The 55,592-nt window shown below is 70.9% G+C and carries 55 protein-coding genes (2 of these 55 only partly in view); 24 read left to right on the top strand and 31 right to left on the bottom strand.

What is annotated here, in order from left to right; translation table 11 throughout:
* The 6 genes from EDM04_RS12665 to tbsP form a co-directional block, all read right to left on the bottom strand.
* Positions 1-572 carry the 5' portion of a hypothetical protein gene (locus EDM04_RS12665; RefSeq protein ID WP_123622650.1) on the bottom strand. 361 nt of this gene lie to the left of the window's left edge, so the window shows 572 of its 933 coding nt (coding positions 1-572); the start codon lies at positions 570-572; the stop codon falls past the left edge of the window.
* Between the two features lie 117 nt (positions 573-689).
* Entirely contained in the window at positions 690-1,526 is an 837-nt protein-coding gene (locus EDM04_RS12660) for an HTR-like protein (RefSeq protein WP_123622649.1), read from the bottom strand.
* Positions 1,527-1,598: 72 nt separating this feature from the next.
* Entirely contained in the window at positions 1,599-2,606 is a 1,008-nt protein-coding gene (locus EDM04_RS12655) for a beta-ribofuranosylaminobenzene 5'-phosphate synthase family protein (protein WP_123622646.1), read from the bottom strand.
* A 454-nt stretch (positions 2,607-3,060) separates the two neighbouring features.
* Positions 3,061-3,399, bottom strand: a complete 339-nt coding sequence (locus tag EDM04_RS12650; protein WP_123622644.1) for a cupin domain-containing protein — start codon at positions 3,397-3,399, stop codon at positions 3,061-3,063.
* Between the two features lie 81 nt (positions 3,400-3,480).
* Entirely contained in the window at positions 3,481-5,172 is a 1,692-nt protein-coding gene (locus tag EDM04_RS12645; RefSeq protein WP_123622642.1) for a YcaO-like family protein, read from the bottom strand.
* 107 nt (positions 5,173-5,279) lie between these two features.
* The gene (gene tbsP, locus EDM04_RS12640) at positions 5,280-6,095 is read right to left on the bottom strand and encodes a transcriptional regulator TbsP (protein ID WP_123622640.1); all 816 of its coding nucleotides are present in this window, start codon (positions 6,093-6,095) and stop codon (positions 5,280-5,282) included.
* A 223-nt stretch (positions 6,096-6,318) separates the two neighbouring features.
* Here tbsP and glyA point away from each other — a divergent pair, with 223 nt between their 5' ends.
* The 4 genes from glyA (at position 6,319) to EDM04_RS12620 (ending at position 9,666) form a co-directional block, all read left to right on the top strand.
* Entirely contained in the window at positions 6,319-7,566 is a 1,248-nt protein-coding gene (glyA, locus tag EDM04_RS12635; protein ID WP_123622638.1) for a serine hydroxymethyltransferase, read from the top strand.
* A gap of 94 nt (positions 7,567-7,660) precedes the next feature.
* Positions 7,661-8,071, top strand: a complete 411-nt coding sequence (locus EDM04_RS12630; protein WP_123622636.1) for a DUF3054 domain-containing protein — start codon at positions 7,661-7,663, stop codon at positions 8,069-8,071.
* A gap of 247 nt (positions 8,072-8,318) precedes the next feature.
* Complete coding sequence (locus EDM04_RS12625; protein WP_123622634.1) at positions 8,319-8,591, top strand: hypothetical protein; 273 nt, start codon at positions 8,319-8,321, stop codon at positions 8,589-8,591.
* A gap of 76 nt (positions 8,592-8,667) precedes the next feature.
* Positions 8,668-9,666: an ornithine cyclodeaminase family protein gene (locus EDM04_RS12620; RefSeq protein WP_123622633.1), complete on the top strand. Its 999-nt coding sequence runs from the start codon at positions 8,668-8,670 to the stop codon at positions 9,664-9,666.
* A gap of 430 nt (positions 9,667-10,096) precedes the next feature.
* On the opposite strand, the gene EDM04_RS12615 is transcribed toward EDM04_RS12620, so the two are convergent.
* A complete protein-coding gene (locus EDM04_RS12615) occupies positions 10,097-11,164 on the bottom strand; it encodes an mRNA surveillance protein pelota (RefSeq protein ID WP_123622631.1) in 1,068 nt (355 codons plus the stop codon).
* A gap of 25 nt (positions 11,165-11,189) precedes the next feature.
* A complete protein-coding gene (locus EDM04_RS12610; RefSeq protein ID WP_123622629.1) occupies positions 11,190-12,350 on the bottom strand; it encodes a DUF4013 domain-containing protein in 1,161 nt (386 codons plus the stop codon).
* Positions 12,351-12,657: 307 nt separating this feature from the next.
* On the opposite strand from EDM04_RS12610, the gene EDM04_RS12605 reads away from it, so the two are divergent.
* The 3 genes from EDM04_RS12605 (at position 12,658) to EDM04_RS12595 (ending at position 14,782) form a co-directional block, all read left to right on the top strand.
* The gene (locus EDM04_RS12605; protein ID WP_123622626.1) at positions 12,658-13,083 is read left to right on the top strand and encodes a hypothetical protein; all 426 of its coding nucleotides are present in this window, start codon (positions 12,658-12,660) and stop codon (positions 13,081-13,083) included.
* Positions 13,080-14,015 (top strand): alpha/beta hydrolase, encoded by a 936-nt coding sequence (locus tag EDM04_RS12600; RefSeq protein WP_123622624.1) that lies wholly within the window; start codon positions 13,080-13,082, stop codon positions 14,013-14,015. Before EDM04_RS12605 ends, EDM04_RS12600 begins: the two co-directional genes overlap by 4 nt.
* Before the next feature lie 455 nt (positions 14,016-14,470).
* Positions 14,471-14,782 carry an MTH1187 family thiamine-binding protein gene (locus tag EDM04_RS12595; protein WP_123622622.1) on the top strand — a complete coding sequence of 104 codons (312 nt, stop codon included), beginning with the start codon at positions 14,471-14,473 and terminating at the stop codon, positions 14,780-14,782.
* Positions 14,783-14,808: 26 nt separating this feature from the next.
* Here the strand turns inward: EDM04_RS12595 and EDM04_RS12590 are convergent, their stop codons facing one another.
* The 5 genes from EDM04_RS12590 to EDM04_RS12570 form a co-directional block, all read right to left on the bottom strand.
* On the bottom strand, positions 14,809-15,510 hold the full coding sequence (locus tag EDM04_RS12590) for a hypothetical protein (RefSeq protein WP_123622620.1): 702 nt from the start codon (positions 15,508-15,510) through the stop codon (positions 14,809-14,811).
* Between the two features lie 56 nt (positions 15,511-15,566).
* Positions 15,567-17,075 (bottom strand): RtcB family protein, encoded by a 1,509-nt coding sequence (locus EDM04_RS12585; RefSeq protein ID WP_123622618.1) that lies wholly within the window; start codon positions 17,073-17,075, stop codon positions 15,567-15,569.
* Positions 17,076-17,149: 74 nt separating this feature from the next.
* The gene (locus EDM04_RS12580) at positions 17,150-17,596 is read right to left on the bottom strand and encodes a hypothetical protein (protein ID WP_241154909.1); all 447 of its coding nucleotides are present in this window, start codon (positions 17,594-17,596) and stop codon (positions 17,150-17,152) included.
* A 203-nt stretch (positions 17,597-17,799) separates the two neighbouring features.
* The gene (locus EDM04_RS12575) at positions 17,800-18,249 is read right to left on the bottom strand and encodes an archease (protein WP_123622614.1); all 450 of its coding nucleotides are present in this window, start codon (positions 18,247-18,249) and stop codon (positions 17,800-17,802) included.
* Positions 18,246-19,088: a DUF502 domain-containing protein gene (locus tag EDM04_RS12570; protein ID WP_123622612.1), complete on the bottom strand. Its 843-nt coding sequence runs from the start codon at positions 19,086-19,088 to the stop codon at positions 18,246-18,248. Before EDM04_RS12570 ends, EDM04_RS12575 begins: the two co-directional genes overlap by 4 nt.
* A gap of 185 nt (positions 19,089-19,273) precedes the next feature.
* Between EDM04_RS12570 and EDM04_RS12565 the strand changes: the two genes are divergently transcribed.
* Both EDM04_RS12565 and hmgA read left to right on the top strand, forming a co-directional pair.
* The gene (locus EDM04_RS12565) at positions 19,274-19,747 is read left to right on the top strand and encodes a GNAT family N-acetyltransferase (RefSeq protein WP_123622609.1); all 474 of its coding nucleotides are present in this window, start codon (positions 19,274-19,276) and stop codon (positions 19,745-19,747) included.
* 59 nt (positions 19,748-19,806) lie between these two features.
* A complete protein-coding gene (gene hmgA, locus EDM04_RS12560) occupies positions 19,807-21,030 on the top strand; it encodes a hydroxymethylglutaryl-CoA reductase (NADPH) (RefSeq protein ID WP_123622607.1) in 1,224 nt (407 codons plus the stop codon).
* Positions 21,031-21,066: 36 nt separating this feature from the next.
* Here the strand turns inward: hmgA and EDM04_RS12555 are convergent, their stop codons facing one another.
* From EDM04_RS12555 to EDM04_RS12545, 3 genes are all read right to left on the bottom strand, one after another.
* On the bottom strand, positions 21,067-21,384 hold the full coding sequence (locus EDM04_RS12555; protein WP_123622605.1) for a DUF2250 domain-containing protein: 318 nt from the start codon (positions 21,382-21,384) through the stop codon (positions 21,067-21,069).
* Between the two features lie 117 nt (positions 21,385-21,501).
* A complete protein-coding gene (gene cofH, locus EDM04_RS12550; protein WP_123622603.1) occupies positions 21,502-22,929 on the bottom strand; it encodes a 7,8-didemethyl-8-hydroxy-5-deazariboflavin synthase subunit CofH in 1,428 nt (475 codons plus the stop codon).
* A gap of 431 nt (positions 22,930-23,360) precedes the next feature.
* Positions 23,361-24,320, bottom strand: coding sequence for a DUF6293 family protein (locus EDM04_RS12545; RefSeq protein ID WP_123622601.1), 960 nt, complete (start codon positions 24,318-24,320; stop codon positions 23,361-23,363).
* A gap of 122 nt (positions 24,321-24,442) precedes the next feature.
* Here EDM04_RS12545 and EDM04_RS12540 point away from each other — a divergent pair, with 122 nt between their 5' ends.
* Entirely contained in the window at positions 24,443-25,750 is a 1,308-nt protein-coding gene (locus EDM04_RS12540) for an acetamidase/formamidase family protein (protein WP_123622599.1), read from the top strand.
* Between the two features lie 442 nt (positions 25,751-26,192).
* Here EDM04_RS12540 and EDM04_RS12535 read toward each other — a convergent pair whose 3' ends face one another.
* The gene (locus EDM04_RS12535) at positions 26,193-27,179 is read right to left on the bottom strand and encodes a M48 family metallopeptidase (RefSeq protein WP_123622597.1); all 987 of its coding nucleotides are present in this window, start codon (positions 27,177-27,179) and stop codon (positions 26,193-26,195) included.
* Positions 27,180-27,307: 128 nt separating this feature from the next.
* On the opposite strand from EDM04_RS12535, the gene EDM04_RS12530 reads away from it, so the two are divergent.
* A complete protein-coding gene (locus tag EDM04_RS12530; RefSeq protein ID WP_123622595.1) occupies positions 27,308-28,387 on the top strand; it encodes an aminopeptidase in 1,080 nt (359 codons plus the stop codon).
* 1,423 nt (positions 28,388-29,810) lie between these two features.
* On the opposite strand, the gene EDM04_RS12525 is transcribed toward EDM04_RS12530, so the two are convergent.
* The gene (locus EDM04_RS12525; protein WP_241154907.1) at positions 29,811-30,758 is read right to left on the bottom strand and encodes a HAMP domain-containing sensor histidine kinase; all 948 of its coding nucleotides are present in this window, start codon (positions 30,756-30,758) and stop codon (positions 29,811-29,813) included.
* 391 nt (positions 30,759-31,149) lie between these two features.
* On the opposite strand from EDM04_RS12525, the gene arcS reads away from it, so the two are divergent.
* Both arcS and EDM04_RS18580 read left to right on the top strand, forming a co-directional pair.
* On the top strand, positions 31,150-32,952 hold the full coding sequence (gene arcS, locus EDM04_RS12520) for an archaeosine synthase subunit alpha (RefSeq protein ID WP_123622593.1): 1,803 nt from the start codon (positions 31,150-31,152) through the stop codon (positions 32,950-32,952).
* Positions 32,953-33,353: 401 nt separating this feature from the next.
* Positions 33,354-33,518, top strand: a complete 165-nt coding sequence (locus EDM04_RS18580) for a hypothetical protein (RefSeq protein ID WP_164471129.1) — start codon at positions 33,354-33,356, stop codon at positions 33,516-33,518.
* A 43-nt stretch (positions 33,519-33,561) separates the two neighbouring features.
* On the opposite strand, the gene EDM04_RS12515 is transcribed toward EDM04_RS18580, so the two are convergent.
* From EDM04_RS12515 to EDM04_RS12500, 4 genes are all read right to left on the bottom strand, one after another.
* Complete coding sequence (locus tag EDM04_RS12515) at positions 33,562-34,443, bottom strand: fumarylacetoacetate hydrolase family protein (RefSeq protein ID WP_123622590.1); 882 nt, start codon at positions 34,441-34,443, stop codon at positions 33,562-33,564.
* Positions 34,443-34,790, bottom strand: coding sequence for a cupin domain-containing protein (locus tag EDM04_RS12510; protein ID WP_123622587.1), 348 nt, complete (start codon positions 34,788-34,790; stop codon positions 34,443-34,445). Before EDM04_RS12510 ends, EDM04_RS12515 begins: the two co-directional genes overlap by 1 nt.
* Positions 34,791-34,863: 73 nt before the next feature.
* Positions 34,864-35,787 carry an AEC family transporter gene (locus EDM04_RS12505; protein ID WP_123622585.1) on the bottom strand — a complete coding sequence of 308 codons (924 nt, stop codon included), beginning with the start codon at positions 35,785-35,787 and terminating at the stop codon, positions 34,864-34,866.
* An 81-nt stretch (positions 35,788-35,868) separates the two neighbouring features.
* A complete protein-coding gene (locus EDM04_RS12500) occupies positions 35,869-36,663 on the bottom strand; it encodes an SDR family oxidoreductase (protein ID WP_123622583.1) in 795 nt (264 codons plus the stop codon).
* Positions 36,664-36,897: 234 nt separating this feature from the next.
* On the opposite strand from EDM04_RS12500, the gene EDM04_RS12495 reads away from it, so the two are divergent.
* The gene (locus EDM04_RS12495; protein WP_123622581.1) at positions 36,898-38,148 is read left to right on the top strand and encodes a CaiB/BaiF CoA-transferase family protein; all 1,251 of its coding nucleotides are present in this window, start codon (positions 36,898-36,900) and stop codon (positions 38,146-38,148) included.
* Between the two features lie 42 nt (positions 38,149-38,190).
* On the opposite strand, the gene aceA is transcribed toward EDM04_RS12495, so the two are convergent.
* From aceA to EDM04_RS12485, 3 genes are read right to left on the bottom strand one after another with little or no spacing between them, the layout of a single operon-like run.
* Complete coding sequence (aceA, locus tag EDM04_RS12490; RefSeq protein ID WP_123622579.1) at positions 38,191-39,234, bottom strand: isocitrate lyase; 1,044 nt, start codon at positions 39,232-39,234, stop codon at positions 38,191-38,193.
* A 5-nt stretch (positions 39,235-39,239) separates the two neighbouring features.
* The gene (locus tag EDM04_RS18575) at positions 39,240-39,395 is read right to left on the bottom strand and encodes a hypothetical protein (RefSeq protein ID WP_164471128.1); all 156 of its coding nucleotides are present in this window, start codon (positions 39,393-39,395) and stop codon (positions 39,240-39,242) included.
* A complete protein-coding gene (locus tag EDM04_RS12485; RefSeq protein WP_123622577.1) occupies positions 39,392-39,715 on the bottom strand; it encodes a hypothetical protein in 324 nt (107 codons plus the stop codon). Before EDM04_RS12485 ends, EDM04_RS18575 begins: the two co-directional genes overlap by 4 nt.
* A 272-nt stretch (positions 39,716-39,987) precedes the next feature.
* Between EDM04_RS12485 and thiL the strand changes: the two genes are divergently transcribed.
* Entirely contained in the window at positions 39,988-40,881 is an 894-nt protein-coding gene (gene thiL / locus EDM04_RS12480; protein WP_123622575.1) for a thiamine-phosphate kinase, read from the top strand.
* Between the two features lie 30 nt (positions 40,882-40,911).
* On the opposite strand, the gene EDM04_RS12475 is transcribed toward thiL, so the two are convergent.
* Positions 40,912-41,823 (bottom strand): 1,4-dihydroxy-2-naphthoyl-CoA synthase, encoded by a 912-nt coding sequence (locus EDM04_RS12475; protein WP_123622573.1) that lies wholly within the window; start codon positions 41,821-41,823, stop codon positions 40,912-40,914.
* A gap of 297 nt (positions 41,824-42,120) precedes the next feature.
* Between EDM04_RS12475 and EDM04_RS12470 the strand changes: the two genes are divergently transcribed.
* Genes EDM04_RS12470 through EDM04_RS12460 form a run of 3 tightly spaced genes read left to right on the top strand, consistent with a single transcriptional unit; the run spans position 42,121 to position 44,749 of the window.
* Positions 42,121-43,146 carry an ABC transporter substrate-binding protein gene (locus EDM04_RS12470; RefSeq protein ID WP_123622571.1) on the top strand — a complete coding sequence of 342 codons (1,026 nt, stop codon included), beginning with the start codon at positions 42,121-42,123 and terminating at the stop codon, positions 43,144-43,146.
* The gene (locus tag EDM04_RS12465) at positions 43,146-43,949 is read left to right on the top strand and encodes an ABC transporter permease (protein ID WP_123622569.1); all 804 of its coding nucleotides are present in this window, start codon (positions 43,146-43,148) and stop codon (positions 43,947-43,949) included. Before EDM04_RS12470 ends, EDM04_RS12465 begins: the two co-directional genes overlap by 1 nt.
* A complete protein-coding gene (locus EDM04_RS12460) occupies positions 43,937-44,749 on the top strand; it encodes an ABC transporter ATP-binding protein (protein ID WP_123622567.1) in 813 nt (270 codons plus the stop codon). Before EDM04_RS12465 ends, EDM04_RS12460 begins: the two co-directional genes overlap by 13 nt.
* Before the next feature lie 3 nt (positions 44,750-44,752).
* Here EDM04_RS12460 and EDM04_RS18570 read toward each other — a convergent pair whose 3' ends face one another.
* Together EDM04_RS18570 and EDM04_RS12455 are read right to left on the bottom strand one after the other, a co-directional pair.
* On the bottom strand, positions 44,753-44,926 hold the full coding sequence (locus EDM04_RS18570; protein ID WP_164471127.1) for a hypothetical protein: 174 nt from the start codon (positions 44,924-44,926) through the stop codon (positions 44,753-44,755).
* 58 nt (positions 44,927-44,984) lie between these two features.
* Complete coding sequence (locus tag EDM04_RS12455) at positions 44,985-45,215, bottom strand: hypothetical protein (protein ID WP_123622565.1); 231 nt, start codon at positions 45,213-45,215, stop codon at positions 44,985-44,987.
* Positions 45,216-45,401: 186 nt separating this feature from the next.
* Here EDM04_RS12455 and EDM04_RS12450 point away from each other — a divergent pair, with 186 nt between their 5' ends.
* Both EDM04_RS12450 and EDM04_RS12445 read left to right on the top strand, forming a co-directional pair.
* Complete coding sequence (locus EDM04_RS12450) at positions 45,402-46,559, top strand: BMP family protein (RefSeq protein ID WP_123622563.1); 1,158 nt, start codon at positions 45,402-45,404, stop codon at positions 46,557-46,559.
* On the top strand, positions 46,559-48,985 hold the full coding sequence (locus tag EDM04_RS12445) for a methyl-accepting chemotaxis protein (protein ID WP_123622561.1): 2,427 nt from the start codon (positions 46,559-46,561) through the stop codon (positions 48,983-48,985). The genes EDM04_RS12450 and EDM04_RS12445 overlap by 1 nt, the downstream gene beginning before the upstream one ends.
* Here the strand turns inward: EDM04_RS12445 and deoC are convergent.
* Positions 48,982-49,629 (bottom strand): deoxyribose-phosphate aldolase, encoded by a 648-nt coding sequence (deoC, locus tag EDM04_RS12440; RefSeq protein WP_123622559.1) that lies wholly within the window; start codon positions 49,627-49,629, stop codon positions 48,982-48,984. The two genes, EDM04_RS12445 and deoC, sit on opposite strands and share 4 nt — an antisense overlap.
* A 128-nt stretch (positions 49,630-49,757) precedes the next feature.
* On the opposite strand from deoC, the gene gatD reads away from it, so the two are divergent.
* From gatD to EDM04_RS12425, 3 genes are read left to right on the top strand one after another with little or no spacing between them, the layout of a single operon-like run.
* Positions 49,758-51,068 (top strand): Glu-tRNA(Gln) amidotransferase subunit GatD, encoded by a 1,311-nt coding sequence (gene gatD, locus EDM04_RS12435; RefSeq protein ID WP_123622557.1) that lies wholly within the window; start codon positions 49,758-49,760, stop codon positions 51,066-51,068.
* The gene (locus EDM04_RS12430; RefSeq protein ID WP_123622555.1) at positions 51,065-52,126 is read left to right on the top strand and encodes an N-acetyltransferase; all 1,062 of its coding nucleotides are present in this window, start codon (positions 51,065-51,067) and stop codon (positions 52,124-52,126) included. Before gatD ends, EDM04_RS12430 begins: the two co-directional genes overlap by 4 nt.
* Complete coding sequence (locus EDM04_RS12425; protein WP_123622553.1) at positions 52,123-52,335, top strand: hypothetical protein; 213 nt, start codon at positions 52,123-52,125, stop codon at positions 52,333-52,335. The genes EDM04_RS12430 and EDM04_RS12425 overlap by 4 nt, the downstream gene beginning before the upstream one ends.
* Before the next feature lie 22 nt (positions 52,336-52,357).
* On the opposite strand, the gene EDM04_RS12420 is transcribed toward EDM04_RS12425, so the two are convergent.
* Positions 52,358-52,879 carry an HPP family protein gene (locus EDM04_RS12420; RefSeq protein ID WP_123622551.1) on the bottom strand — a complete coding sequence of 174 codons (522 nt, stop codon included), beginning with the start codon at positions 52,877-52,879 and terminating at the stop codon, positions 52,358-52,360.
* A 147-nt stretch (positions 52,880-53,026) separates the two neighbouring features.
* On the opposite strand from EDM04_RS12420, the gene EDM04_RS12415 reads away from it, so the two are divergent.
* Positions 53,027-54,025 carry an A24 family peptidase gene (locus EDM04_RS12415; protein WP_123622548.1) on the top strand — a complete coding sequence of 333 codons (999 nt, stop codon included), beginning with the start codon at positions 53,027-53,029 and terminating at the stop codon, positions 54,023-54,025.
* Positions 54,026-54,607: 582 nt separating this feature from the next.
* On the opposite strand, the gene dnaG is transcribed toward EDM04_RS12415, so the two are convergent.
* Positions 54,608-55,592, bottom strand: the 3' portion of a protein-coding gene (gene dnaG, locus EDM04_RS12410; RefSeq protein ID WP_123622546.1) for a DNA primase DnaG. The gene runs 587 nt beyond the window's last position; only the last 985 of its 1,572 coding nucleotides appear in the window; its start codon lies off the right edge, out of view; the stop codon is at positions 54,608-54,610.

Raw genomic sequence — 55,592 nt, 5'->3', positions numbered from 1 at the left:
CTCGCGACCCGCGAGAGCTTCTCTTCGATATCGTCGAGGTCGCCGACGCGGTCGTCGAGGGCCTCGGTGCGATCCCGGAGCTCGTCGATGTCGTCGATATCGCCGACCTCGTCGATCCGTGATTCGGCGCGGGCGAGCCGGTCGTCTACGGCGTCGATCGTCTCCTCGACCGCCTCGCCGACGGTCGCCGTCGCGGCCGCCTCGGCCTCGACCTCGTCGAGGCGGCCGGCGACCGCGTCGAGGTCGGTCGCGATCGCGTCCAGCCGCTCGGCCGTCTCCTCGTGGGTGTGGCCGGCCGGGGCCTTCGACTCCAGATCGCGGTACAGCTCCACGAACCGCTCCCGGAGGTCCTCGACCTTCTCGTCGACCTCGGCGTCAAGGTCGTCGAGCCGCGCCTCGATCGCCGCTACCTCCTCCGCGTCCGGGACGTCGATCCCCTCGGAGTCCGCGAGTGCGACGACGGCGCGCTTTACCAGCTCCTCGCGATCGACGTCGGCCTCGTCGGCGGCGGCCGCGGCCGCGGCCTCCGCGGCGACGCCGTCGCTGCCGTCGGTCGGATCGAGGTCGCTCATCGCGGATCCTCCGTCATCTACGCCCCGTTAAGCGAGCAGACTTAAGTAACCTGTCGCGTCGTTCTCCGGATCGATACTCGGGGGGTGGCGGTCCGCGTCGAGACGGCCGCGGGCGCGCTACCGGATCTTGCGCACGTCGCTGATGTCGAACCCGCCCTCGTGGATCTCGGTCTCGAACCGGACGATGTTCTCCGACTCCAACCGCGAGAGCACGCCGCGGAACTCGCGGACGAACATGGTCCGGGCGCGCTGGGACCTGCCGCTCTCCCAGGTGAACTGCAGGGTGCCGCCGGCGGCGTCCATCAGCGCGCCGAACTCGCGGTCGGAGATCGAGTCGGTGTTCACCAACACGAGGATGAGTCCGCCCCAGTCGTAGGCGGCCTTCTTGAGCCCCTTCATCACCATCGCCACGTCGCTCCACTCGGTGTCCTCGTCGACCATCGAGACGAGGTCGGTCACGGAGTCGATACAGACGAGGCTGTCGTCGGCGTGCGCCGACAGGTAGTCGCCGAACGCGGTCAGCACGTCCTCGTACTCGCCGCGGTCGCCGAGCTCTTTGATCGACGCCGTCTCGTCTTCGTACCAGTCGCGCGGGATCGGGCTGAGCTGGAAGTACTCCGGCGAGAGGTCCCGGAACTCGATCCCGTCGATCGCGGCGTCGACGATCTCGTCGGCCATCGTGTACCCCATCTCCCGCGTGATCGCCTCGGTGTCGGCGGTAAAGGAGATGTAGTGGACCTCGTCCGGAAGCTCGGCGTCCGCGGGGAGGTCGCCGTAGTAGAGGTCGAACAGCTCCGCGTCGGCGTGCCCGAGGGCGTTCATCGCCGCGCCGGTGTACAGGAACTCGCGCGCGCCGGCGCCGGACTCGCCCGCGAGCAACACGACGTTCCCCGGCGGCGCCCCGCCCTCGAGGATCGAGTCGAGCCGGGCGACGCCGAACGGAAGACTCGGCATGTCCCGTATGGGGAGGGCGCTCCGCTTAGTGTTGTTGCTCGTTGGCGGTCCGCGCTCGTCACCTCCCCGCCCTCACTCCCGCCCGTCCCCGGTCACCCGCGCCCCGCCGTCGGCCGCCTCGACGACCGAGACCGACCCGTCGACTCCCGCCTCGTCGAGGGCCCGTTCGCCCGCGATCGCGGCCGCGCTCGCGTTCGCGGCGTCGGTGACCCCGTACACGGTCGGTCCCCACGACGACTGCCCGGCGCCGAAGACGGCCGCGGACGCCGACAGCGACGCCACCACGTCGCCGACCGGCGGGCGGTAGACGCCGCCCTGCTCGTCGGCGTACCACGCGCCGTTCAGCCGACCGATCTCCGCGACCGCGGCGCCGAAGCGCTCGGCGTTCCCCGTCGCGATCGCGGGGAGCACGCGCCGGGTGACGATCCCCCCGATCCGGTCGGCGATCCCGGGCTCCGCGCGCTCGACCGCGGTCCGCATCGCGTCGTCCTCCGCCTCGCCGCTCCTCCCCGGGTCGGCGTCGGGGCGCACGAGCAGGAACCGCCAGTCGTCGGGGACGGCGTGGCGGGCGGCCACCGGCGGCACGGTCCACTCCCCGTCGGCGGGGCGGTCGGTGGTGAACCGCGCGGTGGGGTGGCCGGCGTCGAGCACGAACCCGCCCGCCTCGAACGTGGCGACGCCGACGCCGGAGCGCCCGCCCCGGCCGAGCGCCGGGGCGCGCTCGCGGACGCGGGGCTCCTCCCCGTGGGCGGCCGCGACGGCCGCGAGCGTCGCCGCGGCCAGCTGGGTGCCGCTCCCGAGGCCGGCGTGGCGGGGGAGCGTTTTGTGGATCGTGACTCGGGCGCCGTCGACGCCGAGGAGGTCGACAGCGGTGGCCGCGTACTGGCGGATGTCGTCGCGGATCGCGGGGTCGGTGGGGCCCGGGTCGATCGTGACGGTGACCGAGTCGGCGGCTTCCGCGTCGACGACGACCCGCGGCTCAGCGAGCCCGAGCCCGAGGGCCCCGTACAGCCGCTCGTGCGAGAGGCTGAGGTTACAGAAGCCGAAGTGGAGCCGCGCCCCGGCGCTCGCGCGTGCCATGGTTGATTCTCTGGTAGGAGAGCGACTGATAAAGGGTGCGTGGCAGTGGCGGGCGTTGCCCCCATACTCGGATCGCGATATAGACTGAGAGGTTCGCTTATAAACGGTTAGCAGTGGATCGACGGCGAACTCCTCCAAAGCCCCAGCCGCTCGGTTATAAGCGGTTGACTGTCGATCGACGGTAAACACCTCCAAAGCCCCAGCCGCGAGGGCGGCGCACGCTCGCTGCGCGCTTCAGTCGCTCGCGTTGCTCGCTCCCTCCAGTGCTTGCATCGCCTGCGCCGCCCTCGCGGCTGCCCCTTTGAGTCCCACCCCGCACAGCACCGCCCCGCACCTCACCCCTCCCCAGCCTCGTCGCTGGCGGCGGCAGCCGCCAGCGACTCCCTCGCGCGCGCTCCTCGTGGCCTATCGGCCACTCGGAGGCACGCGCCACCGCACGTCTATTTATAAGCGATCACTCCTGCCAGTCCGGGTTCGTCCGCGGCGGCGAGAAGATGTCGTAGCCGACGACTCGCTCGTCGGTGTCGTTGCGCGCCGCGTGCGGCTCGCCGCCTGCGATTACGTACGTGTCTCCCGCCCCGACGACGCGCTCCTCGCCGTCGACGACGAAGGTGATCGCCCCCTCGGTGATCGCGCCGACCTGTTCGTGCGGGTGGTCGTGTTCGGGGACCTCGGCGCCGGGGTCGATGACGAACCGCTGGATGCTCGTCTCGTCGCCGGCGGCGCCCTGCGTGAGGAACACGCCGTCGACCGCCTCGACCGCTTCGATGTCCGCGTCCGGGAGTACGTCCATGCGCGAGTGGGAGGTTGCGAGCGGCTTAAACCGGCGGGATGGGGCAATCGCGAGCGCGGGACGGCGCCCGGCTTCCGCGAATCACGGGAACGGGTGGTACGCCTTCTCCAGCTCGGGCTCGAACCCCATCGACCGGGGCACGTCGCTCGCGCGGTCGCCGAAGAACGGGTCGCCCGTGAACAGCGGCTGCGCGCCGGGGACGAGCACGCGGACGGCCTCGAAGCCGAGCGCGGCGAGGTCCCGTGTCGTCGTCCGCGCGACGTACGGCTCCAGGTCGACCCGCTCGACGCGGTCGACGACGGCGTCCAGCTCGTCGGCGCCGGACAGCTCCGGCTCGCCGAGCGACTCGGCGGGGACCGTCGCGTCCGGGTCGAAGAACGCCCGCGTCTCCTCGGGGAAGTCGGCGTGCCGGCCGATCGCCGCGCCCTGCTCCGCGGCCGCGTCGGGGCCCATCGACCGGAGCTCGGTCCAGTTCTGGAGCGCCTCCGCGAGCGCGCTCCGGGCGGCTGCGGCGGGGTCGAGGTCAGCCCCGGAGCCCGCCGCGAAGCGGGGCCACTCGCCCTCGCGGTGCACGCCGACCGCGACGACGGGCACGTCGACGTCGGTCGTAACGAGGAGGGGCGTCACCGTCAGCGACTCGGCGCGGGCGCGCTTCTCAAGCTCCGCGAACCCCTCGTCGTCGACCTCGATCCCGAGGGGATCGGCCGTCGAGTACCAGCTGGTCATCGTGGCGTCGCGCTCGACGGCCTCGTAGAGCCCCGACAGGGCCGCGTGCGGCCCGGAGTTGCCGAGCCCGAGCCCGGTCGTGATCGCGGGTCGGTACCGCTTTTCCGGCGGCGGGAAGTGAACGAACTCCGCCGGGAGGCTCGCGACCTCGCCCGTCCCGAGGCCCTCGCCGGTCACCCACGGGAGCCGGTCGTCGCGGGCGTACGGCTCCGCGCTCTCGGGCCGGACGAACGCGTCGGGCGTCACGGGGTTCGCGACGTTCGCGGCCGGCGCGCGCGTGAACGACGCCTCGCGGTAGACGCCGGCGGCGTACCGCTCTAGCCCCTCGCCGAGCGCCTTCATGAACGCGGCGTCCCAGCCGGCGGCGGCGCCCCCGCCGAACTCGGCCGCCCGCGCGTCGGAGAAGGGCGTCGTGTCGGCGACCCGGGCGACGTAGTAGGGCACGGGGAACGACTCCTGTTCGCCCACTTGCGAGAGCGGGCCGACCCGGGAGTCGACCGCCCGCTCCGCGCGGTCGATCGCGTCCGACAGCGACCGCTCCTCGTGTTCCCGGGGCAGCGCGTCGCCCGGGTCGTCGCCGCAGTCGCAGCCCGGAACCGGGAGGAGGGTCCGCTCGCCGCCCGGCACCTCCGCGACCGTGTCGGCGACCGGGTCGCCGGCGAGCAGTCGGATGACCCGTCGGCCGGCCAGCGCGCCGGCGTAGCGCACGGCGGACCGACGGCCGGCCGGCGCGTCGGCCGCCTCGGCCCCGCCGCTCGCGACGCGTCGCCGGAGGCAGTCGTAGCAGGTCTCGTCGAAGGCGGTCACCGCGGCGTCGACCGGCTCCAGGGGAACGCCGCCGAGCCCGCCGACCTCGATCGCGACCCAGCGGTCGAGGTGCGCGTCGGCGGTCGCGAATGTCTCCGAGCCGGCGGTGTCGACGACGACCCCGAGGTCGAACCCGTCGAGCAACTCCGCCTCGACGGGCATCACGTTCACGTCGACGTCGCCGAGCGCGGCCGAGACGGCCTCGACCGCGGGGCCGTCGCCGACAAGTCCGATGTCCATGTCACTCCCAATGCGAAGGGGCGAAAAAAACCCGCGGGTGACGGTGTCGGTGCGGGCGGGGTCGGGGGCGCCGAAGCGGGAGGCGGTTCGAGTCTCGTTGTCGGTCCCTACGCCAGCATCTCGACGACTTCGGCGGCGAGCTCGTCCGCGTCGAGCCCGCGGAGGCGCTCGTCGCCGAGTTTGAGCCGGAGGCGGGGGCGGCCGACGTCGATCGGGACCTTCTCGGTGTCGATGACTCCGAGGTCTTCGAGCCGGGTCTTCGTGCGGGAGAACGTCGCCTTCGAGGCGATTCCCACGTCCTCGCCCCACTTCGAGATGTCGTAGAGGAGCACGTCGTTCTTCGCGGCGACGAGCAGGGAGATGGTCACCTCGTCGAGCCCGCCGTCGTCGCCGCGGGCGGAGCCTATCGCGTCGAGTACGACGTCGAAGTCCTCGCGGGTGGCCTCGCCGATCTCGTCCGCCATCGACTCGCGAACGCGGCTGATCGCGGGCGTGCGGAGGCCGTACGTCTCGGCCCGCTCGAAGGCGGCGCTGTGCGTCTCGAACACCTCGTCGACGAACTCCTCGTCGTCCGAAGTGAGCGCGGCGACGTGGTCGTCGCTACTCACGAGCACGACGACTCGCGACGCGGAGACGAACAGCGCGTTGTCGACCGCCTCGTCGAGGACGCGGAGGTCGAGCTCGCCGTCCGCGACGAGGTCGGCCGCCTTCGACGCGACGAGGAAGTCCTCCATCACGTTCTTCAGCGTTCGTTCCTCCACGAGCATCGACATTTCCGGCAGGTCGTCGCGACCGATCGCCACCTCGACGAGCGACACGATCGTCTCGGCGGATGGATCGACGACGAACAGCTCCTCGTCGTCCCCCGCGAACGCCGCGTCGAGGACATTTTCGACGTCTGTCTCCAGTAAATTCGATACCATCTATCTTTCGGGATAAAAGACAGTTGCGTATTTAATATTAACGGGATTAGGAGAGTGAACAACGCGGTTTCAGGCCCCGAGACCTGCGAAATTGACGGATACGATCTTTCGACGATCTCTCCCGGCGTGAGTCGTCGGGATCGTTCGGGGTGTTGCGACGGGAGCGCCGGGCAGTCACCGACGTGACGCAAGGATTAATGCGCGATCGGACGGGGGTTCCTACATGGACCACGAGCACGTCCGGGAGGTCGACCCCGCGGTCGCCGACGCGCTGGCCGGGGAGCGCGACAGGCAGGAGCAGACGCTCGCGATGATCGCCAGCGAGAACCACGTCAGCGAGGCGGTGCTGGAGGCGCAGGGGAGCGTCCTCACGAACAAGTACGCCGAGGGGTACCCGGGCGGGCGGTACTACGCCGGCTGCGAGTACGCCGACGACGTCGAGGAGCTCGCGATCGAGCGCGCGAAGGAGCTGTGGGGCGCCGACCACGTCAACGTCCAGCCCCACTCCGGGACGCAGGCGAATCAGGCCGTCTACTACGCCGTCCTAGAGCCCGGCGACAAGATCCTCTCGCTCGACCTGAACCACGGCGGCCACCTCTCGCACGGCCACCCCGCGAACTTCACCGGGCAGATCTACGAGGTCGAGCAGTACGAGGTCGACGCTGACACCGGCTACATCGACTACGAGGGCCTCCGCGAGGCCGCCGAGGAGTTCGAGCCGGACATCGTCGTCTCCGGCTACTCCGCGTACCCGCGCACCGTCGACTGGGAGGAGATCCAGGCGGCCGCCGACGCGGTCGACGCCTACCACCTCGCCGACATCGCCCACATCACCGGGCTCGTCGCCGCCGGCGTCCACCCCTCGCCGGTCGGCGTCGCCGACTTCGTCACCGGCTCCACCCACAAGACGATCCGGGCCGGCCGCGGCGGGATCGTGATGTGCGACGAGCGGTTCGCCGACGACGTCGACAAGGCCGTGTTCCCCGGCGGACAGGGCGGTCCCCTCATGCACAACATCGCCGGCAAGGCGGTCGGGTTCAAGGAGGCGCTCGACCCCTCGTTCGACGAGTACGCGCAGAACGTGGTCGACAACGCCGACGTGCTCGCCGAGACGCTGCAGGACCACGGGTTCTCCCTCGTCTCCGGCGGCACCGACAACCACCTCGTACTGGTCGACCTCCGGGACTCGCACCCGGACCTGCCGGGCGGCGACGCCGCGGATGCGCTCGCGGCCGCAAACATCGTCCTCAACGGGAATACGGTCCCCGGCGAGACGCGCTCGCCGTTCAACCCCTCGGGGATCCGCGTCGGCACCGCCGGGGTCACCACCCGCGGGTTCGACGCGGACGCCATCGAGGAGGTCGGCGACCTCATCCACCGCGTCGTCGACAACGTCGACAGCGAGGACGTGATCTACGAGGTCGGCGAGCGCGTCGTCGAGCTCTGCGAGGAGCACCCGCTCTACGAGTAGCGGTCTCTCGATCGGCGGCGTCGCGACCGGCGGCCCGCTCGACCGCCGGAGCGAATCCGTACGTACAAAGTGGGGGCGGCTCCGACGGGTCGGTATGGCCGACTCGTCGTTCCTCGAAACGCGTCTCGACCGCGACGCCGTTCCCCTCGCGGTCGGGGACCTGATCGCGCTGATCGTCCTGTTGACCGTCGGCACGCTCAACCACGTGACGACCGACTTCCTCCTGGCGAACCCGCTCTACCTGCTGGAAGTGTACGCGCCCTTCCTGATCGGGTGGGTGCTCGTCGCGCCGCTTATCGGCGCGTACTCGGCCGGCGCCGTCGAGACCGCGAAGTCGTCGGTCCCGCTGGTGATCCGGTCGTGGATCCCGGCCGCCGTCGTCGGACTGGCGCTGCGTGAGTTCGTCTTCCGCGGGAGCGCCGCCCTGACCTTCGCCGCGGTCATGCTGGTGACCGGATCGGTCGCGCTCGGCGGCTGGCGCGCGCTGTACTTCAAACTTCGATAGGCGGTCGCGTTTGCGTTCTGACCGGCCGCGTCGTCGTTCCGACCCGCCGATTCGCGGTCTCGAACTCGCTTTCCATCCCCGTTCCGAGCGCGAATTGTCCCCGACCGTCTCCGTCACGTCGCCTCCCGCCGACCACCGACGAATACGTCGCCATAACTTATGCGATCGTTCGATGTGATCATTCGAAGTGTCACGTCGAACCCTGAGAAAGATTTAATAGCGATTTTGCAGTAGTATTAACTGGATCATGACTGGGTACTACGACTACGTTCTCGGGCTCATTCCGGCAGCGCTGATCGGTGTGACCGCCGTCTTGAACCTGGCCGGGCTGTCGTTGACGGCGGCGCTTCCCGGGGGCGCACTCGTCGCGGGGGTCGTCATGGCCCACGCGATATTCGTCAAGGCCCCAGTCGCGGGCGAGCCGCGCGCCCGGAACGACCGCGCCGCGGAGCGTTCCGCCGGTCGATCGCGTGTCGGCCGCTCTCGGACCGGCCGATCGCGGACCGGCGGCGCCGACTGAAGTAGCGCTTCTCCCGGCCGCGGTGACCGCTCCCGTTCCCTGTACGGTTTAGTCCCCCGCGCCCGACCGGACCGGTATGACCGACGCCCTGTTCCTCACGAGCGCCGAGGTCGACGACCTCGCCGAGCCGGCCGACTACGTCGCGGTCGTCCGCGACGCCTACCGCCAGATCGGCGAGGGAGCGCCCGCGGAGCCCCGGACGAAGCTGTTCAACCGCGACCCGCCGGGGATGTTCACCACCTACGCCGCGGTCCTCCCGGAGACCGGCGCGATGGGCGGCTACTCCTACTCCGCCGGCTTCGGCGCGGGCGACGCGTGGTTCATGACGCCGCTTTTCGACGCCGAGTCGGGCGAGCCGCTGGCGCTGCTCGACGGCGCCTCGATGAACCCGTTCAAGACCGGCGCCGCGGGTGCGGTCGCGGTGGACGCGCTCGCCCGCGCCGACGCGACCGAGATCGCCGTGATCGGGAGCGGCGCGCAGGCCCGCGGCCAGCTCGCGACCACCGCGACGGTGCGCGACTTCGAGGCCGTTCGGGTGTTCTCCCCGACCGCGGAGAACCGCGAGACGTTCGCCGAGTCGTTCGACGATCGGCTCGACGCCGACGTGTCCGCGGCCGAGAGCGCGAGCGAGGCCCTCGCCGGCGCCGACGTGGCGATCACCGCGACCACCGCGAGCGACCCCGTAATCTCCGACGCCGACGTGGAGCCCGGCACCCACGTCACCGCGATGGGCCAGTACCACCCGGAGAAGAACGAGCTGCCGCCCGAGCTCGTCGCGCGGGCCACCTACGTCCCCGACCTCCGGGCGCGGGCCACGCAGGACGCGGGGTCGTTCCTCGCCGCGGTCGAGGCGGGGCTGATCGACGAGGACCACGTCGCGGCCGACCTCGGCGAGGTCGTCGCCGGCGAGCATCCCGGTCGGACGAGCGAGGAGGAGGTGACCGTGTTCGACTCGGGCGGCACCGGGGTCGAGACGGTCGCGGCCGCGCACATGCTCTACGAGCGCGCGAGCGAGAAGGGTCGGGGACAGCCGATCGACTTCGCGCCCGCGAGCGAGGCGCTTACTGGTGAATAAACGACTGAGGAGATTCGGCGTTCGACATCTCCAACGGACTCGTTGACGTTTATAAGCAGTTTATAACGGGGTGAAGACCTCCGAAGCCCCAGCCGCTCGGCTATACGCAGTTGATCGGAGATCGACGGTGAAGACCTCCAAAGCCCCAGCCGGGAGGACTCGCGCGACTCGCTGCGCTCCTCGCTCAGTCGCTGACGCTCCTTCGCTGTGGTGCTTGCGTCGTCGAGCTTCGTCCTCCCGGCTGCCCCTTTGAGTCCCACCCGACCGCACCGCAACCGCTCCTCACACCTCCCCAGCCTCGTCGGTGGTCCTCCGCGTTGCTCCGGACCACCGACTCCCTCGCACGCGCTCCTCGCGGCCTGTCGGCCGCTCGGAGGCGCGCGCCACCGCACAGACTGTCTATAAATAGACGTTGCGCCGCACAGTTTCCTTACTGCAGCCGGTACCGTAAGATCGCGGCGATCCCGCCGAGGTTCGAGAGCTGCTGACCGGGGTCGAACTCCGAGGAGAAGACGACCACGTCGCCGCCCTGTTGTTCGACCGACTCGATAACCTCGTTGACGTCGATCGCCCAGTCGCCCTCGTTCTGCCGCTCCTGCCGGAGCCGCTCGTCGACCACGAGGAGGGTCTCGATCGCGCCGAACTCGGCGGCCTCGGCCACGTCCTCGGGGCCGTAGGTCGCCTTCGCCCCCTGTGCGATCTCGGCGGTGAGGTCGTCGATGAGCGTCGCCTCCTTGGAGATCCGGGTCTCCTTCTGGACCTCGTCGACGGCGCCGCGCTTGAGCACCTCGTGGACGCCGCGGTCGCCCGCGGCGGAGGTGTCGACCGTGGTGATATTCTCGGCCAGATCGCGGTGCTCCTCCTCGATGTAGTCGAGCGCGTCCCGCTTCGTGAACCCCGGTCCGGCTAAGATTACGGCGTCGGCGTCGAGGTGCGCGAGCGCCTCGCCGAGCTCGGCGAACAGCTCCTCGCGCGGCCGGGAGAAGTCGCCCTTCCCGGTCGGCTTCGTGAAAGAGGCGTACTCCTCGGTGCCGTACTGCTGGACCGTGTGGACGTAGGCGGCCCCCTCCTCGACGGTCGCGATGGCCACGTCGGGGTTCTCGGCGGCCTCGGTCGCCTCCTCCAGCCGCTCGGTCTGGTCCGGCTTGAAGTGCTTCTCCACCGTGATCTCGTCGTGCTCCTCGACGTTGAGCGTGTGGTGGGCGTTGAGCTGGTCCTCGCGCGAGCAGCCGACGATCACGCCCGACACGCGGAGCCGGTTGGCGAACCGGGCGAACTCCACGTCGTCGACTTGGAGCGTGACGAACAGGTGCTCGCGCTGGCCTCCGGTGTCCCGCATCTGGTCGTCGTTCCGCTGGATCCGACGGGTGGTGTCGCCCTCGACGAGGTCCCCCGGTTCGAGGACGTGCGCGAGGTGCCAGAGGTCGTCGACGTTCTCGGGGACGAGGGTGAGCCGCTCGCGGCCCTCCTCGCCGTAGCCCCGTTCGGAGATGCGCATGCCCGAACGTCGCCCCGGCCGCGTATCAACTCTTGTCTTCCGGGTCGGCGACGTCGACGCTCCACTCGAACTCGTCGTCGGAGGGTGCGTCTGCGGCGCTGCCCGCGTTGCGGACGCGGACCGCGCCGTCGGCGCCGCGAGCGCCGTCGGCCGCAGCCGCGTCGCGCTCGGCCGACTCCCCCTCGGGTGCGTACCACTCGAACCCGCCGCCGGCCTCGACGCCGCCCGCCCGTCGGTCCGCGGAGCCGTCGGTGCGCGCCTCCGTCGCCCCCGTCCTGACGACGCTCACTCCGCCGAGCGAGACGGTCCGTCCCGTCTGCACCGCCGGCGGCACCTCGGGGAGCGAGGGACGGGCGAGGTCGGACGTTCCCTCGGCCGCTTCCGCCGCGGTCGGATCGGTCGCCTCGCTCCCGTCGCCCGCGTCGCCGACCTCCAGCGTCGCCGCCGCGCCCCGCCCGTACAGCCCGTACGCGGCGACCCGGACGGCGAAGACGAGCGCCGCGCCGACCACGAGCGGGACGAACGGCCCCGCCAGCGCGTAGCCCGCGCCCAGCGTCCCGGCCGCCACGACCCACGCGGTGGCGTACGCGCCGGAGCCGGCGACCCGGGCGACGCGACGCGGTCGGAGACCGTCTCGGAGGCGTCCGGAGGCGGCGAACGCCGCGAGCGCCGCCGGCCTGACGTACGCGAACGCGAGGAGGTACGCCGCCGCGACCGCCCCGGAGAGCCCGCCGGCGACCCCGACGACGGCCGCGACGCCGTCCTCTCCGAGGGCGGTCCTGACGGCGCCGACGACGGGGGCGGGATCGACGAGCCCGGTCCCGAGAGCGCCGCCGGCGAGGGCAGCGAGCGCGATCCCGAACGCGAGCGGTGCGAGGAGGACGGCGCTCACGAGCGCGGCCTTGAGGCCGTCTCGGTACAGATCGTTCCACGCGACGACGGGGGGCGCGCCGTCGGCGTTCCCGGTCGCGATCCCGCCGGCGAGGAGGCGGACGAAGTAGCCGCGGGCGACGAACGCGGGGGCGAGCGCCAGCGGCGCGAGCAGGACGAGCGGGGGGAAAAGCAGCGCGCCGGCGACCCAGACCGGGGTGAGGACCCACGCGAGCAGCGTCAGGACCCCGCCGACGACGAGGACGCCGGTCCCGTCGGCCGAGCGCGTCAGCGCGGTCGCCGTCCCCCGGAGCATATCCGATCCTGTCACGCGACACTGATAAAGGGTGCCCGAAACCGGAGACTCGTCCGCGGGACACCGGGCGGTTTCGCCCCGACCGATCACCGATCGGGAATCCTCCCGAGATTTTATATAATTTCACGGAGTACTGCCAGACGGCCGCGCGGGACAATCGTGTGCCTCTGACAAAACCGATCCCGGCCGTCGATCGCGACGGCCTTCCCCCGTCCGCGGCTTTCGGAACGAGCGCTTCCTCACGCGTCGAGCGACGGCGCCGTCCGGACGCCGGTACCGATTTATCTCGTCCGGACGTGGGTCGCGTATGACCGGCGACGAGCGGACGACCGAGGTGGAGCCGGCGCTCCGCAGCTACGGGATCAGCGTCGAGGCCGTCGACGGCGGCGACCCGCTGGATCTCACGTACATGACGGCGTTTCCCGGCCGCGAGGTGCACCACGGCGAGATCGGGCGCGCGCTCAACGCCCTGATCGACCGCGCCGAGGCGGACGCGTGGGACCCCGTCCGGGTCGAGGCGACCGTGGTCCGCTCGCCGGGCGACGCGCTCGGGACGTGGCACGCGGAGGCGGCGTGGTTCGAGGAGCTGATCGCCTACGAGATCAGCGAGACGGAGTTTTCGACGCGCGTGCTGGAGACGCTGACGCACGCCGGCGGCGATACCGACGGGGACGCCGAGACCGACGGGTCGGCCGCAGACGCCGAGCCCGCCGAGGCGGGGGACGACGCGTGACCCGCAGAGACCCGGTGAACCGCGCGCAGCGACGGCTCGGCCGGCCGCCGCGCGAGCGGTTCGCCACCCGCGAGCTCGCGTTCGACGTCGACGGCGACACCTGCCTCGGCACCCTCTACCTCCCCGGTGGCGACGGCGAGGACCCGCCAGTCGTCGTGATGGCGCCGGGGCTCGGCGCGGAGCGGAGCTTCGGCTACCCGGCGGTCGCGGAGCGGTTCGCCGACGCCGGCTACGCCGCGTTTCTCTTCGATTACCGCGGGTTCGGGGAGTCGGACGGCGACTCGCAGCTCGTCGACCCCGAGGGCCAGCGCGCGGACTACGAGGCCGCGATCGACCGCCTCCGACGGGTCGACGCGGTCGGCCGCGACCGAGTGCTGTGGGGCGCGTCGCTGTCGGCGGCGCACGTCCTTACGCTCGCGGCGGAGCGGCGCGACGTCGACGCCGTGATCGCCGCGGTCCCGATGCTCGACGGGCGGGCGATCGCCCGCCGCCGGGGCGCGAAGTACCTCGCGCGCTCGGGCGCCGCGGGAGTCCGCGACCTGCTCGGCCATCGGCTCCGTCGCGGGCGCACGGTCCCGATCGTCGGGAGCACCGAGGAGCTCGCCGCGATCACGGAGCCGGGCACGAAGCGGAAGTACCTCGACTTGGTCGACCGCGAGTCGCGGTGGCGCAACGAGACGCCCGCGCGGTCGCTGTTGCGGGTGGCGAGCTACCGACCCGTCGAGCGGATCGGCGAGATCCGGGCGCCGACGCTGCTTCTGGCGGGTACCGACGACACTATCGTCGACAGCGACGCGGTGGTCGCCGCGGGCGAGAAGCTGTCGCGCGGGACCGTCGTCACCATGCCCGCGGACCACTTCTCCCCGCTCGGCGAGGACTTCGAGCCGGCGATCGGCCATCAGCTGTCGTTCCTCAAAGACGCGCTGGAGTGACCGTTTCCGGCGGGTCGACGCAAGTGATCATCGGCGGTGGCGCGCGCCTCCGAGTGGCCGGTAGGCCACGAGGAGCGTCGCGCGAGGGAGTCGCTGGCGGCTGTCGCCGCCAGCGACGAGGCTGGGGAGGAGTGGGGTTGCCGTGCTGCGTGGGTGGGACTCAAAGGGGCAGCCGCGAGGACGGCGCAGGCGATGTAAGCACCGCAGCGAGAGAGCGAACGAAGTGAGCGATCGAGTGAGGAGCGCAGCGAGCGTGCGCCGTCCTCGCGGCTGGGGCTTTGGCGGTGTTCACCACCGGTACCCGATCAGCCGCTTATAACCGATCGGCTGGGGCTTTGGAGACGTTTACCGTCGATCCGCGGTCATCTACGTATAACCGACCGCTTCGGACTGGTCGACGCGGTCGTTCCGATCTCTGACGACCGCTTAAGTGGTCGCACCACGCACCCAAAGCCATGACAGCGATCGCACTCCTGAGCGTCGCGCCGGTGACCGAGGGGAGCATGGCGGGCGAGGTCGCGAAGGCCGTCGCCGCGCTCGACGACTTCGACGTGAGCTACGAGACGAACCCGATGGGGACCGTGATCGAGGCCGACGACGCCGAGACGCTGTTCGCGGCGGCCGCGGCCGCCCACGACGCCGTCGACGGCGACCGCGTCTCCACGGTCCTGAAGATCGACGACAAGCGGGCGGCGGAGACGACCGCCGACCGGAAGGTCGAGGCCGTCGAGGAGCACCTCGGTCGGGAGGCGAAACGGGAGCGGTGACCGATCGGACGCGTGGCCGTCACTTCTCAGAGGGCGTCGATTTCGATCGACCCGCCCGCGGACGCGTCGCCAGCGGGGTTCTCGACCGTCACGTCGACGGTCGTCGTCCGCACGACGGTCGCCTCGTCGCCGCCGCCGGCGACGTCCGCGCGGAACACCACGTCCAGCGTCGTCGTCGCCGTCTCGCCGCCGGACAGATCCGCGTCGGAGAGCGACTCGCTCGTCACCGCGTCGCCCCGGGCGGTCGCGTCGGCGCGCTCGAACCGCGTGGTGAGGCCGCCGTCGACCGCGCTGAAGTCGGGCGGGGCGTCGGAGGCGGCGTCGGTCTGTTCGCCGTCGGATCCGGCGATCGACGCGACGTCCCCGGGCGTCGCTCCGGGGTCCGCCGCCGTGAGGGTCTCGCGGTACACCTCGTCGACGCCGGCGTCGCTCCCCGCGGCGAGCGTGAGCGTCACCCGCTCGACGCCCTCGGAGAAATCGGTCCACGACACCTCGACGGCGGGCGAGAGGTAGACGGACTCGACCCGTCCGTCGTTGCTGGTGACCGTCGGGGCGTCGCCCGCCTCGAAGGCCGCGGGGTCGCCGTCGACCGCGGCCGCCGGCTCGCTCGACGCGGCGAGGGCGCCGAGACCGCTGAGACCGCCGACAGCGACGGCGGCGGCCCCGCCGAGGACCGATCGCCTGGTTGACTCCCGCTGGCCGTTTTCGTCCCGCGAGTGATCGCTCATCTCGACGCGGAGTGGCCGCGGTATCCGATAAAAGCGTCCGGCCGACGGGCCGCGGCCTATCCCTTGATGTTACAGACGGGGAACGTCCGGGCGACCTTGTCGCCGATTCCCAGCTCGTCGCTGACGCGGATCACCTCGTCGATGTCCTTGTAGACGCCGGGCGCCTCCTCGGCGATGGTGGCGCCGGACTGCGCCTTCACGTAGATCTGCTGGCCCGATTCGAGGTCCGATTGCACGTCGCCGCCCCAGAACTCCTGTTTCGCCTGCGTTCGGCTCATCAGCCGGCCGGCGCCGTGGGCGGTGGAGCCGAACGACACCGACATCGACTGGTCGCCGCCGCGGAGCACGTACGATCCGGCGCCCATGCTGCCGGGGATGATCACGGGCTGGCCCACGTCGCGGTAGGTCGCGGGCACGTCCTCGTGGCCCGCGGGGAACGCCCGGGTCGCGCCCTTCCGGTGGACGTACAGCTCGCGGTCCGCGCGGTCGACCGCCTCGTCGCCGACCGCGGGGCGCCCGTCGGCGTCGACGCCGACCTCGTGGGTCTCCTTCTTGGCGATGTTGTGCGCCACGTCGTACAGCAGCTCCATCCCGAGGTCTTCGATCGGGTCGGCGTCGAACACCTCGCCGAACGTCTCGCGGGCCTGATGGGTGATGAGCTGGCGGTTCACCCACGCGAAGTTGATACAGGCGCCCATCGCGCCGTAGTACTCCTCGGCCAGCTCGGAGCCGGCGGGCGCGGCCGCGAGCTCCTTGTCCGGCAGGTCGGCGAGCAGGTCGCCGTGCTCCTTCTCGATCCGCCGGAGGTAGTCGTTGCAGGTCTGGTGGCCGAGCCCGCGGCTCCCGCAGTGGATCAGGACGACGATCCCGTCCGCTTCGAGGCCGAACTCGTCGGCGACCTCCTCGCGGAACACGTCGGTAACGCGCTGGACCTCCAGGAAGTGGTTGCCCGAGCCGAGCGAGCCCATCTGGTTGCGCCCGCGGTCCATCGCCTTCTGGGAGACGTACTCGGGTCGAGCGTCGGGGCGCCGCCCCTCGTCCTCGCAGCGCATGAGGTCGCTCTCGATCCCGTACCCCTCCTCGACCGCCCACTCGACGCCTCGTTCGAGGGCGCCCTCGATCGCGTCGGCGTCACCGTCGACGACGCCGCCCCCGCCGAGCCCGGAGGGGATCGCCTCGAAGAGCGCGTCGACGAGCTCCTCCTCGCGGCCGCGCACGTCGTCGTAGGTGAGGTTAGTTTTCACCATTCTAACGCCGCAATTTATGTCGTAGCCGACCGCTCCGGGCGATATGCAGCCGGTTCGGGCGTCGATCGCGCCGACGCCCCCGACCGGGAAGCCGTACCCCTGATGGCCGTCGGGCATACAGAGTGCGGGCTCGACGATCCCCGGGAGGTGGGTCGCGTTCTTCAACTGTTGGAGCGAGTCGTCCTCGCCGATCTCCTCGAGCAGGGCTTCGCTGGCGAGCACTCGCGCCGGGACGTTCATGTCGCCCTCGCGGGGGATCTCCCAGACGTGCTCGCGCACCTTCTCCAGTCGGATCCCGTCGAACTCGCGCGTGGTCATACACCGGCGTTCGGTACGGGGGGAGAAGGGCGTTGCGTCAGCGGGCGCGGGGAGGGGCGGGTCTCCCCGCGATCTCAGCGGTCGACCGGGTCGATCGGGAGCCAGCCGATCTCGCCCTCGGCGAGCGTGAACGCGGCGAAGACCCGCCCGAGCACGAGTCCGTACAGCAGGTGTGCGACCGCGATCACCGCGCCGAACTCGAATCCCACCGTGAGCCCGGGCACCGGTAGCGTCGGCACCGGCAGCGCGGTGGCGCCCTCGATCGCGAGCGCGGTCGGCAACAGCAGCCCGCCGGTTATCACGCCGAGCAGCGCCGAGTGGACGACGCCGAGCGAGAGACAGCCCCCCACGTCTCCGCGCAGGTCGTCGAAGAACGCGCGGTCGAAGACGGCGACGAACAGCGCCCCGAAGAGGGTGCTGTTGAACAGGTGGACGGCCCAGCCGGCGGCGGCCGTCTCGACGCCGACGAGCGCGCCGATCGTCGGCATGAGGCCCAACGCCCCGTGCAACACGACGCCCATGACCGCGCCGGCGATCAGCCCGCCGGCGGCGCCCGCGCGCCAGTGCCGCCCGGTCGCCGCAGAGCCCTCTCCCGTCGCCTCTTCCCCTCCGGTTTCGGCTCGCGCCTCCGCGCCGCTCTCGCCTGTATGTGACATGCGGTAACAATGAACTCCCCTCTGATAACGGTTTCCACGAGATCACGTTTTTCAGGCGTGTGGGGGCGTCACACGTCGAAGACGACGTAAGCGTACCACTCGTCGCCCCGCCGTTCGAGGGTCATCTCGGAGTAGGTGACCGCCTTGATCTCCCGAGCGGCGACGGCGTCGAGGGGGACGCCGCGGGCCGACGCCTCGGCGGTCCACGCGCCGTCGTCGCTCGACTCGGGGTCGTCGACGCCGTCGGAGTCGTCCGGCCCCGAGACCGCACACCGGTGACCGGCCGGGAGCACGAGCCGCACGTCGCGCTCGTAGATCAACTGGTCGAGGTAGTCGAACAGCAGCGCCTCGCGGCTCTCGGCGCTCACGGTGAACGCGAACCGCTCTCCCACCTCGGGGACCGTCTCGCAGCTCGCGGCGGTGAGCCCGTCGGCGACGGCCTCGAACAGCGCCGCGAGGGTCGGCGCGGTCGCCTCGACCGCCACGTCGGCGGTGTGCTCGCGGAGGGCGTAGCTCACCGGTCGTCACCCCCGTTCGAGTCCTCGACGCTCGTCCCGCTCGGGTCCGCGGCGTTCGTCCCGCCCCGGCCCTCGCCGGTCTCGGTCCCGGTCCGAGCGTCGTGCTCGGACCGGAACGCCGATCCGATCCGGTTTCGCGCGCCGATCCGCTTGAGCTCCTCCGGCGAGAGCCCGTCGGGGTCCGACCCCTCCCCGCCGATCGCGACGCCGCTCGTCACGATCGCCTGGATCCCCTCGTCGACGGTCAGATCCACGTCGACGATCCGTCCTTCGGGAACGAAGACGACGTGCCCGCCCATCACCGGGTTCGGGGCCATGGGCATGAACAGCGAGCGCATCTCGCCGCCGTCGGCCGGGTCGGCGATCACCGCCGGGGCCTCGCTCGTGACGAACGCGAGCGCGTAGGTCCCCTCGGTGGGGAACTCGACGAGGACGACCTCGCGGAAGTTCCCCGTGTCCGACTCCAGCATCGCGTCGCTCATCTGCCTGAACCCCTGGTACACCGAGCCGACGCCCGGGATCTGTTCGATGCCGTAGTGGGCGTACTCGACCGCGAGCTCCCCGTACCGCGTCGACTCGACGACGATCCCGAGGGCGAGGATCGACGCGACGAACACGATCGGGGTCGCGATCTCGATGGCGATCTCGCGGCCGATCGGGAGCATCATCGGCGGCAAAAGCGGCACGATCGCCGTGGAGAAGGCGTCCAGATAGTCGTAGATCGCGTTGAACACCACCCCCAGCACCGCGAGGGTGATGACGGAGGGCACGATGACGGCGACGCCGGTCAGGAGCGCCCGTCTGAGGCGTCCGCGGTCCGGTGGCGACTCGGCGGCCATTACCGGAGCCACGACCGACCCGACCAAAACGCTTCCGTCGTCGAGTGCGGCGGGTAGAGTCGGTCGCGGCGGAGGGTCCGGTTCGAGGGCGACGCGACGGGGTCCGATTCGCGTCGAAACGGCCCGACTGCAACCCTCCCCGGTGGCGGTGGAGTTATATTCCGTTGGCGTGTTAGCCTCGTGCAGTGAGCGTCAACGTGGAAAAGCGGACGGAACCGCCCGGCGAGGCCGATCACGCCACGGAGGCGTGGGAGCTCAAAGAGCGGATCCGATCCGCGGAGGGGGTCCTCCGACAGCGGCGCGGATTCTTCGTCGACGCCTACCGTCGCTCCACGACGCACCTACTGATCGAGAACGACGAGATCGTGGCGTTCGCCTCCGTGCGGCGCGACGGCTACGTCCTCTTTCTCGCCGTCCACCCCGACCACCGGGGGCGCGGCCACGCCGAGCGTCTCATCGCCGACGTGGCCGCGGACCACCGATCGGTCACCTGTCACGCCCGCACGACCAACACCGGGGCGCTCGGCTTCTACGAACACCTCGGCTTCGAGGTCGTCCGCCGGATCGACGACTACTACGAGGACGGCGGCGACGCCTACTACCTCAAGCTCGGCGGCGAGTCGCTCCGCGAGCGGCTCTCCGGGATCGTCGGGCGCTGAGGCTTCGGGTCCCCCGCCGAATCGACAACCATTAGCACGCGCCGCGAGGAGACGCGGACATGACCGACGCCACCCCCGCGTCGCTCGCGGAGCGCGTCCGCGAGGGCGAGATCCGCTTCCACGAGCTCGAAGAGCACGCCGACGCCGACACCGCCGCGGCCGCCCGGCGCCTGCTCGTCGGCGAGACCGCCGACGCCGACGTCGACGCGCTCGGCGAGTACGCGTTCGACGCGGCCGACGCCAACGGGTCGAACATCGAGAACATGGTCGGGGCCGTGCAGGTACCGATGGGCGTCGCCGGCCCCGTCGCGGTCGACGGCGGCGCGCTCTCGGGCGAGCGTTACCTCCCGATGGCGACCACGGAGGGCGCCTTAGTCGCCTCGATCAACCGCGGCTGCTCGGTCGTCAACGACGCCGGCGGCGCGACCGCGCGCGTGACGAAGAGCGGGATGACCCGCGCGCCGGTCTTCCGCGTCGCCGACGTGGCCGAGGCGGAGGCGCTCGTCTCGTGGGTCCGGGACAACGAGGAGGCGCTGCGGGAGGCCGCCGAGTCGACGACGAGCCACGGCGAACTGCTCGACGTGACGCCGTACGTCGTCGGCAACAACGTCTACCTTCGGTTCCGCTACGACACGAAGGACGCGATGGGGATGAACATGGTCACCATCGCGACCCGCGAGGCCTGCGACGCGATCGAGGACGCGACCGACGCCTCGCTCGTCGCGCTCTCGGGCAACCTCTGTTCGGACAAGAAGCCGGCCGCGATCAACGCGGTCGAGGGGCGCGGGCGCTCCGTGAGCGCCGACGTTGAGATCCCCCGCGAGGTCGTCGAGGAGCGGCTCCACACGACCCCGGAGTCGATCGCCGAGATCAACACCCGGAAGAACCTCGTCGGCTCCGCGAAGGCGGGCGGGCTCGGCTTCAACGCCCACGTCGCCAACGCGGTCGCGGCGATGTTCTTGGCGACCGGGCAGGACGAGGCGCAGGTCGTCGAGGGGGCGAACGCGATCACGACCGCGGAGGCGACGCCCGACGGCGACCTCTACCTCTCCGTGTCGCTCGCGAGCCTCGAAGTGGGTACCGTCGGCGGCGGGACGAAGCTCCCGACGCAGGCGGCGGGGCTCGACATCCTCGGCGTCCGCGGCGGCGGCGACCCCGCCGGGAGCAACGGCGACGCGCTCGCGGAGGCGATCGCGGTGGGCTCGCTCGCCGGCGAGCTCTCCCTTCTGGCGGCGCTCGGCTCCAGACACCTCTCCTCGGCGCACGCCGATCTCGGGCGGTAAGCTCGAACGGGCCCGAAACCGCCGACCGACCCCCGATCAGTCCGACCACGCCGCGCAGTCCTCCCGCAGCGCGTCGCGGCCGGCGTCGGTGATCCTGAAGACCTCCTCGTCAGTCACCCGCTCGACGAGCCCCGCCGCGTCGAGCGCGTCCAGCCGCGACTCGACGTGGTCGACGTACAGCCCCGTGTTGCTCGCGACGAACGCCGGATAGTCGGTGCCGACGTCGTCGAGGTACGCCAGCACCCGCTCGTCGGTGCGAGTGAGCGCGACCCTCGGGGGGTCCGACTCGCCGTCGCCGTCCTCGGGCGGCGGGTCCCTCTCCGAACCGGCGGTCGATGCGTCTGACGCGGTCATCTCGTCCTTGTTAATGGTTACCAATATTAAGAGTATTTCGGCGGTTCCCGCCGACTGGGAGCCGCCTGCCGGGAGCGGCCTGGTGGGTGCTTCGGCGGGCTCGCCCTTCCGACCGGCTCAGTCGTCCGCGCCCGCCGACTCGCCGTCGGGCTCCGAGGCCCCGGACGACCGGTCCGGAAGCATCGGCGTGCCGTCGGCGCGGGGGCCGAGCCGCGGGCCGTGGGGGCCGTCGTCGGAGTCGATCCGGCGGCGGGTGCGGTAGTCGGTCGAGCGCTCGACGGGTGTCCGACCGATCGCCGTGATCATGTCGACGTAGTCGTCGAACGAGCGGAACTCGCCGTAGTCGCCGCCGGCCCGCTTCGTGATCTCCTCCGAGAGGATGGTGCCCATGAAGTCGTCGGCGCCGCAGTTGAGCAGCTTCAGGCCGTGGGCGTCGCCCGACTTCACCCACGAGGCCTGCACGTGGTCGACGTTGTCGAGGAAGAGGCGCGCGACCGCGACCACCAGCTCGTCCTCGTCGCGCGAGGGGCCGGAGTCGACGACGCCGTGGCGGTGGAGGGGGGTGTTCTGGTGGATGAACGAGAGGGGGACGAACTCGGTGATCCCCCCGGTGCGGTCCTGCAGGTCGCGGATCACCCCGAGGTGCTCCGCGCGGTGGGCGACCGTCTCGACGTGGCCGTACATCATCGTCGCGGTGGTGTCGAGGCCGGCGGCCATCGCGCCCTCCATCGCCGCCACCCAGTCGTCGGTGCGGATCTTCCCGGGGCAGATCACGTCGCGGACCTCGTCGACGAGGATCTCCGCGGCGGTGCCGGGCGCGGAGTCGAGCCCCGCGGCCGCCAGCTCGCGGTAGACCGTCTCGTAGTCCCAGTCGGTGCCGCGGGCGGCGTGGTACGCCTCCTCCGGCGTCATCGAGTGGACGTGGATCCCGCCGACCGACATCGCCTCGATCTGGTCGACGTAGGTGCCCGGGTCCGTGGCGTACGCCGACGGCGGCTTGTAGTTCACCGCGCTCTCGGGGTCCTCAAAGGACCGGAGGATCTCGTGGTGCTCCTCGTTCAGCGCCAAGGCCGGGTGAAGCCCCGAGACCGAGCACACCTCGTAGACGCCCATGTCGAGGGCGTCCTCGACGATCTGGCGGGACTCGGCGGGCGTCTTCGTAAAGCCCGCGTGGTCGACGTCGCTGTCGGCCTCGAAGGCGTGCGCGGAGTCCTTGAAGTTACAGAACAGACAGCCGGTGTTGCAGGCGGTCGTGACGTTGTTGTTGAGGTTGGCGACGAAGGTGACCTCGTCGCCGACGTCCTCGCGGCGTCGCCGGTCGGCGAGTTCCAGCACCGCTTCCTTCCGGACCGGGTCGATCCCCTCGGTGTCCGTGCCGGTGGCGAGCAGTTCGGTCGCGTCGTCGACGGTGAGGCGGGTTCCGTCCCGGGCCTTCGCGAGCGCGTTCTCGAACGACTGGTCGGTCGCCGGCTCGGCGAAGCCGAAGTCGTCGTCGAGGGCGGCGGCGTCGCGGTCTGTCGCGTCGGGGTCCCGCGCCGGATTCATCGCGTGTGTCTCCCCGTCCCACGGATAAAAACGGGCCGGTCGTGGCACTGATAAAACAACCGCGGCGGCGCGCGCCTCCGAGTGGCCGCCACCGGCGGCCACGAGGAGCGTCGCGCGAGGTCGCCGGCGCGTAGCGCCGGCTGCCAGAGGGACCTTCGGTCCCTCGCTGGAGTCGGTGGTCCGGAGCGAAGCGGAGGGCCACCGACGAGGCTGGGGAGGCGTGAGGCTGCGGTTGCGGTGCGGCCGGGTGGGACTCAAAGGGGCAGCCGGGAGGACGAAGCACGACGAAGTAAGGACCGCAGGAGCGAGCGAAGCGAGCGACGAGGACCGCAGCGAGTCGCGCGAGTCCTCCCGGCTGGGGCTTTGGCGGTGTTTACCGTCGTTCCACCACCAACAGTCGCTTATAAGAAAACTGTCCGATCTCACACGTCCTACGCCAACTCACGATCCTCGTCCGCGTGCGCTCGGACCCACAGCTCGCCGATCCGCGAGAGGGTGGTCCGGTAGGACTTCCCGCGCTCCTCCCGCTCGATGTACCCCTTCCCACCGGGGCCGAGTCGGTCGACGTTGTAGATCACCTTCGAGCGGAACGAGTCGGTGTACTCCTCGTTGAGGTCGTCGGCGAGCGTCTCGGCCAGCTCCGAGACCGACGCGAACTCGCCGTGCTCGCCGAGGGTGAACAAGACGAGCTCCTCGAACGGCTTGACGTTCTGGAAGGAGGCGACGGGGAGCTCGATCACGTGGCTGTCGCCGATGCGCTTCGCGCCGATGGTGGTGCCGCGCTCGTCGAACTCCGCGAGCAGGTCGGTGGTGGTGGCGAGTCTGTCGCCGACGCGCTCGTCGTCGACCGCGTCGTCCTCGGCCAGCTCCCGCAGGAGGTCGCGGTTCGCCCGCAGTTCCTCTGCGAGCTCGGTCTCCAAGTACTTCTCCGGGGCGGTGTAGTAGGTGTGGATGCGGTCGCGGTCGTCCTGCCGCTCGACCATGATCGAGTGGGCCGCGGTCGCGAACGCGAAGGAGACGGGACGCGGCATCGAACAGAGGTTCACCCAGACCTCGCGCTCGTCGTTGGGGTCAGCGGGGGCGTCGCACTCGCCCGCTTCGTCGACTCCCTCCGCTCTGTCCAGCTCCGCGTTTATCAGGTCGTAGGCGCGCTCGAAGGCGGCGTCGTAGTCGTACACGTCGGTCAGCCGCTCGCGGACCGTCTCGGCGCCGAGCAGGTTCCGGAAGTCCTGTTCGAGCTTGCGCGCGATGTTGCGCGAGTACTCGACGTTGGCCTCGCTGCCGACCGTCCCCTCCAAGAGGATCACCCGGTCGACGTCGAACTGGTCCCGGATGAGCGGGGCGATCATGCGGTCGTAGTCGAAGCCGACCGGCACGACGTGGGTCTGCATGGGTGACCGTTTGACGGGACGCAGTTATAAACGACTGCAAGCGACCACGCCTTCCCGAACACCGATCGAGCGCTTCCGCCAACAGCAGCGTTATTCTCTCGACGCCCCTACCATAGCGTGGTATGTCACAGCAAGGCGTTCAAGAGGAGCTGTACGTCGACCAGTACACGCTCGGCCTGGTCGGTCCCGATCAGGAGTGGGCGGGGACGGTCGCGGACGGCGGGACGGTGGAGACGTACACGCCGCCGGGGTGTTGGGGGCCGATGGTCACGCCCTCGTTCCGGGGCGGCCACGAGGTGACCCGGCCGATCCGCGTCGAGGGCGCCGAGGTCGGCGACGCGATCGCGATCCACATTCGCGACGTGACCGTGACGAGCATGGCGACGAGCACCGGATCGATGGCGGAGCGCGAGGGCGCGTTCGGCGACGACCCCTTCGTCGACCACCGCTGCCCCGAGTGCGGGACGACGTGGCCCGACTCCGTCGTCGAGGGCACCGGCGAGGACGCGATCCGCTGTGCCGAGTGCGGCGCCAACGCCTCCTCGTTCGGCTTCGAGTACGGCTACACCGTCGCGTTCGATCACGAGAACGCGGTCGGGATCACCCTCGACAAGGAGGGCGCCCACGAGCTCGCGACCGACGCCGAGCGCGTGATGGACATCCCGGAGAACTCCCGACAACACCCGATCCTGCTGTACGAGCCCGACGGAATGCCCGGGACGCTCGGTCGCCTCCGGCCCTTCGTCGGGAACATCGGGACGACGCCCTCGGTGACGATGCCCGACTCGCACAACGCGGGCGACTTCGGCCAGAGCCTCATCGGCGCCGACCACGACTACGGCGTCGAGACCGAGGAAGACCTCGAACTGCGCACCGACGGCCACATGGACGTCCCGGAGGTCCGCGCGGGCGCCACGCTGATCTGTCCCGTCGAGGTCGACGGCGGCGGGGTGTACGTCGGCGACCTCCACGCGAACCAGGGCGACGGCGAGCTCTCCCTCCACACCACCGACGTGAGCGGCACCGTCACCATGGACGTGGAAGTGATCGAGGGCCTCGATATCGACGGCCCCGTGCTGCTCCCCAACGATGAGGACCTGCCCTTTATCAGTCAGCCCTACAGCGACGCGGAGCGCGAGGCCGGCCGCGACCTCGGCGCGGAGCACGGCGTCGACGTCGAGGACGACATGGCCCCGATTCAGGTCGTCGGCTCCGGCGCGACCGTCAACGACGCCACGCAGAACGCCTTCGACCGCGCCGGGAAACTACTCGACATGAGCGAGGGCGAGATCCGCGCCCGGTGCACCTTCACCGGCGGCGTCCAGATCGGTCGGCTCCCCGGCGTCGTCCAGCTCGACATGCTGGCGCCGCTGGACCTGCTCGACGAGCGCGGGGTCGGTGACGCGGCGCGGGAGCAGTACGGGCTGTAAGAGGCGGTTGAGGCGGGAACTGTCAGTATCAACGCCGCGGCCGTAGTTTTCGCTACCACATCGTCTTGCCAAATTGTTGCTGACGGCGGATCGACGACGGACCCTCCAAAGCCCCAGCCGCTCGCCTATAAGTGATTGTTGACGGCGGATCGAGGGCGAACACCTCCAAAGCCCCAGCCGCGAGGACTCGGTGCGGTCGCTGCGGTCCTCAGTCGCTCGCGCTGCTCGCTCCTTGCGGTCCTTGCGTCCCGCGCCTTCGTCCTCGCGGCTGCCCCTTTGAGTCCCGCCCACCCGCTACAGCACCGCAGCCTCACGCCTCCCCAGCCTCGCGGTTCGCGCTCTCCGAGCGCTCACCGCGTCCCTCGCGCGTGCTGCTCGGCCGCGGGGCGGCCTCGCAGGCACGCGCCACCGTGATATCGCCGGCTTGTGTGATGGACGCTTCTCATCGAGACGACCGTCCCCGCCCGGCGGCCCCCCGCGACGGCCCCGCCGGGATCCGCCTCGTCGGGCCCTGCGACTCGGCTTTCGTTCGGAGGCGCTCGACGCGCTCGTCGATCGACGGGTGCGTCGACAGCCACCGCTCGGCCGGGTCCTCGGTCCGCTTGGACGCCGACAGCGGCGCGAAGGGCCACGACGGCTCCGCGGCCCGTTCGATCCGGCGGAGCGCCCGCGCGAGCGCGATCGGGTCGCCGGTCACCTCCGCCGCGCGGTCGTCGGCCGCGAACTCGCGCTTTCGCGACCGCGACCGGGCGACGAGCGTCGCGAGCACGAACCCGGCGAACAGGCCGTTCGCGAGCGCGCGGTGGAGCCGCGCGAAGGGCCCGGACCGATCGCCGGGACGCCCGCGGATCCACGCCGAGCCGGCGGCGAGCCCGGAGAGCGCCAAGAGTGCCGGCAGCGCGAGCACCGTGGCGAACCCGACGAGCGCGCGCCCGACCCCGTCGGCCATCGCGAGCGCGAACCCGTCGTTCGTCTCGAGGTGCGCCAGCTCGTGCGCGACGATCGCCTCCACCTCGCGCGCCGAGAGCACCCGGAACAGCGACCGGTCGATGACGAGGGCGCCGCTCCCCGAGCCGCCGCCGACCGCGAACGCGTTCGGCGTCCGGGCGTCGGTGACGTACAGGTCGGGAGGATCCGCACCCATCCGCGCCGCGAGCGCGTCGACGCGGCGATGGAGGTCGGGCGCGCGCTCTCGGGGGAGTCGGTCGCCGTCGAGGCTGGCGAGGACCTGTGCGGTCCCGATCCGGTAGCTGAGGTACGCCGACCCGACCGCGACGGCGGCGAGCAACGCGAGGAGGACGGGCAGATCGGGGCGGGCGGTCCAGGCGAACCGCAGCGCGTCGGCGACGAACAGCGCCGCGGCGAGGTACACCGCGAGCAGGACGACGCCGACGGCGGCCGCGGCCGCGCGGAACGCGAGCCGGGACATGCCCGACCCTACGAGGCGGGGCGTCAAACGCGTTGCGTCGGCAGCGGTCCGCGAGTGGGGCTCGGTCGCTCCCCCGCGCGGGCCGCCGGAAGGAAAAGCCGTAATTCCCCGGCCGCGAAACCCGATGTATGGACGCACGCGTTCGCGAACACGCCGAGATTATCGCCGACCACTCCACCGACATCCAGTCGGGCGACGACGTGGTCATCCAGATGCCCAAGGAGGCCGAGGACCTCGCGGTCGCCCTCCACGAGGTCTGCGGGGACCGCGGCGCCAACCCCGTCTACCTCAACTACTCGAAGCGCGCCCAGCGGGCCTTCAAGCGCTCCGCCGACGACTTCACCGAGCCGAGCCACCGACGCGCGCTCTACGAGGAGGCCGACGTGTTCGTCATCGCGCGCGGCGGCGCGAACGCCACCGAGGACGCCGACATCGCCCCGGAGACCAACGCGGCCTACAACCGCGCGATGGAGGAGGTCAAGCGGACGCGCCTGTCGAAGACGTGGTGTCTCACGCAGTACCCGACCGCGAGCCACGCCCAGCTCGCCGGGATGAGCACCGAGGCGTACGAGAACTTCGTGTGGGACGCCGTCTCGCTCGACTGGGACGAACAGCGCGAGTTCCAGGCGGAGATGGTCGAAATTCTGGACGACGCGGACGAGGTCCGCATCAAGTCCGGGGACGAGACCGACCTCACGCTCGACGTCTCCGGGAACTCCACGCTCAACGACTACGGCGAGGCGAACCTGCCCGGCGGCGAGGTGTTCACGGCGCCCGCGCGAGACGGCGTCGACGGCGAGGTCCACTTCGATCTCCCGCTGTACCGCTACGGCCGCGAGATCGACGGGGTCCGGCTCCGGTTCGAGGACGGCGAGGTCGTCTCCCACTCCGCCGAGCGCAACGAGGACCTGCTGACGGGAATCCTCGACACCGACGAGGGCTCCCGGCGCCTCGGCGAGCTCGGCATCGGGATGAACCGCCAGATCGACCGGTTCACCTACAACATGCTGTTCGACGAGAAGATGGGCGACACCGTCCACATGGCGGTCGGCTCCGCGTACCCGGAGACGGTGGGCGGGGACAACGAGGTCAACGAGTCCGCCGAGCACGTGGACATGATCGTCGACATGAGCGAGGACTCCGTCATCGAGGTCGACGGCGAGGTCGTCCAGCGCAACGGGACGTTCGCCTTCGAGGACGGGTTCTGAGGGGGGCGTTCGTCTTCGAGGACGGGTTCTGAGGGGGGCGTTCGGCCGTCCTCGGAAGGCGGTTTTTTGGTGCAGATTTTTGCCGGTCGAGCGGAGCGAGACCGGGAAAAAGGTGCGACTGGGACGTTCGCCTTCGAAGACGGGTTCTGAGGCAGGTCGTGGTTCGGACCGGCAGCCCGTTCCAGCTACCGCTGACAGCAGAACAGCGGCGATCGGTAGCGAAGCGCGCGTCGTCGTTCGTCGGTGACGATTCCATCGGCGAAGCGACCGGGACGACTCCCGTCAGAGCGATTCCGAGCCGCAACGCGGTCGCCGTTCGACTGATTCATCTCCTGTCTCATCCGTCGTCACACATCTCTAAAACATAAAATAAAAATAATATATAAGGAGAGTACAACTTAACAGGTCGTTTCGAGACGCTCGCGTCTAACGGGTTTGATTCAGCAGTTTATTCGGACACCACATGGGAGCGTTCGATCAATCTCATATAATCTTTCGTATACCAAATATCTATTACCTTTGACATCCTCTCCGCCCTGAAGGGCGAAGATTCCCACGGTCCCGAACCGCTGGTTTGGGGTGTTTACGGTTTGTAGCTGTCCCGGTGACCGCCACTGGCTGTGCCAATCAGCCGGTACTCCTATCCCGGCATGGGATTCAGAGGTACTTCTTACTGTACCCGAACACTACAACAGAAAGGGTGCTTTCTGTGTGTGGTCGGGAATCCCGATATTGTCCGATTAAGTGGGCGGATAGACCGCCTCGGATAACTATTAATACAACGATCACTCAGTTAAAACACCCGACCAGAAGTTCGTGGTTGCTGGAGAGAATTGTCGGATTCATCCCCGCGCTGAAGCGCGAGGCTTTCTCCTTGATTCTCCGTAAAACCGGCCGGCAACAGTGGGGACACCACGGCGATCGATAGCGGGAGTGGGTATTGCAGATCGGTGGCGGCGAGAGGGTATTTAAACGAACTACGAGCCACAGCGCCGATCGCTTATAAATGACGTGCGGTGGCGCGTGCCTCCGAGCGGCCGACAGGCCGCGAGGAGCACGCGCGAGGGAGTCGCTGGCGGCTATCGCCGCCAGCGACGAGGCTGGGGAGGCGTGAGGCGCGGTTGCGGTGCTGTGCGGGTGGGACTCAAAGGGGCAGTCGCTGTGGGCGGCGCAGGCGATGTAAGCACCGCAGGGAGCGAGTGAAACGAGCGACTGAGGCGCGCAGCGAGCGTGCGCCGCCCACAGCGGCTGGAGCTTTGGAGGTGTTCACCGTCGATCCCCGAGAGGTGTTCACCGCAGCGCCGTCGGTGACTTATAAACAACCGACAGCAATACCGTTCGATCGCTTATAAATGACTACTCACTCGTTCTGATACACGTACTCCCGCACTTGATCAGGAAACGGATCCCTCCTACGACCCCGTCAAGCCGCCGGGACCCCCATCGTCACCGTCGTGCCGGCTCCGTCGTCGCTCGCTCCCTCCTCGTCCGCTCGCGTCGTCTCGATCGACAGCCATCCGCCGAACGCGTCGGCGGTCGCCCGGACGATCCAGAGCCCGAGTCCGCTCGCGTGCTCCAGTTGGGTCTCCGGGTCCCGACCGGTGATCACGCGGCTCTCGGCCTCATGGATCCCGGGGCCGTCGTCGGCGACGGTGATCTCCACGTCCCCGTCGATCTCGCGGGCCGACAGCTCGACAGCGCTCGCGCCGTGTTCGGGCGCGTTCGTCGCGAGCTCCTCGACCGCGGTCGCGAGCCGCTCGTCGGCCAGCGCGGCGCAGGGCTCGGTGTCGACCGCGACGGTCTCGGCGCCCGCCTCGCGGGCGCCCGCGGCGGCGTCCTCCAGCATCGGCTCGACCGGGACCGCCTCGCGCTCGTCGGGGCGGCGCTCGAAGGCCGCCTGCAGCCGCTTGGCGTCCTCCGCGAGGCCGCCGATCACCGCGGCGCTCTTCGCCACCGCCTCCGCCGAGTCGCGGAGATCGGGATCGTCGACGCCCTCGGCGATGAGCGAGGCGTGGCCCCCGAGCACGGTCGTCTCGTTGCGGAGGTTGTGTCGGATCATCCGGTTCAGCACGGAGACCCGCCGCTGCTCCTTGGCGAGCTGCTGGGCCCGGACCCGTCGGGCGTCGTAGACGCCGATGATCACGTGCGCGACCGCGCCGATCGCGAGCACCTTCGCGACCGTGAAGGTGGGCGCGACCATCGGTGTCCCGAGTTGGGCCTGATACCGAATGATACCGGCCATGATCCCGCCGAGCACGACGATCCCGAAGAGGCTCCAGACGGCGATTCGGACCGCGTTTCGCGTCGTGAACGCGCTGCGGTACAGGAGGGCGCCGACGAGCACCAGCGCGACGGAGAGCGCGGTCCCCAACCGAGAGGGCGATCCCGATCGGCGGCTCGCCGCCCGAGACGAGCGGGGTCACGTTCGGTATCAGCAAGGCGAACCCGGAAAGCGAGACGAACAGCGCGGCGGTCGCGCGGGCGACTCCCCCCTCCGGCTCCTCGGAGACGTGATCCGGGTCGATCACGCCGAGCGTCACCAGCAGTTCCCGTAGTCGGCCCTCTCCGGCGTCCCGCGTGTCGTACCGTCCTGCCATCCCGTCCGCGGACGGTGGGGTCGGATAAAACGCTTCGTCCGCGAGTATCGACGCTGAGGATCGGAGCAGCGGAGCGGGGACCGTCTCCGCTCCCGCCCCTCCCCCCGGTCCCGCCCCGCGGCCGCGGAACACAAGAGAATTGACCGTCCCCCCGCGAGGGGGAGTATGACCGAGTACTTCGAGGTCCACGAGCGCGACGGCGCGGCCCGGCTCGGCGAGCTCCGGCTCGCAGACCCGGTGACGACGCCGGCGCTCGCGGACCCCTTCCTCGAGGACGCCGGCAGCCTCTGGGCCGGCGACCGAGAGGTTCCCGACGGCGACGAGGCCTCGCTCACCGTCCTGCCGCACCGCGCGTTCCCCGCGGGCACCCGCGAGGAGGTCCGCGAGTCGTTCGCGGTCGATCACCCCGACGTCGACTACCCCTCCGCCGCGGTCGTCGACAGCGAGAGCGCGCACGACGTGGGCGCGGACGCGTACGTCCTCGCCGACGCCTCCGGGTTCGTCGGCCACGGCGAGGCGTTCCGCGACGCGGTCGTGGCGGCGAAAGCGGCCCTCCCGGCCGACACCGCCCTCACGCTGTCGGGCGTCGCCACGCCCCGGAACGTCGCGCTGCTCGCGTACGCCGGCGTCGACCTCGTGGACGCGACGCTCGCGCGGACGAAGGGGACCCAGGGGATGTATCTCACCGCCGACGCCGAGCACTTCCTTGAGGACCTCGACGAGCTCCCGTGCGCCTGTCCGGCCTGTGCGGGCCCCCGCGAGGAGTTCACGCGCGCGGACTGCGCCGAGCACAACGTCAACGCCCTCCGCGCCGAGCTCCGCCGCGTCCGCGAGCGGGTTCGGGCGGGTCGCCTGCGCGACTACATCGAGGGCCAGACCCGCCACGAGCAGTGGCTCACGGCGGCGTTCCGCGAGTTCGACGACCAGTGGGGGTACGTAGAGGAACGGACCCCCCTCATGCGCGACGCCGAGGTGACCGCGGCGACCGCGGAGACGCTCGACCGCGTCGAGATCCGGCGGTTCGCCGACCGCGTGACGAGCCGGTACCGGAACCGCTTTGCCGACCAGCCGCTCGTGTTGGTGCCCTGCTCGGCGACCAAGCCGTACAGCGACTCCCAGAGCCACCGGCAGTTCCACGACGCGATCCAGTGGCGCGGCCACACCGTTTCGATGACCTCGCCGATCGGCGTGGTCCCCCAGGAGCTGGAGACGACCTACCCCGCACAGCACTACGACGCGGTCGTCACCGGCGACTGGAGCGAGGACGAGACCGGGTTCGTCGCCGAGGTGCTCCGCCGATATCTGGAGCGGAACGACTACTCCCGCGTCGTCGCGCACGTCCCCGACCACGGCTACCGCGAGATCTGCGAGCGCGTCGAGCGCGACCCCGCGATCGACGTCCCCTTCGAGTACACCTGCGTCGGTCACCCCACGAGCGACGAGTCGCTCGGGGAGCTGAACGCCGCCTTACAGGGCGAACCGGCCTACAGCAAGCGGGAGCGCGAGCACAACACGGTCCGGGCGCTCGCCGACTACCTGCTCGGCGACGGCGCCGGCGACGACCTGTTCGGCGGGCCGGGCGAGGCCGACATCCGCACCACGGGTCGGTACCCCAAACTGCAGGTGTGGGGCGAGGACCCCGACGCCGGCCGCGAGGGCGAGCCGGGCGAACAGCTCGCGACGATGGTGCCGCAGTACGGCACCCTCTCTTTCACCCTCGCCGGCGCGCGCCGCTGGGTCGAGAGCGACGCCCCCGCGAAGCGAGTCGAGATCGACCGGTTCGTTCCCCACGGCTCGGTTCTCGCGCCCGGCGTCGTCGACGCGGACGACGATATCCGCGTCGGCGACGAGATCGTCATCGAGGGGCCGAAGGCGTTCGCGGTCGGCCGCGCCGAGATGTCCGGTCCGGAGATGGTCGACTCGACGCGCGGCGTCGCCAGCGAGGTCCGGCACGTCGACGAGAAGTAGGGACGGGAACGTCGAAGCACTACTTATAAACAGAACTGCGGTGGCGCGTGCCTCCGAGTGGCCGATAGGCCACGAGGAGCGCGCGCGAGGGACGCGGTGAGCGACGTGGGCGACCGAAGGGAGCCCCGAGCGAGCCGCGAGGCTGGGGAGGCGTGAGGCTGCAGTTGCGGTGCGGGGTGGGACTCAAAGGGGCAGCCGCGCTCGGCGAACCCCAGCGACGCAAGCACCGCAGGGAGCGAGTGAAACGAGCGACTGAGGAGCGCAGCGAGCTGTGGGAGCCGAGCGTGGCTGGGGCTTTGGCGGTGTTCACCGCCGAGCCGTCAGCAACGAGTTATAAGTAATCGACCGAGTACAACCGGCGAATCAGTAGCTTCAAAACCGCGCCGGACCGATCCGCGTACATGGCGCTCGAAAAGGACGTGGACTGTCCCTCGTGCGGAGAGGCCCAGTCGTTCTACCGGACCGCGGCGATGACCCTCCACCTCGGCGAGAAGACGAAGTGGCGCTGTCCCGAGTGCGGGTTCGGCTACGTCGAGATCAACGGGATCGACACGTTGCCGGCCTGACTCTCGGGCACCGCCCCGGTTCGTCCCCGCTTTCTCCTCGCATTCACTCACTCCCGATCACGTCCGCCTCCAGCACCCCCACGCCGTCGACCTCCGCGCGGACCGTGTCGCCGGCCTCGATCACGCCCGCGCCGGGCGTCCCCGTCGAGATCAGGTCCCCGCGCTCCAGCGTCATCACGCGCGAGTGGACGCTCACGAGCTCCTCGGGCGGGAACAGCATCCGGTCCACGGTGTTCTCCGCGACCGTCTCGCCGTTGATCACGGTCCGGACGGTCGTCCCCGCGAGCCGGTCGACGCTGACCGGGGCAGACACCCACGGGCCGACGACGAGGAACGTGTCGTAGCTCTTCGCGCGGGTGAGAAAGCGCGGGTTGCGCTGGAGCACGTCCTCGGCGGTCACATCGATGACGGGGACGACACCGGCGACGACGTCGCCGAACTCGCCCTCGCCGATATCCTTGCAGGTCCGACCGATCACGAGGCCCAGCTCCGCCTCCGCCGTGACCCGAGACGCCTCCTCGGTCGGCGGCAGCCGGATCGGCCCGCCGGGCGCGGTCAGCGCCGTCGCCGGCTGCATGAAGCTCGCGGGCTCCGCGGGCCGGACCGCGTCGAGGTCCTCGGCGTGGTCGGCGTAGTTGAGCCCGATCCCCCAGAGCTTCCCGGGGTCGAACGGGACGCCGAACGAGAGGCCCTCCGCCGGCGTCCGCGAGGCGGGGAGGTCGTCGAGCGACGGGAGCGCCGGCCTCCCGGAGGCGTCGCCGTCGACCTCGCCGACCGCGGCGTCGAGCGCGTCGTCGACCCCGTCGATCCCGGCCGACGCGAGCGGGACGAACCCGTCCTCGTCGCCGAGCAGAGGCCGGCCCTCGACGGTCCGGGCGAGTCGGATCCCCCCCGTGTCTCCCGCCTGTGGGGTGTCCCCCGCCATCACTCCTCCCGGTCGGTCCAGAAGTCGAAGCCGCGGCCCGGCGCGAACACGTCGAGGCCGACCGCGCGCTCGTCGGTCCGGTTCTCGACCCGGTGCGACTCCCACGCGTCGAGGTGGACCGAGTCGTACTCCGCTAACACGGCGGTGTCGTCCTCGGTGTGGACGACGAGCTCGCCCTCCAGGCAGACGCAGACCTGCTCGTTCTCGTGGTCGTGCATCGGCGAGGAGTGGCCCGACGGCTTCTCGAACCACTCGAAGGAGAACCGGTCGCTGCCCGCCAGCGCGGCGCGTCCCCATCCGTCTTCCGGCTCGTAGGTCTCCGCGTCGTCGAACGGAACGTGTTCCATGGGCGTCCGTGGACGCCCCGTGTCAAATCGGTTCGGGTCGCGGCGGAATCCGAACTCGGCGGATCGGTGCGGCCTACGCGACCGCGCCGACCAGCTCGATCAACAGGGTCAGCGACGCGACCGACGCGACCGTCGTGACGAACACGTTCAGCGAGGCGAACCCGGCGTCGCCGCCGAGCTCGGTCGCGAACACGTACGTCGACACCGCGGTCGGCGTCCCGAGCATCACGACCCCGGCGGTGAACGTCGCGGCGTTGACGCCGAGCAGCGCGAGGACGCCCCACGCGATGACGGGCATACACCCCACCTTGAGCGCGACTACCGAGGCGGTCGCTCGGCGGTCGATCGTCGAGGAGTCGACCTGCAGCGTCGCGCCGACGCAGAGCAGCGCGAGCGGGAGCGCCAGCGACCCGACCCAGTCGAGGGCGGACGCGGCCGCGGTCGGCACCCCGAGCTCGAACCCGCCGATCAGCATGCCGGCGACGAGCGCGATGAGGACCGGGTTGCCCGCGAGCGACGTGAGGTGCCGCCCCAGCGCGCCCTCGGCGTTCGCCCCGTTCATCGACACCAGCAGGATCACCGTCAGGGGGACCTGCACCAGCGCGCCGATCCCCAGAATGACGCTCGCGATCGCGGTCACCTCGGCGTCGAACGTCGCCGCCACCAGCGGGACGCCGAGGTAGCCCAGATTCGAGTGGTACGACTGGACGACCGCGACGCTGCGGCGCGCGCTCGGCGACCGGTTCCGGTGGACGACCGACGCGACGAGTGCGGTCCCGAGCAGCGCGGCGACGACGCCGACGAACAGCTCCCACGAGACCACGTCGCCGATCGCCTGATCGTAGGTCGCGACGAACACTAGCGCCGGGAGCGCCACGTAGTACGCGGTCTGGTTGAGCAGCTCCGTGCGGGCCGCGTCGAGGACGCCGACGCGCCGGAGGCCCGTCCCAGCGAGCAGCAGCGCGAGCAGCCCCGAGAGCCGGACGAGGACCTCCATCTACGCCGACCGAGGCGATCCCGCCGGTTGACGGTTGCGGTAGCGGGCGGGCGAAGCGAGAAGGCGAACCGGCCGCACCGACTACAGGTTCGAGCTCCCGCCGCCGCCGTCGATGACGATCGCCTGCCCGTTCACGTGGCCGGCCCGCGGCGAGGAGAGGAACGCGACGGTGTTCCCCAGTTCGATCGGGTCGCCGATGCGGTCCAGCGGGTTGTCCACCCAGTCGGCGAGCCCCTCCTCGTAGGAGTCGTACTCGCCGCGCTCGATCGCCTGATCGACGAGCTCCCGGATGCGGCTCGTCTCGTGAGAGCCGGGGAGCACCGCGTTCGCGCGCACGTCCGGGCCGAGCTCCATCGAGAGCGTCTTCTCTAACCCGACGACGCTCATCCGCACCGAGTTCGAGAGCACCAGCCCGTCGATCGCCTCCTTCACCGACCGCGAGGTGATGGTAACGATGGTGCCGCCGTCACCGTCGGCGAGGGGCTCGGCGCACTTCCGCGCGAGCCGGACGACGCTCATCACGAGCAGCTCGTAGGCCGCCTCCCAGTCCTCGTCGTCGGTGTCGAGGAAGGCCCCGGACGGCGGCCCGCCCGCCGACGTGACGAGGTGGTCGAGCCGGCCGAACTCGTCGAGCGTCGTCTCGACGAGCCGGTCCAGATCGTCCGGGTCCGTGATGTCGCCCTCGACGGCGACGACGCGGGCGTCGCCGGCCGCCTCCGTCTCCAGATCCGCCTTCGCGTCCGCGAGGCTGTCGCCGTCGCGACCGTTGATGACCACGTTCGCGCCCTCGCGGACGAGCGCCTGCGCGGACGCGAAGCCGAGACCGCTGCTCGATGCCGTCGTCAGCGCGACGTTCCCCTCGATGTCGAGATCCATGCAGGTCCCATCGACGCGGTGCGGTATAACCGTTGGCGACGCGGCGGGCGTCGCCGGCGGAGGAGGTGACGACCGTCGTCGGCGAGGGTGACGACCGTCGTCGTCGTCGAGGACCGACCCGGGTGTGGACCGCCGGGAGGCTCATTACCCGCCCGCCCGATCCGGACTGCATGAACGCGACGCGGCAGCCGGGTACGGGAGCGATCCGACGGCCGACCACGGAGGTGTCGTCCCGTGGTCGGTGAGGCGCGCGACCCCGAGGGCGACGCGGGACCCCTCGACGGACTCACCGTGCTCGACGCCTCGCGGGTGCTGGTGGGGCCGTTCTGCACCATGCAGCTCGGCGACCTCGGTGCCGAGGTGATCAAGGTCGAGCGACCGGGCGAGGGCGACCAGACGCGGACGTGGCGCCCGCCGGCCTTCGGCGCGGACGACGGAGACGGCGAGGGCGCACAGAGCGCCTACTACGCCAGCGTCAACCGCAACAAGCGGTCCGTCGAGCTGAACCTCGCGAGCGATGCCGGGCGCGCGGTGTTCCGGGACCTCGCGCGGGAGGCGGACGTGCTCGTCGAGAACTTCCGGGTCGGCAAGATGGACGACTGGGGTCTCGACTACCCGGACCTCGCGGCAGAGAACCCCGGACTGATCTACTGCGGGCTCTCCGGGTACGGCGAGTGGGGGCCGGACCGCGACGAGCCCGCGTACGATGTCGTGATGCAGGCCCGCGGCGGCTTCATGTCGATCACGGGCGTCGAGGGCGGCGCGCCGGTCAGGATCGGGGTCGCGCTGGCCGACATCGGCGCCGGGATGTACGCGACGCAGGCGATCCTCGCGGCGCTCCTCGAACGGGAGCTCGGCGACGGGACCGGCCAGAAGATCGACGTGAGCCTCCTCGACGGGCAGGCCGCGTGGACCAGCTACATGGCGGCGAACTACTTCGCGAGCGGCGAGCCGCCGGGGCGGATGGGGAGCAAGCACCCGAACATCGCCCCGTACCAGGCGTTCGAGACGCGGGACGGGTACGTCGTCGTCGCCTGCGCGTCCGACGCGTTCTGGCCGCGGCTCTGCGAGGCGCTCGACCGCCCCGACCTGCTGGCCGACGAGCGGTTCGAGACCAACGAGAAGCGCGTGCGCAACCGGGACGCGCTCGATCCCGAGCTCGACGCCGCATTCGCGGAGCTCGCGACCGAGGAGGCGCTCGACCGGCTCGGCGAGCACGGCGTCCCCGCGAGCCCCGTCCGCGACATGGCCGAGGTGTTCGACGACCCGCAGCTGGCCGCGCGGGACATGGTCGACGAGTTCGACCACCCGACCGCCGGCCCGATGCGGGTGCCGGGCTCGCCGATGCACTTCTCGCGGACGCCGACGACGGCCCGGCGGTATCCCCCCTCGCTGGGCGAGCACACCGAGGCGGTGCTCAGGGAGTACGGGTACGGCGACGGCGACCTCGACGAGCTGAAAAATCTGGGCGCGATCCCCGAGTAGGGCGGGGTCCCGCGATGCCCGCTGGGACCCCGGACTCGCCGATCAGTCGTCGTCGCCGCTCTCGGCGGTGATCGGGTCGTTCTCGTCTTCGGTGAAGCCGGCGGACTCCTCCTGCCGCTGGCGCGCCTCGGGGTCGAACTCGGCCTCGATGTCCTGGTACCGCGGGACGAAGGAGAGCTCGTGGTGGCTCTCGGTCTCGTGGCCGATGTACCGCTCTTCGAGGTCGAACTGCGCCTCCTCGTCGTTTTCGGCGATGTTCTCGAAGTCCTCGTAGGCGGCGTGCGCGCCCGAGTGGAGCCCGTACAGCGTGATGAAGATGTACTGGTAGCCCAGATCGCCCAGCTCCTGGAAGGTGAGCGGGTCCTCCTCCGCGCCCCACTCGAACGAGGAGGAGTAGTTGAAGGCGAGGTCCAGGTCCGGGTGGGTCTCGTGGATCGTTTCGGCGTACTCGACCGCGTCCTCGCGCGACGGGTCGGGCATCTCGGGCCAGACGAGGTCGACGCCGGCGTCGGCGTAGATCCGGCCGCGTTCGAGGTGCTCCTCCCAGTCGCCGTTCGCGGAGCCGTACGCGTCGGTGCGGGCGATGATGACGGTGTCCTCGCTCTGCTTGGCGTCGACCGCGGCCTCGAAGCGCGAGCGCGCCTCCTCGCGGGAGACGATCTGCTTGCCCGCGATGTGGCCGCAGCGCTTCGGCGAGGTCTGGTCCTCGATGTGGATCGCGGCGACGCCGGCCTTCTCGTACTCGCGGACCGCGCGCCGGACGTTGTGGACCCCGCCGTAGCCGGTGTCGCAGTCGGCGACGACGGGCAGGTTGGTCGCCTCGACCATGCGCTTGGCGTTCTCGACCATCTCGCTCATCGTGACCATCTCCAGGTCGGGGAACCCGAACTGGCCGAGGACGGTCGAGTAGCCGCTCATGTAGGCCGCGTCGAGCCCGGCCATCTCCGCGAGGCGGGCGTCGAGCGCGTGGTAGATCCCGGGCGCGAACGTGTACTCCTGCTCCTCGAACAGTTCGCGGAGCCTCCGGCCGGCCGGGTTGTCGATATCTCTCGTGAAGGTGTCGTCGTCGAGTTCGTTGGGATGCATCGGTGTCACTCCGTGGTCGCGTCGTCGGTGAACTGGTCGGTCGTGTCGTCGAGTCGCGCGGCGGCGTCAGTCTGCTCGGTCCGCTCGGCCGCGCGCCGCGTGAACGTCGTCGGGTCCGGCCGCGGTCCGCGTCCGGTCCCGGCCATGGGGACGGCGCTCATCGCGACCCCCCGGCGGTCCGCGGGCGACGCGTCGGTCGCAGGTCGGGGACCAGCGGGGCGTCTCGCTCGCCGTCGGTCGGCGGCGGACTCGGGCGTCGAGGGGTCCCGGTCGCGGTGGACCCCTCGGTCGTGGGACGGGTCGTCGGGACGATCGGCGCGCCCGCCTCTTCGGTGCTCGGCGTGCGCCCGGGGATCGTCCGGTGAGAAGCGTCGGTGCCGCGTCGATCGGTCGACGTTCGATCGCTCTGCGTTTGTTCGGTCGTTCGAGTCGTCCGGTTCGTCGGGTCGGCCGTCGGTGTGGTGTCGTTAGGTGTCGTCATCGGGTCGTGTGGGCGGTTGCGGCGGTCGTCTGGTGATCGTGCTGTCGGCGGGTCGTGCTGCTGCGTGTCCGGGTACGGATACTGACATTGCACTCGGTAGGTGCGGGAGGCTGGTAATAAACATAATGATTGATAATGATAATATTCGTTAATGTGTATTACCCGTTTAAATGGTTCTTGGTAACGGGACTCACTGATCGGGAGAGAGCGGGGGCGATCCGGCCGCCCGGACCGATCCCTTATAATCCGTTCGGCCCCGACACGTCGGTATCGTGAACGAGCGAGACGCGCTCCGGGCGCTCGCGGCCGACCTCCCGCACGCCGGCGACGACGCCGCCGTCGTGGGCGACACCGTGATCACGACCGACATGCTCCACGAGCGGACCGACTTCCCGCCCGGGACGACGCGGTACACCGCCGGGTGGCGCGCGGTCGGCGCGTCGCTCTCGGACGTGGCGGCGATGGGAGCGAGGGCGACCGCGGCGGTCGCGGTCTACGCCGACGCCGCCTTCGACGAGGAGAAACTCGACCGCTTCGTCGCCGGCGCGGTCGACGTCTGCGAGGCGGTCGACGCCGAGTACGTCGGCGGCGACCTCGACACCCACGACGAGTTCACCACCGCCTCGACCGCGATCGGCGACCTGACCGACGCGGGCGCCGTCACGCGGTCCGGCGCGCGCCCCGGCGACGCGCTCTGCGTCACCGGCGAGTGGGGACGCTCCGCGGCCGCGCTCCGGTTATTTAAAAGGGAAACCGACGAGGCGGTCGAGCGCGCCAACGACCTGTTCCGGTTCACGCCCCGCGTCGCCGACGGGCTGGCGCTCGCGGACCGAGCGACCGCGATGATGGACTCCTCGGACGGGCTCGCGCGCTCGCTCCACCAGCTGTCGGAGGCGAGCGAGGTCGGCTTCGAGCTCGACCGCGAGCGACTCCCGGTTCACCCCGCGGTCGACGAAATCGCCGAGGAGTCGGCCGAGCGCTTCGAGCTGGGCGCGCACTTCGGCGAGGACTTCGAGCTCGTCTGTGCCGTCCCCGACGAGGCGGTCGCACCCGCCGGCGAGGCGTGTCCGGGCGGGCTGACCCGCGTGGGGCGGGTCGTCGACGCCGCGGACGGGGTCACCGCCGACGGCGATCCGCTTCCCGACCGCGGGTACACGCACGGGTAGGAGCGATCGACCCGCCGCAGCGGGACCGACTCAGTAGTGCCACGGGTGATCGCGAAACTCGGGCTCCCGCTTCTCCAAGAACGCGTCGCGGCCCTCCTGGGCCTCCTCGGTCATGTACGCCAGGCGGGTCGCCTCGCCCGCGAACACCTGCTGGCCGACCATCCCGTCGTCGGTCATGTTGAACGCGTACTTCAGCATGCGCATCGCGGTCGGCGACTTCTTCGTCATCTCGTCGGCCCACTCCAGCGCGACTTCCTCCAGCTCCCCGTGGGGGATCGCCTCGTTGACCATCCCCATGTCCGCGGCCTCCTCGGCGGAGTAGGTCTTCCCGCGGAAGAACACCTCGCGGGCCTTCTTCTGCCCGATCTGCTTCGCGAGGTACGCGGAGCCGAACCCGCCGTCGAAGGAGGCCACGTCGGGGTCGGTCTGGAGGAACTTCGCGTGCTCCTCGCTCGCGAGGGTGAGGTCGCAGACCACGTGCAGCGAGTGGCCGCCGCCGACCGCCCACCCCGGCACGACGGCGACCACGGGCTTGGGCATGAATCGGATCAGCCGCTGGACCTCGAGGACGTGGAGCCGGCCGGCGCGCGCCTCCCGGACCAGTTCGTCGTCCTCGTCGCCCGCCTCGTCGTCGTCGCGGTACTCGTAGCCGGAGCCGCCGCGCACCGACTGGTCGCCGCCGGAGCAGAACGCCCAGCCGCCGTCCTTCTCGGAGGGGCCGTTGCCCGTGAGCAGCACGCAGCCCACGTCCGCCTGCTTGCGCGCGTGGTCGAGCGCGGCGTACAGCTCGTCGACGGTGCCCGGCCGGAACGCGTTCCGGACCGCCGGGCGGTCGAACGCGATCCTGACGGCGGGCACGTCGACGCCGCGGTGGTAGGTGACGTCGTCGAACTCGTCGGTGACCGGCTCCCACGCGTCGGGGTCGAAGATCTCCGAGACCATACGCGCGTGTTGGCGGGCGGCCTCATAAACGACGGCGGGTCGGTGGCGGGCCGAGGGCGGCTCGACGGCGGGTCGGTAGTGGGTCGGCGGATCGGTGAGCGACTGGAGAGCGAGAGAACGGCGGCACGCGCCTCGCAAGTATTGCATCTACCACTGACGGGCCTTCTAAGCGTTTTCTCGGTGTAAATCGCCTACAAACGGGTTCATCGTCTTTTTATTCAGATCCGCTCTGTCACCGGTATCTGCTCCAGTTGCTGGTGGCGCGGGTGTATTGGACACTCGACTCTTTCAAGCGGTATGTACGAGCGAAACGCGGGAGCCTCGCGGCGGTCGTTCCTCGCGGCCGCGGGCGGCGCCGCCGCGGTCGGTCTCGCCGGCTGTCTCGGCGGCGACGGCTCCGGACTCGACGAGCTGACTGTCGCGCACATGCCTATCTACCCGGACCTCCAGTGGTACGTGATGGAGGGCGAGGGGTACTTCTCCGAGATCGACGCCGAGGTCGACGGCCGCGAGTTCACCGACGGCCCGGCGATCGTGCAGGCGTTCGGCGGCGGCGACATCGACGTCGCCATGTTCGGGATCGTGCCGGCGATGATCGTGATCGACAACGACATCCCCGCGCGGGTGACCGCGGCGAACATCCGCGAGCCGATGGGGATCATGGCCGAGTCCTCGTTCCACGACACCTTCGAGCAGCACGGCGCCGACGCGTTCGCGATGTGGGAGGAAGAGCAGGGGCGTCCGTTCCGGTTCGGCACGTTCCCGCAGGGGAGCGTCCCCGACGTGTTGCTCCGCTACTGGCTCCGGGAGACGGGCGTCGATCCCGAGGCGAACGACAGCGTCGAGATCCGCGAGATAAACGGCGCCAACGCGGTCTGGCAGGCGATCAACGGCGGCGACATCGACGGGACCTCCATCATGGAACCGGTACCGACGATCGCGCGGGAGGAGGGCTCGTCCGTCACGATGCTCCGGACGGCGGCCGAGATCCTCCCCGGACAGCCGGCCGCGGTGACGCTGATGAGCGACGAGGTCCGCGAGTCGCCGCTCGCGGCGCAGTTCCTCGAACAGCACGTCCGGGCCACCGAGTTCATCGACGCGAACCCGGACGAGACGGCCCAACACGTCGAGTCGGGGATCGGGATGCCGGCCGATCGCGCGCGGACGGCGCTCGACTCGCCGCTGTCGAACTTCGTCACCGACCCCTCATCGATCAGCGAAGCGACCCAGGTCTTCTCGGAGTTCGCGGCGGGCAACGACCAGATCGACGAACAGCTCTCTAACGACCAGATCTTCGACTTCGAGGTGTACGACTCGCTCTGATGGCCACCGACACCGGAGGGGAGTTCGACGGGAGCGAGCTGCGGGCCGGCCTGGGCCTCGACGACCCGCGGCGGCTGCTCCGCGGCGCCGCGGGCCTGGCCGGATTCGTCGCGCTCTGGCATCTCGTCTCGCTCACGCAGCCGCCGCTCGTGTTGCCGTCGCCGGTCGCGGTCGCGGCGGAGTTCCGCGGGCAGCTCGCCTCGGGGGCGATGCCCGAGGCGCTGGCGTCGAGTATCCGCCACTGGGTCCCCGGCACGATCGCCGGGACGGGGCTCGGCGTGGCCGCCGGCGTCGCGTTCGCGTGGAGCGGGCTGCTCGACGACGTGAGCGCTCCGCTGGTGCGGCTGCTCCGGCCCGTCCCGCCGCTGGCGCTGATCGGGTTCGCGATCGCGTGGTTCGGCCTCAACCACGCCGGCGCCGCGTTCATCATCGCCGTCGGCGGGTTCTGGATCAACTTCTACGCGACCTACGGCGCCGTCGAAGGGGTCTCCGACGACCTGCTCGACGTGGGCCGGACCCTCGGCGTGCGCGGCGACCTCGACATGATCCGGTCGATCGTCGTTCCGGCGTCGCTGCCGGGAATCACGACCGGGATCCGGACCGGGCTGGGGCGGTGCTGGATGCTCGTGATCGCCGCCGAGATCTTCTCCGTGCCGGGCGTCGGCCGCGAGATCCTGCGCGCGAGCAACAACCTCCGCGTCGACCGGGCCATCGCGTACATCTTCGTGTTGAGCCTGATGTACCTGGTCGTCGACGTGGCGTTCCGCGCGGTCCAACGGCGGGTGTTAGCATGGCAGGCGTGAACCGCGGACCCGGAGCGGGGGAGGAGCCGGCGGGGTCCGGTGCCGCCGGCGTCGCCGACGTCGCCGTCGACGGGATCGGCAAGACGTACGACGACGCCGGGACGCCGGTCCAGGCGCTCGACGACGTGTCGTTCGGGGTCGACGAGGGGGAGTTCGTCTGTCTCGTCGGTCCCTCCGGCTGCGGGAAGACCACCCTGTTCCGGATCATCGCCGGGCTCACCGAGGCCACGGACGGGGAGGTCCGGGTCGCCGGCGCGCCCGTCACCGGTCCGACGACGGACATGGGCGTCGTCTTCCAGGAGTACCACCTCTTCCCGTGGCTCACGGTCGAGGAGAACGTCGGGTTCGGGCTCGAGCGGACCGACGTGAGCGCGGCCGAGCGCGAGCGGCGGGTGGACGAGATGCTCGATCTGGTCGGGCTCGCCGAGTTCCGCGACTCGTACCCGAAGTCGCTCTCGGGCGGGATGAAACAGCGCGTCGCCATCGCGCGGTCGCTCGCGGTCGACCCGGAGCTCCTCCTCATGGACGAGCCGTTCGGCGCGGTCGACGCGCAGACCCGAGAGATGTTACAGCGCGAGCTGCTCGACGTGTGGGCCTCGACCGGCAAGACCGTCCTGTTCGTCACGCACGACGTCGCCGAGGCGGTGACGCTGGCCGACCGGATCGCGGTGATGGCGGCCGAGCCCGGCCGCGTCGCCGAGATCGTCGACGTCGACGTGGCGCGCCCGCGCGAGCGCGGCGACCCCGCCTTCGGCGAGCACGTCGCTCGGGTGCGAGAGCTGATCGGCGCCGGGCCCTGACGACTACTCCCGCTCTTCTCCCCCCTCGTCGACGGCGTCGGCCAGCTCGTCGATGTGCGTTCGGAGCACCGAAACCGTCGCGTCGGCGTCAGCGTACCCCTGATCGTAGCTGTCCAGCGAGGACTCGGTCTCGTCGAGGAACCGCTCGACCGCGTCCTCGATCGTCTCGTCGCTCATGGCCGCCGGTTCGACCGCCGTCGGGTTATACCCCTCGGCGTCGTCACCGCCCGCCTCGTCAACGCCGCCGCAGGGCGTAGGCCGCGTAGCCGACGGCGGCGAGGAGGCCGGCCGACAGCAGGCTCCCGAACGCCGCCGGCGAGGCGCTGACGAACTCGCCGAACGGGTCGGTCAGCGCGAGCACGCCCACGATGAGCGCGAGGGAGACGAGGATTCCCACCGCGCCGAACGCCTTGAAGGCCGCGTCGAGGTCCAGTCCGCGCGATCCGGGTCCGGTCGAATGACTCATACCCGACGAAACGCGCTCCGCGTATAAATGAATAGACGGCGTTCCCGCGGCGAGAGAACGCGGCGGGGGCGCCGAACCCGCCCCGTGTCGTGACAGAACCACTCACGGAGACGCGTTCGAACGCCGTTATCAACGTTGATAATATCTTCGTAGCCGTTTTATTCCCGATCCGTCGAGCGCAGACAGATGACGCACACGCGATCGACGACGGCCCTCTCTCGGCGTCGCCTTGTCGCCGGGCTCGGCGCCGCTACGGCCGGCGGACTCGCCGGGTGTCTGGGCGGTGATTCGGGCGAAAACTCGACGTCGACCGGGGACGGGGCGTCCGCGGCGACGACGGGGGACGGACAGGCGGTCGGCGACGCGAGCGACGCCGGCGCGACGGTGGGCATGATCTACGCGCTCGGCGGGCTCGACGACCGCTCGTTCAACGACGCGGCCAACAGGGGGATCCAGCGCGCGCGCCTCGACCACGACGTGGCGTTCGCGAACGAGGAGCCCGCCTCTGCTCCGGAGTTCGAGACCACGCAGGCCGCGCTGTCGGCGTCGACGGAGCCCGACTACGACCTGATCTGCTGTATCGGCTTCCTGCAGGCGGAGGCGCTCTCGGCGGTCGCGGGCGAACACCCGGACCAGCGGTACGCGATCGTCGATTCCGCGGTCGACAGCGACAACGTGGCGAGCTACGTGTTCCGCGAGCACGAGGGGTCGTTTCAGGCGGGCCACCTCGCCGGGCTGGTGACGGACCGAGACGTGTCGGTCGGTGCGGGCTCGACCGTTCCGGACGAGCGCACCGTCGGCTACGTCGGCGGGGTCGAGTCCGACCTCGTGCGCAAGTTCGAGGCGGGGTACCGCGCCGGCGTCGACCACGCGGCCGCCGACGTGTCGGTCCTCTCGACCTACGTCGACAGCTTCGACGACCCCGAGGCCGGGTACGCCGCGGCCGCGGAGATGTACGAACGGGGCGCCGACGTGGTGTACCACGCGGCCGGCGGGAGCGGCCTCGGCGTGTTTCAGGCCGCCCAGGAGCACGGTCGGTACGCGATCGGCGTCGACTCCGACCAGTCGCGGAGCAACCCGCGGTACGCGGACGTGATACTCGCGTCGATGGTGAAGCGGGTCGGCACCGCGGTGTACGACGCCACCGCGCGGACGATCGACGGCGAGCTCGACACGGGGTCGACGACGGCCCTCGGGCTCGCCGAGGACGGCGTCGCGCTCGTGTACGGCACGTCGCTCGGACCGGCGATCCCGGACGGAGTGCGCGCCGCGATCGCCGAGTCCGGCGACCGCATCGTCGCCGGCGATCTCTCGGTCCCCTCGGACCCGGAGGCGTTGGACTGATGGCGCCCGACCTCGTCGACCGACTGACGCGGGCCGCGAGCCGGGTCCTCCCGGACGCGGTCCGGCGCCGGTACGCCGCCAAGTTCGCGCTCGCGTTCCTCGTCGTCGCGGCGGTCGTCGTCGCCGGCGGCGCGTTCACCTACCTCCAGACGGGAGAGACCGTGGAGGCGGACGCGACGACCCAGCTCGCAGAGACCGGCGGGCTGCAGGCGGACGCCATCGGCTCGTGGACCGAGCGGATGGGCACGGAGACGCGGTCGATGTCGGCGGCCGACGCCCTGCGATCGGACCGGCGCGCGCCGGCGTACATACTGCTGAAAGACGAGCTGCTCTCCGACGACATCGTCAGCATCCACCTCGTCGACGCGGGCGACGACCGGGTCGTCGCCAGCACGGAACAGCCGTTGGAGGGCCGGTCCCCGAGCGATCTCGACGCGCCGTGGAGCGACGCCGACGTGCCCGAAGGGGTCGGCGACGACGACCGCGTCTGGCGGTCGGCCCGCTCGTACCGGTCGCCCGTGCTCAACGACCGACCGGTGATGGCGTTCGCCAGCTCCGTGCCGCGGGCCGACGGGCGGTACCTCGTCGTGGTGACCCGCATCCAGCCGCAGCTCGAACGGATCCAGGACACCGACACGGGCGAGGAGACGACGATCCTCAACGCCGACGGCGAGACGGTCCTCGACATCGACGGGACGGTCGACGAGGACGAACACGCCGAGGGCGTCGAGACGATCCGAGAGGGGAACGCCACGACCGCGACGCGGATCGGCGACGGACAGGTCCACGCGTACGCCGCCGTGCCCGGAACGGACTGGGTGTCGGTCACGAGCGTCGACCAGTCGACGGCCTTCGCCGTCCGGAACGACGTGGGGAACTCGGTGCTGCTCCTCGTCCTCCTCACGCTCGCGTCGCTCGGCGTGGTCGGCGTCGTGCTCGGCGGCCGGACGGTCGTCCCCCTCGCGCGGCTGCGCGACCGCGCCGAGCGGATCGAGTCGGGCGATCTCGACGCGGACCTGTCGACCGGCCGGATCGACGAGATCGGCCGCCTGTTCACGAGCTTCGGCGAGATGCGGGACGCGCTCCGCGAGCGGATCGCCGAGGCCGAGGCCGCGGTCGACGACGCCGAGGCCGCCCGCGAGGAGGCCGAGGCCGTCACCCGCGACATGGAGACGCGCGCGGCCGACTACAGCGAGGTGATGGGCGCGGTCGCCGACGGCGATCTCACCCGGCGGATGGACCCCGACGCGGACCGCGACGCGATGCGGGAGATCGCCGAGGAGTTCAACGACATGGTGGCCCAGTTGGAGCGGACCACCGCGCGGGTCGCCGCCTTCGCCGCCGCGGTCGACGACGCGAGCGCCGACCTCGCGGCCGGCGCCGACGAGGTCGAGACCGCGAGCGGGACCGTCAGCGAGCAGATCCAGGAGATTTCCGACGGTGCAGTCCGGCAGGACGAGCGGCTCGACACGGTGAGCGGCGAGATGAGCGACCTGTCCGCCAGCATCGAAGAAGTCGCGTCGTCGGCCGCGTCCGTCGCGGAGACCGCCGAGGCCGCCTCGGAGCGCGGGACGGAGGGCCGCGAGGCCGCCGCGGAGGCGCTCGACGAGATGGACGCGATCGAGGAGCGCTCCGCGGCTGCGGTCGAGCAGATGGAAGCGCTCGACGACCGCATGGACGAGATCGACGAGGTGGTCGAGTTCATCACCGACGTGGCCGAGCAGACGAACATCCTCGCGCTGAACGCCTCCATCGAGGCCGCCCGCGCGGGCGAGGCCGGCGAGGGCTTCGCCGTCGTCGCGAACGAGGTCAAAGATCTCGCGGAGGAGACGCAGGAGGCCGCCGCCGAGATCGAGTCGCAGATCGCGGCCGTCCGCGAGGAGACGGACGAGACCGTCGGCGACATCCGCGAGACGAACGCGCGGATCGACGAAGGGGCCGACACCGTCCGCGAGGCGTCGTCGTCGCTCGAGGCCGTCGTGGACGCGGTCGAGGAGACGAATCACGGCGTCCAAGAGATAAGCGAGGCGGCCGAAGATCAGGCGCAGTCGACCCAGCGCGCGGTCGAGGGCGTCGAGGACGTCGCCGAGGTGAGCGGGGAGGTCGCGGCCGGCTCCGAACAGGTGTCCGCCGCCGCCGAGGAGCAGACGGCGACCGTCGCCACCATCGCGGAGAACGCCGACCGGCTCCGGGAACAGGCGGCCTCGCTCTCCGAATCGGTCTCGGCCTTCGAGGTCGACGTCGACCCGGACGATATCGAGGGCGAAGGGGGTACCGAGAGCGGAGGGGACGTCGAAGGAGAAGCGCGCTCCGGGAGCGGCGGGGACGCCGAAACCCGAACGAGCGCCGACGGCGACGGTCCGACGCGCGGAGACGGGCTCGCGGCCGACGGTGACGGTCGAGATCCGTCGTCCGGCGAACGCTAGTCCGCGCTCTCGGGGTGGCCCTCGACGAGGGCGACGCCGGAGGAGGCGCCGATCCGGACCGCGCCCGCGTCGAGCATGTCCATCGCTTCCTCGTAGGAGCCGACGCCGCCGGACGCCTTCACGGGGAGGTACTCGCTCATCAGATCCACGTCGGGGACGGTGGCGCCGCCGTCGGCGAACCCCGTGGAGGTCTTCACCATGTCGGCGTCGGCGGCGACGGCGGCCTCGCAGGCGCGACGCTTCTCGTCGCCGGTCAGGAGCGCGGTCTCGATGATCACCTTCACCGGGACCGGCACCGCGGCGACCACGTCCGAGACCTCGGCGGCGACGGCGTCGTCCTCGCCCGCCTTGAGCCGGCCGACGTTGATCACGAGGTCGATCTCGTCGGCGCCGTCGTCCCACGCGGCGACCGCCTCGTCGCGCTTCGCCCCGGGCGCGTGCTGGCCGTGCGGGAAGCCGACCACGGTCGCGATCGTCTCCGGTGCGTTCCCGTAGTCGGCGGCCTCGGGGAGGTAGCAGGGCGGGATGCAGGCGTTCATCCCGTGATCGGCGGCCTCGTCGAGCACGGTCTCGACGTCTCCCCACGTCGTCTCCGGGCCGAGCACGGTGTGGTCGATGCTGGCGGCGAACTCGTCGCGGTCCATGCGCTCACGGTCGGGGCCGACGGTGAAAGACGTACTGGGTCCGGGGCGGCGACGTTCCGCCCGTCAGCGATTCCGGCCCCGACCGCCGAACGGTTGGATTCAAGTCCGCCGGAGGGGAACCCGGTGGTATGCAACCGGGAGATCGCGTCCGCGTCGACCGCGGGGACGTCACGAACGAGGGCGTACTGCTCCCCTCGACGACTCGCGACCACCTCGTCGTCAAGCTCGACGGGGGGTACAACGTCGGCGTCGACCGCGACGAGGCCGACGTGGAAGTGCTCGAATCCGGCGCCCGCGACGTCGACGAGGGCGCCGACGCGGGCGGCGGCGAGGCCTCCGAGATCACCTTCGACGACGACCTGCCGACGATCGCGCTCATCTCCACCGGCGGGACGATCGCCTCCACCGTCGACTACCGGACCGGCGCGGTCACCGCACAGTTCGACGCCGAGGACGTGCTCCGGGCCGTCCCCGACCTGGCCGGCCGCGCGAACTACCGCGGGCGCGTCGTCGCCAACATCCTCTCGGAGAACATGGAGCCGCCGATCTGGCGGGAGCTCGCCGAGGCCGTCCGCGAGGAGGTCGAGGCCGGCGCCGACGGCGTCGTCGTGATGCACGGCACCGACACGATGCAGTACTCCGCGTCCGCGCTCTCCTTCATGCTCGACTCCCCGGTCCCGGTCGTGTTCACCGGGAGCCAGCGCTCCGCGGACCGGCCCTCCTCCGACAACGTGATGAACGCGGTGTGCGCGGTCGAGGCCGCGAAGGCCGACCACGCCGAGACGCTCGTCTGCATGCACGCGACCCAGTCCGACGACGCCTGCGCGCTCCACCGGGGCACCCGCGTCCGGAAGAATCACACCTCTCGCCGCGACGCCTTCGAGACGGTCGGCGCCGAGCCGCTCGGCCGCATCGACTACGAGGCCGCGGCCGAGGCGGGCGCCGACGGCGGCGCCGCGGACGACGCCATCGAGTGGGCCCGCGAGCCGATCGCGCGGGGGGACGGCGAGGGTGAGGACGGCGACGACGCCGACCTCTCGGCCGCGACCGACCTCGCTCCCGACGTGGAGCTGGTGAAGTTCACGCCCGGCATGGACCCGGCCGCGTGGGACTACCTCGACGACAAGGACGGCGTCGTGATCGAGGGGACCGGGCTCGGCCACGTCCACACCGACCTCATCCCGCGGATCGAGGAGCTGGTCGAGGGCGGGACCGTCGTCGCGATGACGAGCCAGTGTCTCGCGGGCCGCGTCTGCGACCGGGTGTACGACACCGGCCGCGACCTCCTCGACGCCGGCGTCGTCGAGGCGGGCGACACCCTCCCCGGCACCGCGAAGGTGAAGCTGATGTGGGCGCTCGCGAACCGCTCGGACCCCGCCGAGGCGATGGGCCGAGACCTCGCCGGCGAGCTGACCGAGGAGTCGCAGCCCTGGCGATGACGAGCTCCGAGAGAACCTCGGACCCCGGCTCCGACTCGGCTCCCACTCCCGTCGTCCGCGAGGCCCGCCCCGCCGACGCCGACGCGGTCGCCGCGTTCGCGCGGGACACGTGGGGCGAGCGCCACGAGGACTACATCCCGCGCGTGTTCCCCGAGTGGGCCGCGTCCGACGACCCCGACCGCGGCACCTTCGTCGCGACGCTGCCGCCGGACGCGGCCGATTTCGACGGCCTCGCCGATCGAGAAGACGGCGACACGCTCGTCGCGGGCGACGGTTCGGGCGCGGCCGCGGCGGGCGAACCGGAGGCGGTCGTCGGCTGCATCCAGGGCGTCCTGCTCTCCGAGTGGGAGGCGTGGGGACAGGGGATCCGCGTCGACCCCGCCGCCCGCGGGTTCGGCGTCGGGACCGCGCTCTCGGAGACCGTGCTCGACTGGGCCCGCGACCGCGGCGCGCGGGTGTGTCGCAACATGGTGTTCTCGTGGAACGTCATGGGGCTCGGGCAGTCGCGCGCGGTCGGCTTCGAGCCAGCAACGGAGTTCCGATTCGCGGAGCCGGAGCCGGCGGAAACGGACTCGGTCGCGGCCGACTTCGCCGCTCTCGCCGACCCCGACCCGAACGCCGCGTGGGCGTTCTGGAGCGACAGCGTCGCCCGCGACCACCTGCGCGGGCTCGCGCTCGACCCCGACGAGTCGTGGGCCTGCTCGTCGCTCACCCGCGAGCGCCTGCGAGCTGCGGCCGACGAGGACCGACTGATCGCGGTCGTCGGCGCGGACGCCTTCGCCGGGTTCGCGGTCCGGACGCGCGTGACGGAGCGCGAGACGGACGGCGAGACGACCCGGACCGCGACCTACGGCGTCGCCGCGTGGCGCGACGTCGAGGCGGCCGGCGCGCTGTACGACGCGATCGCGGCCGACGCCGCCGCGGTCGACGCCGACGACGCCCGTGTACTGATCCCGGAGACGGTCGAGCACGTGAGCGACACGGGCGCGAACCGGGTTCCGGTCGCGGCCGAACCGGACTTCGTGATGGCCGCGGACCTCACGGACGGGGGACAATGAGTCTCTTCGGCGTCGCCCTCCCGTGGTCGCTCCCGCTCACGCTCGTGATCTACGGCGTCGTCGTCGCCGCCGCGGCGTGGATCTACCGCGACGCGAGGGCGCGCGGGAGCCCCTACGCGGTCCTCTGGGCGCTCTCGACGCTCGTGTTCACGATCGTTCCGGTGCTCGCGTACCTGTACCTCCACCGCGACGCGGGACCGGCGCGGTGACTCGGGCGACTGAACGAGGCGGTCAGCGATCCTCGGCCCGGTAGAGCGGGTGCGCGTCGCCGACGATCCGCTTGAAGACCAGAATCACGCCCGCGTGGAACCCCACGAGCACGGTCACGCTCGCGACGATGATCGCCACCTCCGGCGGGGTCGAGAGGAGCCCGAGCGAGACGATGAGCGTCGTCGCGCAGGCGGGCGCGTGGACCGCGTCGGTCGCGATCATCGCCCAGCTCGTCGCCACGAGGGAGACCGTCGCGCTCGCCGCGAGCCGGAATCCCTCGGGCGAGAACGCGGGCGGGGTCGCGGTGAGGCTGGCGCCGGCCGCGATCAGCGACCACGCCGCCAGCCCGGCGACGCCGCCGATGAGGTGGCTTCCGACGACCCGAACGGCCCGCTCGCGCTCGCTCCGCCGGTCGAACGCGATCAGGAACGCCGACGGCCCGAGGCTCGGGAAGACGAACGGCTGGCCGGTCCCCCACGCGATCGCGCCGAGGACGGTGAAGAGGAGCCCGGCGTACAGACTGGTTCCGACGCGGCGTCGCATCGGTCGCCGGTCGGTAGTGGTCCCACAAAGCGCCGGCGGTTCGCCTCTCCCTTCTTTCCTCTTCTCACCGCCCGCGACCGCCGCCGCGCTATCGATCGCGATACGCGAACCCGAACGCCTAATTACGCCCGCGCCGCCCGTGGTGACATGTTCGCGACGCTGCCGGACGCCCTCCGCCTGTTCGTCGTCCCCGTGTTCGCGTGGGCGGCCCTGCGGGACGTTCGGACCCGACGCCTCCCGAACCGGCTGTGGCCGCCGCTGTACGCGTTCGGCGCGCTGCTGTTGGTCTGGGAGACCGCCCGCCTCTGGCCCCTCGCGGGGTTCGAGGGACGGCTGTTCCTCGTTCAGGCCGCGATCAGTCTGCTGTTCGTCGCCCCGCTGGGCTACGCGTTCTGGTACCTCGGCGCGTTCGGCGGGGCCGACGCGAAGGCGCTGATCGCGATCGCGGTCCTCTTTCCGACGTTCCCGGAGTACGCCGTCGCCGGAGCGAAACTCCCGCTCGTCGACACCCAGATCGGCGTGTTCTCGCTGACGGTGCTCACGAACACGGTCCTGCTCGCGCTCGCGTACCCGGTCGGTCTCGCCGGGATCAACCTCCTCCGCGGGGAGCGCTCGGCGACGATGTTCCTCGCGCGGCCGGTGGCGACCGACTCGCTGCCGGACCGCCACGGACGCCTGTTCGAGAACGACGCGGGGACGACCCGGAACGGCCTCGATCTGGACGCGCTCCGGATGTACCTGCGCTGGCGCGGGCTGCCGCTCGCGGACCTGCGCGCGGACGCCGACCGCCTCCGCGACCCCGCCAGCGTCGGCGAGACGCACGACCCGACCGACGGCGGGACGCACGTCGGACCGCGGACGGACGGAGGGGTCGCGACGGGAGCCGATGGCGAGGGAGACGCCGACGGCGCCGGCAGCCCCGCCGACCCGTGGGCCGCCGAGCGCTTCCTCGACGAGATCGACCACGGCGCGTACGGCACCGACGCCGAGACGCTCCGGGGCGGGCTGGCGGTCGTCGCCCGAAAGGACCGCGTGCTGGTGTCGCCGGGGATGCCGTTCGTCGTTCCGATGGCGGTCGGGCTGATCGTCTCACTGACGTACGGGGACGCGCTGTTCGCGGCGCTCGGCGCGATCGGGTTGGTATAAGCGACTTTGGAGAACCTCGCCGCGAGCAACACGCGCCGGTTCGGTTCCGATCGGTACGGACACAGCAGCGAGCGATTACGGGAGTGAGTATTGCAGATCGGTGGCGGCGAAACAGTATTTAAACGAGCTACGAGCGACAGCGACGATTGCTTATAAAGAACAACGCGGTGGCGCGTGCCTCCGAGCGGCCGACAGGCCGCGAGGAGCACGCGCGAGGGAGTCGCTGGCGGCTATCGCCGCCAGCGACGAGGCTGGGGAGGCGTGAGGCTGCGGTGCTGAGCGGTCGGGTGGGATTCAAAGGGGCAGCCGCTGCGGGCGCCGCAGGCGATGTAAGCACCGCAACGAGGGAGCGGCAGCGACCGAGTGAGGCGCGCAGCGAGCGTGCGGCGCCCGCAGCGGCTGGGGCTTTGGAAGTGTTCACCGCAGCGCCGTCGACGACTTATAAACAGCCGACAGCGACACCACTCGATCACTTATAAACAGCCACTCCAGAAACGTGCGAGACGTACTCCCGTAATTGCTCAAGAACTCGCGTCCACCGAACTGATGGTTCGTCCCGCCCGAGACGCCGTGCGCCCGTCCTCAGCTCCCGGCGCGGAGGTCGCCGACCGTGAGCACCCGCGTCCCCACGGGTCGTTTCACGAACTCGCCGACCTCGCGGCCGAGCAGCTCGCTGACCCCGCGTTGGGCGGCGACGTCGAGCAGGCGCTGGTCGATCAGCCCGTCGACGACGACCGTGTGCGGGGCCGTCTCGGCGGTCTCGACCGCGTCGAAGGCGTCGACCGCGTCGACCTCCGCGAGGACGCCGCGGTCGTCGCCGAGCAGCCGGGCGCGGTCGCTGCCGGCGTCGACGACCTCCTGCACGTGCTCCTCGATCGACCGCGGCTCGTCGTCGAGGGGCGCGTCGTCGTCCGCTCCGCCCTCCGCCGTGCTCTCTGCTCCGCTCTCGGTGACCGCCTCGTCGTCGGGATCCGTATCCGTGATCTCCGCGTCGTCGGGACCGGATTCGGCGTCGTCGCCCTCGGCGGTCTCGCCGTCGGTCTCACCGTCGCCGGCCGAGCCGTCGCCGTCCTCCTCGCGCCCCTCGTCGGTCTCGTTCTCCTCCCCGTCGATCGCCGCGGGCGCCGGCGCGTCCTCGACCGCCTCCACGAGCCCGCCCCCCGCCGCGCCCCGAGCGCCGCCGGCGACGACACCGGCGTCGCGATCGTCGCCGCCGTCCTCGCTCGCGGTCGCGTTTTCGCCTCCCTCGTCGTCCGAGGACCCGGACGCCCCGCCCGGGAGGTCGGTGCCGTCGCCTTCGAGGGGGGAGTCCCTCGAGTCGTCCGCGGCCGCCTCCCGAAGGTTCGGCTCGTCGGCGAGGCTGCTGTACGGCACCTTTCCGCGGAGCGCCTCGAAGACGGCGTTGCGGTCGAGGTCCTCGACCGACTCGCCGGGCGGCGCGAACGCGACGTAGTCCACGTCGCCCACCTGCGCGAGCTCCCGCAGGATGAGCTCGCCGCCGCGGTCGCCGTCGAGAAACGCCGTGACGGTGCGGTCGGCGGTGAGGTCGGCGACCGCGTCGGGGACG

This window comes from Halorubrum sp. CSM-61 (genome assembly GCF_003781945.1).
Classification (GTDB): domain Archaea; phylum Halobacteriota; class Halobacteria; order Halobacteriales; family Haloferacaceae; genus Halorubrum.
This window is presented reverse-complemented; position numbering and strand designations above follow the sequence as displayed.

Coding starts and splice junctions, on each gene's coding strand:
- EDM04_RS12510 (WP_123622587.1), bottom strand. CDS start 34,790: ATGGAACACGTTCCGTTCGACGACGCGGAGACCTACGAGCCGGAAGAC.
- EDM04_RS12515 (WP_123622590.1), bottom strand. CDS start 34,443: ATGGCGGGGGACACCCCACAGGCGGGAGACACGGGGGGGATCCGACTC.
- EDM04_RS12580 (WP_241154909.1), bottom strand. CDS start 17,596: ATGGGCGTCGTGTTGCACGGGGCGTTGGGCCTCATGCCGACGATCGGC.
- aceA (WP_123622579.1), bottom strand. CDS start 39,234: ATGCATCCCAACGAACTCGACGACGACACCTTCACGAGAGATATCGAC.
- EDM04_RS12555 (WP_123622605.1), bottom strand. CDS start 21,384: ATGACCGCGTCAGACGCATCGACCGCCGGTTCGGAGAGGGACCCGCCG.
- EDM04_RS12540 (WP_123622599.1), top strand. CDS start 24,443: ATGTCACAGCAAGGCGTTCAAGAGGAGCTGTACGTCGACCAGTACACG.
- EDM04_RS12460 (WP_123622567.1), top strand. CDS start 43,937: ATGGCAGGCGTGAACCGCGGACCCGGAGCGGGGGAGGAGCCGGCGGGG.
- EDM04_RS12465 (WP_123622569.1), top strand. CDS start 43,146: ATGGCCACCGACACCGGAGGGGAGTTCGACGGGAGCGAGCTGCGGGCC.
- gatD (WP_123622557.1), top strand. CDS start 49,758: ATGCAACCGGGAGATCGCGTCCGCGTCGACCGCGGGGACGTCACGAAC.
- EDM04_RS12505 (WP_123622585.1), bottom strand. CDS start 35,787: ATGGAGGTCCTCGTCCGGCTCTCGGGGCTGCTCGCGCTGCTGCTCGCT.
- EDM04_RS12645 (WP_123622642.1), bottom strand. CDS start 5,172: ATGGACATCGGACTTGTCGGCGACGGCCCCGCGGTCGAGGCCGTCTCG.
- tbsP (WP_123622640.1), bottom strand. CDS start 6,095: ATGGTATCGAATTTACTGGAGACAGACGTCGAAAATGTCCTCGACGCG.
- EDM04_RS12585 (WP_123622618.1), bottom strand. CDS start 17,075: ATGACCACGCGCGAGTTCGACGGGATCCGACTGGAGAAGGTGCGCGAG.
- EDM04_RS12455 (WP_123622565.1), bottom strand. CDS start 45,215: ATGAGTCATTCGACCGGACCCGGATCGCGCGGACTGGACCTCGACGCG.
- EDM04_RS12660 (WP_123622649.1), bottom strand. CDS start 1,526: ATGCCGAGTCTTCCGTTCGGCGTCGCCCGGCTCGACTCGATCCTCGAG.
- EDM04_RS18580 (WP_164471129.1), top strand. CDS start 33,354: ATGGCGCTCGAAAAGGACGTGGACTGTCCCTCGTGCGGAGAGGCCCAG.
- EDM04_RS12615 (WP_123622631.1), bottom strand. CDS start 11,164: ATGCGCATCTCCGAACGGGGCTACGGCGAGGAGGGCCGCGAGCGGCTC.
- EDM04_RS12450 (WP_123622563.1), top strand. CDS start 45,402: ATGACGCACACGCGATCGACGACGGCCCTCTCTCGGCGTCGCCTTGTC.
- EDM04_RS12625 (WP_123622634.1), top strand. CDS start 8,319: ATGACTGGGTACTACGACTACGTTCTCGGGCTCATTCCGGCAGCGCTG.
- EDM04_RS12545 (WP_123622601.1), bottom strand. CDS start 24,320: ATGCAGACCCACGTCGTGCCGGTCGGCTTCGACTACGACCGCATGATC.
- EDM04_RS12595 (WP_123622622.1), top strand. CDS start 14,471: ATGACAGCGATCGCACTCCTGAGCGTCGCGCCGGTGACCGAGGGGAGC.
- EDM04_RS12420 (WP_123622551.1), bottom strand. CDS start 52,879: ATGCGACGCCGCGTCGGAACCAGTCTGTACGCCGGGCTCCTCTTCACC.
- EDM04_RS12535 (WP_123622597.1), bottom strand. CDS start 27,179: ATGTCCCGGCTCGCGTTCCGCGCGGCCGCGGCCGCCGTCGGCGTCGTC.
- EDM04_RS12415 (WP_123622548.1), top strand. CDS start 53,027: ATGTTCGCGACGCTGCCGGACGCCCTCCGCCTGTTCGTCGTCCCCGTG.
- EDM04_RS12425 (WP_123622553.1), top strand. CDS start 52,123: ATGAGTCTCTTCGGCGTCGCCCTCCCGTGGTCGCTCCCGCTCACGCTC.
- cofH (WP_123622603.1), bottom strand. CDS start 22,929: ATGAATCCGGCGCGGGACCCCGACGCGACAGACCGCGACGCCGCCGCC.
- EDM04_RS12650 (WP_123622644.1), bottom strand. CDS start 3,399: ATGGACGTACTCCCGGACGCGGACATCGAAGCGGTCGAGGCGGTCGAC.
- deoC (WP_123622559.1), bottom strand. CDS start 49,629: ATGGACCGCGACGAGTTCGCCGCCAGCATCGACCACACCGTGCTCGGC.
- EDM04_RS12445 (WP_123622561.1), top strand. CDS start 46,559: ATGGCGCCCGACCTCGTCGACCGACTGACGCGGGCCGCGAGCCGGGTC.
- EDM04_RS12430 (WP_123622555.1), top strand. CDS start 51,065: ATGACGAGCTCCGAGAGAACCTCGGACCCCGGCTCCGACTCGGCTCCC.
- glyA (WP_123622638.1), top strand. CDS start 6,319: ATGGACCACGAGCACGTCCGGGAGGTCGACCCCGCGGTCGCCGACGCG.
- EDM04_RS12485 (WP_123622577.1), bottom strand. CDS start 39,715: ATGACGACACCTAACGACACCACACCGACGGCCGACCCGACGAACCGG.
- EDM04_RS12570 (WP_123622612.1), bottom strand. CDS start 19,088: ATGGCCGCCGAGTCGCCACCGGACCGCGGACGCCTCAGACGGGCGCTC.
- EDM04_RS12470 (WP_123622571.1), top strand. CDS start 42,121: ATGTACGAGCGAAACGCGGGAGCCTCGCGGCGGTCGTTCCTCGCGGCC.
- EDM04_RS18575 (WP_164471128.1), bottom strand. CDS start 39,395: ATGAGCGCCGTCCCCATGGCCGGGACCGGACGCGGACCGCGGCCGGAC.
- EDM04_RS18570 (WP_164471127.1), bottom strand. CDS start 44,926: ATGAGCGACGAGACGATCGAGGACGCGGTCGAGCGGTTCCTCGACGAG.
- EDM04_RS12590 (WP_123622620.1), bottom strand. CDS start 15,510: ATGAGCGATCACTCGCGGGACGAAAACGGCCAGCGGGAGTCAACCAGG.
- EDM04_RS12610 (WP_123622629.1), bottom strand. CDS start 12,350: ATGCTCCGGGGGACGGCGACCGCGCTGACGCGCTCGGCCGACGGGACC.
- hmgA (WP_123622607.1), top strand. CDS start 19,807: ATGACCGACGCCACCCCCGCGTCGCTCGCGGAGCGCGTCCGCGAGGGC.
- EDM04_RS12630 (WP_123622636.1), top strand. CDS start 7,661: ATGGCCGACTCGTCGTTCCTCGAAACGCGTCTCGACCGCGACGCCGTT.
- EDM04_RS12655 (WP_123622646.1), bottom strand. CDS start 2,606: ATGGCACGCGCGAGCGCCGGGGCGCGGCTCCACTTCGGCTTCTGTAAC.
- EDM04_RS12605 (WP_123622626.1), top strand. CDS start 12,658: ATGACCGGCGACGAGCGGACGACCGAGGTGGAGCCGGCGCTCCGCAGC.
- EDM04_RS12500 (WP_123622583.1), bottom strand. CDS start 36,663: ATGGATCTCGACATCGAGGGGAACGTCGCGCTGACGACGGCATCGAGC.
- EDM04_RS12475 (WP_123622573.1), bottom strand. CDS start 41,823: ATGGTCTCGGAGATCTTCGACCCCGACGCGTGGGAGCCGGTCACCGAC.
- EDM04_RS12620 (WP_123622633.1), top strand. CDS start 8,668: ATGACCGACGCCCTGTTCCTCACGAGCGCCGAGGTCGACGACCTCGCC.
- EDM04_RS12530 (WP_123622595.1), top strand. CDS start 27,308: ATGGACGCACGCGTTCGCGAACACGCCGAGATTATCGCCGACCACTCC.
- arcS (WP_123622593.1), top strand. CDS start 31,150: ATGACCGAGTACTTCGAGGTCCACGAGCGCGACGGCGCGGCCCGGCTC.